Origin of the sequence: Brevundimonas sp. AJA228-03 (assembly GCF_017795885.1) — a bacterium.
Classification (GTDB): Bacteria; Pseudomonadota; Alphaproteobacteria; order Caulobacterales; family Caulobacteraceae; genus Brevundimonas.
Genome location: NZ_CP059297.1, coordinates 1,245,001 through 1,302,203, shown reverse-complemented (window position 1 = coordinate 1,302,203; position 57,203 = coordinate 1,245,001). Strand labels below are relative to the sequence as shown.

Annotated in this window: 50 protein-coding genes, 1 tRNA gene and 2 rRNA genes (1 of these 53 running past the window's edge); 28 read left to right on the top strand and 25 right to left on the bottom strand. The window is 67.0% G+C overall.

The window, feature by feature from the left end; translation table 11 throughout:
* Positions 1 to 26 precede the first annotated feature (26 nt).
* Positions 27 to 488: a DUF4112 domain-containing protein gene (locus HZ989_RS06385; protein ID WP_209322776.1), complete on the bottom strand. Its 462-nt coding sequence runs from the start codon at positions 486 to 488 to the stop codon at positions 27 to 29.
* Positions 489 to 572: 84 nt separating this feature from the next.
* Here HZ989_RS06385 and HZ989_RS06380 point away from each other — a divergent pair, with 84 nt between their 5' ends.
* Positions 573 to 1,532, top strand: coding sequence for an endonuclease/exonuclease/phosphatase family protein (locus HZ989_RS06380; RefSeq protein ID WP_209322775.1), 960 nt, complete (start codon positions 573 to 575; stop codon positions 1,530 to 1,532).
* Here HZ989_RS06380 and HZ989_RS06375 read toward each other — a convergent pair.
* The 6 genes from HZ989_RS06375 to HZ989_RS06350 form a co-directional block, all read right to left on the bottom strand.
* Entirely contained in the window at positions 1,501 to 2,706 is a 1,206-nt protein-coding gene (locus HZ989_RS06375; RefSeq protein WP_245162481.1) for a CCA tRNA nucleotidyltransferase, read from the bottom strand. The genes HZ989_RS06380 and HZ989_RS06375 overlap by 32 nt on opposite strands.
* Entirely contained in the window at positions 2,703 to 3,368 is a 666-nt protein-coding gene (locus HZ989_RS06370) for a CoA pyrophosphatase (RefSeq protein ID WP_209322774.1), read from the bottom strand. The genes HZ989_RS06375 and HZ989_RS06370 overlap by 4 nt, the downstream gene beginning before the upstream one ends.
* Complete coding sequence (locus tag HZ989_RS06365; RefSeq protein WP_209322773.1) at positions 3,365 to 3,928, bottom strand: DUF1285 domain-containing protein; 564 nt, start codon at positions 3,926 to 3,928, stop codon at positions 3,365 to 3,367. Before HZ989_RS06365 ends, HZ989_RS06370 begins: the two co-directional genes overlap by 4 nt.
* A gap of 39 nt (positions 3,929 to 3,967) precedes the next feature.
* Positions 3,968 to 4,459, bottom strand: coding sequence for a GNAT family N-acetyltransferase (locus HZ989_RS06360; RefSeq protein WP_209322772.1), 492 nt, complete (start codon positions 4,457 to 4,459; stop codon positions 3,968 to 3,970).
* Between the two features lie 62 nt (positions 4,460 to 4,521).
* The gene (locus HZ989_RS06355) at positions 4,522 to 5,298 is read right to left on the bottom strand and encodes an enoyl-CoA hydratase (protein ID WP_209322771.1); all 777 of its coding nucleotides are present in this window, start codon (positions 5,296 to 5,298) and stop codon (positions 4,522 to 4,524) included.
* Complete coding sequence (locus HZ989_RS06350) at positions 5,295 to 6,389, bottom strand: MBL fold metallo-hydrolase (RefSeq protein ID WP_245162480.1); 1,095 nt, start codon at positions 6,387 to 6,389, stop codon at positions 5,295 to 5,297. The genes HZ989_RS06355 and HZ989_RS06350 overlap by 4 nt, the downstream gene beginning before the upstream one ends.
* Positions 6,390 to 6,549: 160 nt before the next feature.
* Between HZ989_RS06350 and HZ989_RS06345 the strand changes: the two genes are divergently transcribed.
* The 5 genes from HZ989_RS06345 to HZ989_RS06325 all read left to right on the top strand — a co-directional run bounded on the left by HZ989_RS06345 (position 6,550) and on the right by HZ989_RS06325 (position 12,568).
* Positions 6,550 to 7,527, top strand: coding sequence for a hypothetical protein (locus HZ989_RS06345; protein ID WP_209322770.1), 978 nt, complete (start codon positions 6,550 to 6,552; stop codon positions 7,525 to 7,527).
* Positions 7,528 to 7,583: 56 nt separating this feature from the next.
* Positions 7,584 to 8,378, top strand: a complete 795-nt coding sequence (gene xth, locus HZ989_RS06340; protein ID WP_209322769.1) for an exodeoxyribonuclease III — start codon at positions 7,584 to 7,586, stop codon at positions 8,376 to 8,378.
* A 15-nt stretch (positions 8,379 to 8,393) separates the two neighbouring features.
* Entirely contained in the window at positions 8,394 to 8,906 is a 513-nt protein-coding gene (locus HZ989_RS06335; RefSeq protein ID WP_209322768.1) for a hypothetical protein, read from the top strand.
* Positions 8,907 to 8,983: 77 nt separating this feature from the next.
* Positions 8,984 to 9,892 carry a cobalamin biosynthesis protein CbiG gene (locus HZ989_RS06330; protein ID WP_209322767.1) on the top strand — a complete coding sequence of 303 codons (909 nt, stop codon included), beginning with the start codon at positions 8,984 to 8,986 and terminating at the stop codon, positions 9,890 to 9,892.
* 297 nt (positions 9,893 to 10,189) lie between these two features.
* Positions 10,190 to 12,568: a CehA/McbA family metallohydrolase gene (locus HZ989_RS06325; protein ID WP_209322766.1), complete on the top strand. Its 2,379-nt coding sequence runs from the start codon at positions 10,190 to 10,192 to the stop codon at positions 12,566 to 12,568.
* A gap of 152 nt (positions 12,569 to 12,720) precedes the next feature.
* Here the strand turns inward: HZ989_RS06325 and recN are convergent, their stop codons facing one another.
* Together recN and HZ989_RS06315 are read right to left on the bottom strand one after the other, a co-directional pair.
* Positions 12,721 to 14,421 carry a DNA repair protein RecN gene (recN, locus tag HZ989_RS06320; RefSeq protein ID WP_209322765.1) on the bottom strand — a complete coding sequence of 567 codons (1,701 nt, stop codon included), beginning with the start codon at positions 14,419 to 14,421 and terminating at the stop codon, positions 12,721 to 12,723.
* Between the two features lie 55 nt (positions 14,422 to 14,476).
* A complete protein-coding gene (locus HZ989_RS06315) occupies positions 14,477 to 15,349 on the bottom strand; it encodes an outer membrane protein assembly factor BamD (protein ID WP_209322764.1) in 873 nt (290 codons plus the stop codon).
* Positions 15,350 to 15,537: 188 nt separating this feature from the next.
* On the opposite strand from HZ989_RS06315, the gene HZ989_RS06310 reads away from it, so the two are divergent.
* The 12 genes from HZ989_RS06310 (at position 15,538) to HZ989_RS06255 (ending at position 29,533) form a co-directional block, all read left to right on the top strand.
* Entirely contained in the window at positions 15,538 to 16,470 is a 933-nt protein-coding gene (locus HZ989_RS06310) for a ribose-phosphate pyrophosphokinase (RefSeq protein WP_209322763.1), read from the top strand.
* A 70-nt stretch (positions 16,471 to 16,540) separates the two neighbouring features.
* Complete coding sequence (locus HZ989_RS06305) at positions 16,541 to 17,785, top strand: hypothetical protein (RefSeq protein WP_209322762.1); 1,245 nt, start codon at positions 16,541 to 16,543, stop codon at positions 17,783 to 17,785.
* A gap of 101 nt (positions 17,786 to 17,886) precedes the next feature.
* On the top strand, positions 17,887 to 18,966 hold the full coding sequence (locus HZ989_RS06300) for a hypothetical protein (RefSeq protein WP_209322761.1): 1,080 nt from the start codon (positions 17,887 to 17,889) through the stop codon (positions 18,964 to 18,966).
* 177 nt (positions 18,967 to 19,143) lie between these two features.
* Positions 19,144 to 19,812: a 50S ribosomal protein L25/general stress protein Ctc gene (locus HZ989_RS06295; RefSeq protein WP_209322760.1), complete on the top strand. Its 669-nt coding sequence runs from the start codon at positions 19,144 to 19,146 to the stop codon at positions 19,810 to 19,812.
* Positions 19,813 to 19,884: 72 nt separating this feature from the next.
* Positions 19,885 to 20,499 carry an aminoacyl-tRNA hydrolase gene (gene pth, locus HZ989_RS06290; protein ID WP_209322759.1) on the top strand — a complete coding sequence of 205 codons (615 nt, stop codon included), beginning with the start codon at positions 19,885 to 19,887 and terminating at the stop codon, positions 20,497 to 20,499.
* A complete protein-coding gene (locus tag HZ989_RS06285; RefSeq protein WP_209322758.1) occupies positions 20,496 to 20,978 on the top strand; it encodes a DUF2946 family protein in 483 nt (160 codons plus the stop codon). The genes pth and HZ989_RS06285 overlap by 4 nt, the downstream gene beginning before the upstream one ends.
* Before the next feature lie 73 nt (positions 20,979 to 21,051).
* On the top strand, positions 21,052 to 23,115 hold the full coding sequence (locus tag HZ989_RS06280; RefSeq protein ID WP_209322757.1) for a TonB-dependent receptor: 2,064 nt from the start codon (positions 21,052 to 21,054) through the stop codon (positions 23,113 to 23,115).
* On the top strand, positions 23,115 to 24,473 hold the full coding sequence (locus HZ989_RS06275; RefSeq protein WP_209322756.1) for a PepSY domain-containing protein: 1,359 nt from the start codon (positions 23,115 to 23,117) through the stop codon (positions 24,471 to 24,473). Before HZ989_RS06280 ends, HZ989_RS06275 begins: the two co-directional genes overlap by 1 nt.
* Before the next feature lie 20 nt (positions 24,474 to 24,493).
* On the top strand, positions 24,494 to 24,940 hold the full coding sequence (locus HZ989_RS06270; protein WP_245162479.1) for a copper chaperone PCu(A)C: 447 nt from the start codon (positions 24,494 to 24,496) through the stop codon (positions 24,938 to 24,940).
* 84 nt (positions 24,941 to 25,024) lie between these two features.
* Positions 25,025 to 26,125, top strand: a complete 1,101-nt coding sequence (gene ychF, locus HZ989_RS06265) for a redox-regulated ATPase YchF (protein WP_209322754.1) — start codon at positions 25,025 to 25,027, stop codon at positions 26,123 to 26,125.
* 176 nt (positions 26,126 to 26,301) lie between these two features.
* Positions 26,302 to 27,972 (top strand): DUF1800 family protein, encoded by a 1,671-nt coding sequence (locus tag HZ989_RS06260; RefSeq protein ID WP_209322753.1) that lies wholly within the window; start codon positions 26,302 to 26,304, stop codon positions 27,970 to 27,972.
* A 10-nt stretch (positions 27,973 to 27,982) separates the two neighbouring features.
* Positions 27,983 to 29,533: a DUF1501 domain-containing protein gene (locus HZ989_RS06255; RefSeq protein WP_209322752.1), complete on the top strand. Its 1,551-nt coding sequence runs from the start codon at positions 27,983 to 27,985 to the stop codon at positions 29,531 to 29,533.
* A gap of 198 nt (positions 29,534 to 29,731) precedes the next feature.
* Here the strand turns inward: HZ989_RS06255 and HZ989_RS06250 are convergent, their stop codons facing one another.
* Both HZ989_RS06250 and HZ989_RS06245 read right to left on the bottom strand, forming a co-directional pair.
* Positions 29,732 to 31,318: a M28 family peptidase gene (locus HZ989_RS06250; RefSeq protein WP_209322751.1), complete on the bottom strand. Its 1,587-nt coding sequence runs from the start codon at positions 31,316 to 31,318 to the stop codon at positions 29,732 to 29,734.
* An 83-nt stretch (positions 31,319 to 31,401) separates the two neighbouring features.
* Positions 31,402 to 33,045 (bottom strand): M28 family metallopeptidase, encoded by a 1,644-nt coding sequence (locus HZ989_RS06245; protein ID WP_209322750.1) that lies wholly within the window; start codon positions 33,043 to 33,045, stop codon positions 31,402 to 31,404.
* 238 nt (positions 33,046 to 33,283) lie between these two features.
* Here HZ989_RS06245 and HZ989_RS06240 point away from each other — a divergent pair, with 238 nt between their 5' ends.
* Positions 33,284 to 34,237, top strand: coding sequence for an IS481 family transposase (locus HZ989_RS06240; RefSeq protein ID WP_209322749.1), 954 nt, complete (start codon positions 33,284 to 33,286; stop codon positions 34,235 to 34,237).
* Here the strand turns inward: HZ989_RS06240 and HZ989_RS06235 are convergent.
* From HZ989_RS06235 to petA, 3 genes are read right to left on the bottom strand one after another with little or no spacing between them, the layout of a single operon-like run.
* Positions 34,234 to 35,094, bottom strand: coding sequence for a cytochrome c1 (locus tag HZ989_RS06235; RefSeq protein ID WP_209322748.1), 861 nt, complete (start codon positions 35,092 to 35,094; stop codon positions 34,234 to 34,236). The genes HZ989_RS06240 and HZ989_RS06235 overlap by 4 nt on opposite strands.
* Before the next feature lie 5 nt (positions 35,095 to 35,099).
* A complete protein-coding gene (locus tag HZ989_RS06230) occupies positions 35,100 to 36,428 on the bottom strand; it encodes a cytochrome b N-terminal domain-containing protein (RefSeq protein ID WP_209322747.1) in 1,329 nt (442 codons plus the stop codon).
* Between the two features lie 11 nt (positions 36,429 to 36,439).
* Complete coding sequence (petA, locus tag HZ989_RS06225; RefSeq protein ID WP_209322746.1) at positions 36,440 to 36,997, bottom strand: ubiquinol-cytochrome c reductase iron-sulfur subunit; 558 nt, start codon at positions 36,995 to 36,997, stop codon at positions 36,440 to 36,442.
* Positions 36,998 to 37,193: 196 nt separating this feature from the next.
* Between petA and HZ989_RS06220 the strand changes: the two genes are divergently transcribed.
* The 3 genes from HZ989_RS06220 (at position 37,194) to HZ989_RS06210 (ending at position 40,481) form a co-directional block, all read left to right on the top strand.
* On the top strand, positions 37,194 to 37,637 hold the full coding sequence (locus HZ989_RS06220) for a tRNA (cytidine(34)-2'-O)-methyltransferase (RefSeq protein WP_209322745.1): 444 nt from the start codon (positions 37,194 to 37,196) through the stop codon (positions 37,635 to 37,637).
* A 351-nt stretch (positions 37,638 to 37,988) separates the two neighbouring features.
* Positions 37,989 to 39,122 carry an FIST signal transduction protein gene (locus HZ989_RS06215; RefSeq protein WP_209322744.1) on the top strand — a complete coding sequence of 378 codons (1,134 nt, stop codon included), beginning with the start codon at positions 37,989 to 37,991 and terminating at the stop codon, positions 39,120 to 39,122.
* Between the two features lie 75 nt (positions 39,123 to 39,197).
* A complete protein-coding gene (locus tag HZ989_RS06210; RefSeq protein WP_209322743.1) occupies positions 39,198 to 40,481 on the top strand; it encodes an ATP-binding protein in 1,284 nt (427 codons plus the stop codon).
* 15 nt (positions 40,482 to 40,496) lie between these two features.
* On the opposite strand, the gene HZ989_RS06205 is transcribed toward HZ989_RS06210, so the two are convergent.
* Positions 40,497 to 40,973, bottom strand: a complete 477-nt coding sequence (locus tag HZ989_RS06205) for a TspO/MBR family protein (protein ID WP_209322742.1) — start codon at positions 40,971 to 40,973, stop codon at positions 40,497 to 40,499.
* Between the two features lie 246 nt (positions 40,974 to 41,219).
* On the opposite strand from HZ989_RS06205, the gene HZ989_RS06200 reads away from it, so the two are divergent.
* Complete coding sequence (locus tag HZ989_RS06200; protein WP_209322741.1) at positions 41,220 to 42,173, top strand: DUF808 domain-containing protein; 954 nt, start codon at positions 41,220 to 41,222, stop codon at positions 42,171 to 42,173.
* Positions 42,174 to 42,229: 56 nt separating this feature from the next.
* A complete protein-coding gene (hemF, locus tag HZ989_RS06195) occupies positions 42,230 to 43,102 on the top strand; it encodes an oxygen-dependent coproporphyrinogen oxidase (protein WP_371812998.1) in 873 nt (290 codons plus the stop codon).
* Here the strand turns inward: hemF and HZ989_RS06190 are convergent.
* The gene (locus HZ989_RS06190) at positions 43,068 to 45,605 is read right to left on the bottom strand and encodes an ATP-binding protein (protein WP_209322739.1); all 2,538 of its coding nucleotides are present in this window, start codon (positions 45,603 to 45,605) and stop codon (positions 43,068 to 43,070) included. The two genes, hemF and HZ989_RS06190, sit on opposite strands and share 35 nt — an antisense overlap.
* A gap of 79 nt (positions 45,606 to 45,684) precedes the next feature.
* On the bottom strand, positions 45,685 to 46,413 hold the full coding sequence (locus HZ989_RS06185; RefSeq protein ID WP_209322738.1) for a type 1 glutamine amidotransferase: 729 nt from the start codon (positions 46,411 to 46,413) through the stop codon (positions 45,685 to 45,687).
* A 60-nt stretch (positions 46,414 to 46,473) separates the two neighbouring features.
* Between HZ989_RS06185 and HZ989_RS06180 the strand changes: the two genes are divergently transcribed.
* Complete coding sequence (locus HZ989_RS06180) at positions 46,474 to 46,800, top strand: antibiotic biosynthesis monooxygenase (RefSeq protein ID WP_209322737.1); 327 nt, start codon at positions 46,474 to 46,476, stop codon at positions 46,798 to 46,800.
* Between the two features lie 142 nt (positions 46,801 to 46,942).
* Here the strand turns inward: HZ989_RS06180 and rlmJ are convergent, their stop codons facing one another.
* From rlmJ to HZ989_RS06155, 5 genes are all read right to left on the bottom strand, one after another.
* Positions 46,943 to 47,761 carry a 23S rRNA (adenine(2030)-N(6))-methyltransferase RlmJ gene (gene rlmJ / locus HZ989_RS06175; protein ID WP_209322736.1) on the bottom strand — a complete coding sequence of 273 codons (819 nt, stop codon included), beginning with the start codon at positions 47,759 to 47,761 and terminating at the stop codon, positions 46,943 to 46,945.
* 127 nt (positions 47,762 to 47,888) lie between these two features.
* A complete protein-coding gene (locus tag HZ989_RS06170) occupies positions 47,889 to 48,335 on the bottom strand; it encodes an opioid growth factor receptor-related protein (RefSeq protein WP_209322735.1) in 447 nt (148 codons plus the stop codon).
* A gap of 15 nt (positions 48,336 to 48,350) precedes the next feature.
* Positions 48,351 to 49,391, bottom strand: coding sequence for an L-threonine 3-dehydrogenase (gene tdh / locus HZ989_RS06165; protein WP_371812997.1), 1,041 nt, complete (start codon positions 49,389 to 49,391; stop codon positions 48,351 to 48,353).
* 8 nt (positions 49,392 to 49,399) lie between these two features.
* Positions 49,400 to 50,596 (bottom strand): glycine C-acetyltransferase, encoded by a 1,197-nt coding sequence (locus tag HZ989_RS06160; RefSeq protein ID WP_209322733.1) that lies wholly within the window; start codon positions 50,594 to 50,596, stop codon positions 49,400 to 49,402.
* A 39-nt stretch (positions 50,597 to 50,635) separates the two neighbouring features.
* Entirely contained in the window at positions 50,636 to 51,553 is a 918-nt protein-coding gene (locus HZ989_RS06155) for a DUF4232 domain-containing protein (protein WP_209322732.1), read from the bottom strand.
* 124 nt (positions 51,554 to 51,677) lie between these two features.
* Between HZ989_RS06155 and acs the strand changes: the two genes are divergently transcribed.
* From acs to HZ989_RS06140, 3 genes are all read left to right on the top strand, one after another.
* The gene (acs, locus tag HZ989_RS06150; RefSeq protein ID WP_209322731.1) at positions 51,678 to 53,615 is read left to right on the top strand and encodes an acetate--CoA ligase; all 1,938 of its coding nucleotides are present in this window, start codon (positions 51,678 to 51,680) and stop codon (positions 53,613 to 53,615) included.
* 111 nt (positions 53,616 to 53,726) lie between these two features.
* The gene (locus tag HZ989_RS06145) at positions 53,727 to 54,239 is read left to right on the top strand and encodes a hypothetical protein (protein WP_209322730.1); all 513 of its coding nucleotides are present in this window, start codon (positions 53,727 to 53,729) and stop codon (positions 54,237 to 54,239) included.
* Between the two features lie 424 nt (positions 54,240 to 54,663).
* Positions 54,664 to 55,020, top strand: a complete 357-nt coding sequence (locus tag HZ989_RS06140; RefSeq protein WP_209322729.1) for a hypothetical protein — start codon at positions 54,664 to 54,666, stop codon at positions 55,018 to 55,020.
* A 288-nt stretch (positions 55,021 to 55,308) separates the two neighbouring features.
* Here HZ989_RS06140 and HZ989_RS06135 read toward each other — a convergent pair.
* The 3 genes from HZ989_RS06135 to HZ989_RS06125 form a co-directional block, all read right to left on the bottom strand.
* Positions 55,309 to 55,385: transfer RNA gene (locus HZ989_RS06135), tRNA-Met, on the bottom strand.
* A gap of 58 nt (positions 55,386 to 55,443) precedes the next feature.
* Positions 55,444 to 55,558 (bottom strand): 5S ribosomal RNA (gene rrf / locus HZ989_RS06130).
* A 73-nt stretch (positions 55,559 to 55,631) separates the two neighbouring features.
* Positions 55,632 to 57,203 (bottom strand): 23S ribosomal RNA (locus HZ989_RS06125) (it continues 1,211 nt past the right edge of the window).

Genomic DNA, 57,203 nt, shown 5'->3' with positions numbered 1-57,203 from the left:
CCGGGGCGTCAAGCGCGGCGTCCCGCCTAATCATGCAGATAGACAATTCGCCGCTTCTTCGGATCGGCTCGCATCGTCGCGACATGGCGGTCGTGTTCACCCGACGCCCTGGCCTCGCGCTCATTCGCCTCGACCCAGTGGGTGGTCTCGATATCCTTCTGCAGCGCCCTGGCCGCCAGCAGGTGTGCCGGAAACAGCGTATCCACGACCGCGCCCGCGAACGGCACCACCGCCGTCGCGGTGTCGCTGAGCAGATAGGCCGCCATCCGGGCCATGGTCGCGGCCGATGCGCGGGCACGTACGGCCTGGATCATCAGCCAGCCGCCTGCCCCGACGGTATAGGCGTCCCCCACGAAAGGAACCCAGGTCAGAAGGCCGTCCATCCCGATGCCGAAGGGACCGAGGCCGACGACACGGTCGGACAGCTTCTTGACGCCCTCGACATTGGACCAGATCTTCTCGATATCCCCGACCGACCGTTTCGCCATTCCGCCCTCCCGAAGCGAGTGGTCAACGCAGAACAACGACCCGCGTTCACCCCGGAACGCAAGTGTCTTCGCAAAAGGCCGCCCGTGGCACGCGTCCGACTGATCCTGACTGGTGCCTTGCTGCTTCTGCTGGGGCCGCCGCTGACCATCGGCCTGGCCGCCCTGAGCGGTATCGGCCATCGGTGGGTCGACATTCTGGCCCAGTTCGTCGGCCCGGCGATCTTCGCCGCTGCGCTGGTCGCCCTCGTCAGCCTGGCCCTGAGGCTGCGCGTGGCGCTGGGCGCAGCCATGGCGACGGTCCTGATCCTGCTGATCGCCGGCTGGCCCCAGTGGTTTCCGCCGACCGGCGAAGCCCGGGCCGGCGCGCCCGTCGTCTCGCTCTATTCCGCCAATGTCTGGGTCGAGAACCAGGACGTCGCGGCCGTCGCCCGATCGGTTCAGGCGGCGGACGCCGACATCGTCGTGTTGGTGGAGGTCGGCGAGCCCCTCGTCGCGGGTCTCGACCGCATCATCGGCGCCTATCCACACAGGGTCATCGGCAGGGCCAACGCGGGCCGAAGGGGCCCGTCGCGCTATGTCTTCGCCTCGCGCTTCCCGATCCGACCGGTGGACACCTTCGCCGAGCAACTGGATGCCGCAGGTGTTGTGGCCCAAACCCCGCTGGGGCCGATCACCGTGGTGGGCGTCCACCTGACCCGCCCGTGGCCCTACCAATTCCAGTGGGGCCAGATCATCCAGGCGCAAGGCCTCTCGAAGTGGCGGGCCGCCTTTCCCGGCCCGATGATCGTGGCGGGGGATTTCAACAGCGTCTCCAGCGCGCGCATCGGCCGCCAGATCCAGGCCGAAACCGATTTGATCCCCGCCCCCGGCTGGCCCGGGACCTGGCACAGCGCCCTGCCCGCGGCCGCCACCCTGACCATCGACCAGGTCTATCGCTCGCCTGACCTCGCCCTGCTCGACCGCCGCCTGGGTCGCCGGAACGGATCGGATCACCGGGCCGTGGTCATCCGCTTCACCCGCGCCGTGCCGCCACCAGCCGGCTGAGCCGTTCGGCGTGACCGGTCGCGGGGAAATCCGCCGCCACCCATTCGTCCTCGAAGGCCTTCAGGATCAGGCCCGTATCCGGCCCCGGCTCGACGCCGAGCCTGGCCAGGTCGCGCCCGCCAACGGGCATCCGGGGTACAGGCCAGTCGGCGACGATGGCCAGAGCGGATCGATCCCCCAGCCCGGCCGCCTCGGCCAGCCCGCGCATCAGCCGGTCAAGCACGGCCTGACGTCCCAGCCGATAGGTGAGGCCACGCAAGGTCGCGTGTGGTGTCGCCGGGTCGAGGGGCCCCCGGGCGGCATCGCCCAGCCGCCCCTCCGCCGCGCGAGGAAGCCGCAAGGCCTGCGCGGCAGCCACCGCCACGGGCGGCTCGTCCGGCAGCAGGGTCGACAGGCGCAGAACGGGATCGTCGCTGAGATCGACCATGGCCTCGAACGCGGAAGACGACGCCACGGCCGGAACCAGCCGCTGCAGCACGCCGGCGCTCCGCATCGCCAAAACGGCCGGCCTCGGATCGGGCGCGGCCAGGAGCTTGAGCAGTTCCTTCGACACCCGCTCGGCCGACAGGCGTGTCAGCCCCTCCGCATGGGCGGCGCAGGCGGCCAGTCCATGCGAGTCCGCCTCGGCCCGGCCGTACCAGGCGTAGAAGCGAAAGAAGCGCAGGATGCGCAGATAGTCTTCCTCGATCCGCCGGGCTGGATCGCCGACGAACACGACCCGCCCCGCCAGGGCATCCGCGACCCCCTGCCCGCTCGGATCGAAGATCGTGCCACTGCGATCAGCATAGAGGGCGTTCAGCCGGAAATCCCGACGCGCCGCATCCTCGGCCCAGTCGTCGGTGAAGGCGACCACCGCCCGTCGCCCGTCCGTCTCCACGTCGCGGCGCAGGGTCGTGATCTCATAGGGTCGACGCTCCGACACCGCCGTCACCGTGCCGTGCGCCAGCCCCGTCGGCACGACCTTCAGCCCGGCCGCCTGGAGCGCCGCCATCGCGTCCCCGGGCTTCAGCCGCGTGGCGATGTCGATGTCGTCGACCGGCCGCCCGACCAGAGCATTGCGGATACAGCCGCCCACGAAGCGCGCGCAGTCCGGCCCACCCGCGGCCTCCAGCGCATCCATGACGGCCATGGTGGCGGACGACGTCAGCCAGTCCTGTCCTTCCAGCCGGGTCACGCCGCGTCCTCGGCCACGGCATCCGCCACGTCGTCTTCATCGCCATACAGGCGCGCGCGCAGACCCCGGATGATCCCGGCCGTCGCCCCCCAGATATAGCGATCCTGCCAGGTCATGGCCCAGAACCAGCGGCGCACCCCGTCCGTCGCCTCCAGATGGTCGCGGCTGTGATTGGCCGGGTCCATCAGGAAGTCCCACGGCGTCCGGAAGATCTCGGCCACCTCGTCGGGCGAGGCCGTCAGCGCGGGCTCGGACTCGATCCAGCCGACGACGGGCGTCACCAGATAGCCGGTCCCCGTCTCATAGGGGTCCGACAGACCCAGAACCTGGACCAGCCCGGGGTCCAGATCGACCTCCTCGCGCGCCTCGCGCAGTGCGGCTTCGACCGCCGTCTCACCCGTGTCCAGCCGACCGCCGGGAAAGGCGATCTGCCCCGTGTGCCGCGCCAGGCTGTCTGCGCGTCGCGTCAGCAGCACCGATGCGCCGTCGCGCGTCGCCAGAACGGGAATCAGTACCGCCGCCGGCTTCAGCGGTCCTTCCACCCAGCGCGACGCGCCAGGGTTCAGGTCGAAGTCCGACCGGGCGGGACGCGCATCAGCCCGCCACCTGTCCGGCGATGACAGGCCGTCGGTCAGCCGCGTTTTCAGGGACGTCAGGCTCATGTCACGCCCGCGCCCGGCGGCCCCAGGGCGAACCATGCCCCGCCGGACGCCACCATCCACTGCCCGTCGCGCACCTCGGCCAGCGCCACAAGATCATAGAAGACCGTCCGCGCGATCCGGGCCTCCAGCCCGCGCCGCACGTGCAGACGTGGCGAAGGCTCGCCGGTCACTGGGTCCGTCTCGACCGCGATCGCATGCTCCGGCCCGGCCCGCACGACGTCTCCGACGTCGGTGGTGAACACCAGATCGTCCCCCTCGCGCTCCATCGTCACGGCCCGGAACGGCAGGTCCTCCACCGTGATCTTCAGCTTCTCGCCCGGCGTGACCAGGTGATAGCCGTCCGGATCCAGTCTCAGGATGGTCGAGAACAGGCGCACCAGCTCGGCCCGCCCGATCGGCGAGCCCTCGTGCATCCAGGTTCCGTCCGCGCGGATGACGATGTCGATGTCGCCGCAATGGTCCGGATGCCACAGATGAACCGGCGGCAGGCCGCGGCCGGGGGCCTGTTTCGCCGCCCGGGTCAGGCCCGCCAGACCTGTCGCTGTCTCCGATCCGCTCATGGGAAAGACTTAGGCCGCGTCGCCGTCCGGCGAAAGGCGTCAGGCCGGGAGGGCGAGACCGTGCGGCGCGGACGCGTTGATGTTCAACCACAGCACCCGCTTCGGATCGACGGGCCCGGACAGTTTCACCTCCGCCGCGACCTCGAACCCGAAACGCGCGAAATAGGACATGTCGCCGACCAGCAGCACGCCGGCGAAGCCCAGGCTCTGCGCCTGACCCAGACAGGCCCCGACCAGATCGGCACCCAGACCCCGGTCCCGCGCCCCGGCCGCCACCGCGATGGGCCCGAGGAAGACCGCGTCCATGCCGCCAACCGTGATCGCCCACAGCCGCACGGACCCGACCAGCCGTCCGTCCTCACGCGCGACGTAGCCGGCCGCCAGCCTGGCCCTCTCACGAATGCGCTCCGCCGTCTTGGCGAAACGGCCCGGCCCGAAGGCGTCCAGCACAAGACGATCGACCTCACCGGCGTCGGCGGGGCTTTCCGGAACGATCCGGAGCACGGGAACGGTGGCGAGGGACGCGGACATGGCGCGGGCACCTAGGCCCTATGGCCCGACGGTTCAACCTTGGACCCGTGACGGGACGCCGTTCAGCCGACCTTCGAAAAGTCCGGCGCGCGCTTCTGGCTGAAGGCCATGAAGGCCTCCATGGCCTCGGGGCTGGACATCTGGGAGCCGAAAGCCTCGCCTTCGCGCAGCATCAGCGACCAGAGCGCTCCGGCGTCCCGCATCAGCTGCTTGGTCTTGCGGATCGAGTTCGGAGCCCGGGTGGCCAGCTTCGCCGCGAGGCCGGCTGCGACCGCATCTACCTCGGCGGCGGGCACCGCGCGGCTGGCGATGCCCCAGGCCAGGGCCGTGCGTCCATCGATCGGCTCACCCAGGGCGAACATCTCGAACGCCCGCTGATGGCCGATGACCATGGGCAACAGCAGCGACGACGCGGCTTCCGGGGCCAGGGCCAGGTTGATGAAGGGCACCGACAGCAAGGCATCCTCGGCCACCACCACCATGTCGCAATGCAGCAGCAGAGTCAGGCCGATCCCCACGGCCCGGCCCCGCACGGCCGCCACCGCCGGCTTGTCCAGCTCGGCCAGGGCCTTGAGGAAATGGAACACGGGCGCATCGACCACCTGACCGCCGCCGGACGAACCGATGGCGATGAAGTCGGCGATGTCGTTACCCGCCGAGAAACTTTCGCCCTCGGCCCGGAACAGCAGGACACGGACCGCATCGTCGCTGCGCGCCCGCTGCGTCGCCTCGGCCAGGGCGGCATACATCGCCTGGGTGATGGCGTTCTTCTTTTCCGGCCGGTTCAGGGTGACGGTCAGGGTGCCGTCGGCAAACGTGGTCTGGATCAGGTCGCTCATTGTTCAGGCTCCGTTTCGAGAGTGGTCCACCAGTCGACGCCATCCGCATCGCGCTCGCGCCGGGCCTTGCCCTGCGCTTCCAGGTGATTCAGATGCGCGATCGCCTCGCCGGTCGCCATGCCCAGCAGGCCGTCGCCGACCGGGCGCGCGAACAGGGATGGGAAGACGTCGATGACCCGGCTCGGCGTCCGCAGCGTCCGCGCCAGCCGCTTCAGCGAGACGGCATGGCCCCGCTTCAGCGCCTCGATCCTCGAAAGGACGCCGCTGAAGGGTTCGCCGTGGCCCGGCAGCACGAGCGTCTCCGCCAGCAGCAGGTCGCCCAGCCGGTCCAGCGAGCGCAACCAGTCGGCCAGCGGATCGGCCATCGGCTCCGTCGGCCAGACCGAGATGTTGGAAGAAATGCGCGGCAGGATCTGGTCGCCCGCGATGAACACCCCGTCCGACCTGCGCCAGAGGCAGACGTGCTCGGGGCTGTGGCCGTTGCCGACGACAATCGACCAGTCCTGCCCGCCGATCGACAGGGTGTCGCCGGCGCTCAACCGCCGATAGGCCGCAGGCACGGGCGCGACTCCCCTGGAGAACATGCCGTAGGTCTGCCGATACCGCTCCAGCCGTTCCTCGGCCCAACCCGCCGCGCGAAAGAACCGCACGCCGTCCTCGGGTGCCGGACCCGTGTCGGAGGCCAGCATCCGGCCGGTGACGTATTCCAGCTGCGACATCAGCAAGGGTGCTTCGAACCGGTCGCACAGCCAGCCCGCCAGGCCGATATGATCCGGGTGCATATGGGTACAGACGACGCGCGTGACCGGCCGGCCGCCCAGCGGACCCGCCAGAGCCGTCTCCCACGCCTCGACGCTGTCCGGCGTCTGCAGTCCGGTATCGACGATCACCCAGCCGTCGCCATCCTCGATCGCATAGACATTGATGTGATTCAGCGCCATCGGCAGCGGCAGGCGCATCCACAGGACGCCCGGTGCGGCCTGGACAGCCTCGCCGGGCCTTGGCGGATCGCCCAGCGGATAGGTGAGGCCACGCAGACCGGTCGCGCCGGTTTCGGTCTCGCCTTCGCTCGTGATGACGCCGTCGGCCAAGTCCGTCTCCAATCGCAACGCGCCCATCATTGCCAGAGCCGCCCGTATTCGTCCAGCACGCCGCCGGTTCGCCGCATCGTGGCCGCAACTCGGTCTTGACCTTGTCCCGGTGCCCCGCCAAGGCTCTGCTCACAGGGAAATGCGGTCCAGGAGCCAGTTCGTGTTCAAATCCTCCATCCTCGCGGCGCTCGGCGCGGCGGTCATGCTCACCGGGCTCACGCCCATGACGGCCAGCGCACAGGCGACGGGGAGCAACATCCCCGGCGCCGCCACCGGCGCGCAATCGCAATCTCCCGTAGACGGCTCGGCCATCGAAGCAACCGAGCAGAACGCCCGGCAGCGGCGCGAAGCCCGCAACCGCGCCAATCCGCCGCCCCCCACGGCGGCCGAAAACCTGGCCGCGGCCCAGGCCCTGGCCACAGCGACCAGCACGCCATGTCAGGTGACGTCGGCCGAGCTTCGGGGCGTGACCCCCGCCCAGGAAAAGCTCTATGAGGCCGTCTGCGCCACCGGTCCGGGCTTCATCTTCGTCTCGTCCACGCCGCCGGTCGCGGCCGACTGCGTCCTTCTGGCCGGTCAGGCCGAGATCGAACGCGCCCGCGACCCCGCCGCCGATGTCGGGACCCAGTGCGCCAACCCGGTGAACCTGGACGTCCTGCGTGTCGTCAGCGCCTACGCCGCCGAGGCGGGCGTGGCCTGCACGCCGGATCAGGGCAGCTCGATCGGCCGCTCGGGCGCCGGCAATCTGATCTATGAAGTCGGCTGCAACGGCGCCGACGGTTACTGGCTGGAACGGACGCCCACGGGCTGGAAGAAGACGGAATGCCTTGAGATCGTGGGTCAGAACGGCCGCTGCCGTTTCTCGACCACTGCCGAACAGGTTGCCACGCTGAAGGGTCGCTTCGTCGGCGACGCCGATGCTGCGGCCTGCGACCCGACAGAAGCCCGCTACATGGGGGCCAATGCCAACGGCAGCTTCTACGAAGCCAAATGCGCCGACGGCAAGGGCATCATCGTGCGCTTCGACAACGCCTATGCGGTGCAGCAGGTCTATCCCTGCGAGACCGCCCAGCGCATCGGCGGCGGCTGCAAGCTGACGATTGTTCCGGAAGCCGCGGCTCCGCCTGCCGCGCCATAATCGTTCGCCTCCCCGGGCGCTTGCCCGGGGAGGCGACCCTGCCTAGGCTCGCGGCGATGCGCATCGCCACCTGGAACGTGAACTCCGTCAACGCCCGCCTGCCGACCGTCCTGGAATGGCTGGAAGGGGCGATGCCCGACGTCGTCTGCTTCCAGGAGATCAAGACCGTCGACGACAAGTTCCCGCGCGAGGCCTTCGAGAGCCTCGGCTACAATGTCGAGGTTCACGGCCAGAAGTCCTACAACGGCGTGGCCCTGCTCTCGAAACATCCGGTCTCGGACGTCCGGCGCGGCCTTCCCGGTTCGGATCTGCTGGAGGACGGCGTCGAGGACCAGGCCCGCTATATCGAGGCCCTGATCGAGGCCCCCCGCCCGGTCCGGGTCGGCGGCCTGTATCTGCCCAACGGCAATCCGGTCGGCACCGGGAAGTTCGACTACAAGCTGCGCTGGATGGCCCGTCTGAACGCCCATGCGCGCGATCTGCTGAGCCAGGAAGAGGCCTTCACCCTATGCGGCGACTACAACGTCATCCCCACGCCCGATGACGCGAAGAACCCCGCCGCCTGGACGACCGACGCCCTGTTCCAGCCCGAGAGCCGCGCCGCCTTCCGCGCGCTGAAGGGCCTGGGTCTTTACGAGGCCGGGGCGCTCGGCCGGCAGCCGCCCGGCAGCTGGACCTTCTGGGACTATCAGGCCGGGGCCTGGCAGCGCGATCATGGCATCCGCATCGACTTCCACCTGCTGTCGCCCCAGGCCGCCGACCGGTTCGTCGGCGTCGAGACACACCGCGACGCCCGCGACATGGACAAGCCGTCCGACCACGTCCCGGTCGTCATCGAACTGGCCGACTGATGGGCGAGGCCCGGAATGGCTGAGGCCCTGCGCGTCATCCTGCTGATCGCGCTCGCGGCCGCCGCCCTGACCACGGCCGCCCTGACGCTGAACTGGTGGATGGAACCCGAGCGCCGCCTGCGTCGCGCCATGCTGAAATCCCTGGGGACCCTGCCCGAGGTCGAGGCGATTTCCGCGAGCGAAGGCCGTGGCGCCGGCCTGGATTTCGACGGCGGACAGGTCGCGGTCCTGTGGGATCGCGGCGCCCACGGCCTGGTCTATGCCTTCGACGAGGTGGAGGGCGGCGAGCTGATCGTCGACGGCCATGTCGTCGCCCGCGTCCGGCGCGGCGAGGCGCGAAAGACCCTGGACGTCATGGCCCCCGATGCCGAACTGGTCACGCTTCGCCTGCTGTTCGCCGACGCCCGCTATCCGGAGTTCGAGCTGGCCCTGTGGAACGCCATGTCGCCCGGCCATACCGGATCCCCGCCCGAGGCCATGCGCCTGGGGCGCCGCTGGCTGTCGCATCTGGACGCGATGCTGAAGTAGGCCTTCGGGGTTCCCCCTGGCGAGGGGAAGGACTAAACCCCGCCATCCTGTTTCGTGTATTTCCCGAGGAGCCCGCCGTGGCCCGCCTGTTCGACGCCTATGTCATCGCCGACTGGACCGCTGCCGAGGGCAAGAAGCTGGGCGAGAACTCGGTCTGGATCGGCGTGGCCAAGCGCGACGTGCGCTTCCGCCTCTATACCGAGACCCACAATGTCGCGACCCGGGCCGAGGGGGAGGCGATGATCCGCTCGATCCTGGCCGACCACGCCCGGCGTGGCGACCGTGTCCTGCTGGGCTTCGACTTCTCGTTCGGATACCCGGCCGGGACCGCCGCGCGCCTGGGGCTGAAGGACACGCCCGCATGGTCCGCCCTGTGGAAGTTCGTGGCCTCCAACATCATCGACAAGGCCGACAACACCAACAACCGCTACCAGATCGCGGCCAAGATGAACCGGCTGATGACGGACGCGGCCTGGCCCTTCTGGGGCGCGCCGGCCAAACAGGCCCAGCGCTGGCTGACTACGACCAAGCCCCCCGCCGGCTCCGGCGCGGACATCCCCGAGTACCGGGCCACCGAACTGGCCATCAAGGGTGGCAAGCTGCAGCCGAAGTCGAACTGGCAGATGCACGGGGCGGGCGCCGTCGGCGGCCAGACCCTGGTCGGCATCCCCATGGTTCGGCGCCTGCTGGAGAGCCTCGGGGCCTCCGCCGCCGTCTGGCCCTTCGGCACCGGCTGGCGCGCGCTGGAGACGGCCGACCTCGAACCGCTGTCGGTGCTCGTCGCCGAGGTCTGGCCCTCGATGTGGCCCACCACCGTCGCTGCCGGAGAGTTCAAGGATCAGGCCCAGGTCCGAACGACGGCCGAGGCCCTGGCCTTGCTGGACGAGCGCGGCGACCTGTCCATGGCCTTCGGCCCGAAGAAGGGCACCGACGAGGCCCTGGTGGCCCGGGTCCAGGACGAGGAAGGCTGGATTCTGGGGGTGTGAGGCCGGTCTTGATCTCCCGCCCGTGGGCGGTCTCGGAAGCGGACGCTTCGGGAGTCCGTCATGGGTGGTGAGCGGACACCGAGCGATGCCGCTGAAATCGGCTTTGCATGGTCCGGGTGAATCTGGGACTGTTCGTCGCCGAGCAGCCAATGTCGGTTCGCCGCTGTCACATCAATGCCGTCGTGGTCGTGATGCGGATTCGACTCGGGTGAGTCAGGGGGCAAGTCGTCAATGAGCCATCGAATGACCGGACATACTACCCGCCGACCAATCACATTCGCAGTGGGCGCATGGGCTTTGGCCGCGTTGCTCGCTCAGCCGGCTACGGCTGAGTGGACGAATCGTTACCCGAAGATCGCTGGCGTCTCGCACCATGTCTATCTGGAAGGCTTCAATTTGCCGACCTTCGCCAACTCCCCGACCGATCCGGCACCCTCCCCGGACGGGAGACGGGTGGCCTTCGCTGCGCGAGGCTGGCTTTGGGTCATGGACATCGAATCGCGTGAGGCGCGAAGGCTGACGCATGGCAGCTCAGTCGACTCGCGGCCCACTTGGTCGCCCGATGGCAATAGCATCGCGTTCGTCCGCGACACCAGCCGTGATACGGCCATCTGGATCGTCGATGTCGCCAGCCGTCGCGAACGACTTCTGGTTGACACCCCTACGATAGAACTCGACCCCGTCTTTTCCGAGGGGGGTGAGAGCGTCTACTACAGCTCCGCCGAGGCCGGTGATCTCGACCTCTGGGAGGTAGAGGTTGCTTCGGGCGCGAAGACCCGGTTGACCACCGCCAGGGGCCAGGAGCTGAACCCCCAACCGATCGTAGGCGGTCTCGTCTATGTGGCCAAGGTGTCGGGCGCGTCCGATACTATCGCTACTCTCTCATTTGCCGATGGCAGCATTACGACGCTGCGCAGAGAGGGACTGTCGCCACAGCTCCGTCTATCCGCCAGCCCCGACGGGGGCAGCTTTGCGCTGACACCACTCCACGGCGACCGCACGCAGCTTCTCATCTCGGGTATCGGCGGGGGGGAAACGCTTCGCGTCGCGGAAGATGCAACCTATCCCCTCACGCCTGCATGGGCGCGAGACGGAAGCCTCTGGTACGTGGAGCCCGATCGTAGCGAACGCTTCGCCTTGTTCCGGGTCGCGAGCACCGGCGGATTGGCTCAGGACTTGACGCCACTTTCCTGGGATATGGGAGAGGCGACGGCGCGCGTCACGATCCGGACCCGGCGCGATGGTTCACCCCTGCCTGCACGTCTCGTGGTCGTAGACGGTGCAGGACATCCGTCAGTGCCGGATACAGGGATCAGTTACTTCGACGGACAGCATGGGAAAATCTTCTTTCACTCGCCGGGCACCGTCACAGTCGAACTGCCCGCCGGCGAAGTCATGATCAATGCCAGCCATGGCTTTGACCGTGCTGTGACCGCCACGCGACGGGTCCGCGCCGGAGAGACGGCGATAATCGATCTGGACCTGCCCGCGCCGGAGTTTGATCTGGCCGCTCGTGGCTGGGTTGGTGGCGACCTGCACAGCCACCTCAACTACGGCGGCCCATTTCAGCTCGAACCGGAGGATATGATTACGCCGTTGCGTGCTGAGGCTATCGATGTGTCGACCCCGCAGCTCGCGAACCTTCAGACCAGTCTGATGGACGCACGCTACTGGGGCTGGCAGCGGACAGAGCCGCCCCTCATCCGGTTCAGTCAGGAGGTCCGCTCTCATTTCCTCGGCCATGTCGGCGTCATCGGTGCCGATGCACTCCATACGCCGTGGTTTTTCGGCCCGGGATACCCGGCGTACGATCGGCTCGATATCAGCAACGCCTCACCTTTGCGGTTTGCCCGAGAGCAGGGTGGGCTCAACATCTACGTACACCCTGTGGCTGTCTCCGATCCGTTCCCAACGGCAGGCGAGCCAAGGGGCATCCCGCTTGAGCTTGTCCCGGACGCACTCGCCGGCGACGTCGATGCGATCGAGCTCGCCTGTCTCTGGAGCGACGAACTCGGCACGGCTGAGCTCTGGTACCGGTTGCTCAACCTGGGCCTGCCAATCATGCCGTCAGGTGGCAGCGACACGATGCACAATTTCCACCGGACAATGGCTGTCGGCGCAACACGGGTGTACGCAAAACCGGCGGGTCCGGGCGGGATTGCCAGCTTCCTCGACGCGGTTCGCGAGGGCCGGAGCTTCGTCACCAACGGGCCGATGATCGACTTCACCGTGGAGGGCGTAGGACCCGGTGGCACGGTTCAGGGGGGAACCCGCCTCGCGTTCGCGATCGATGCGTCATCTTCTGCGCCGGTCGAGCAGATCGAGGTTCTGGTCAATGGCAGGGTCGTCTGGAGCGGCGGTCGACTTGAGGGTAGTCGCCGGTTCACGGGTACTGTCGACGTACCCGCCGGCGGATGGATTGCGGCGCGGGCCCGAGGGGGTGAATCCGTGTGGCCGCTCCAGGACAGTTACATGTTCGCGCATACGGCCCCTGTCTGGCTGGGCGAGCGAGGAAGCAGCGACCCTGACGCTGCTCGCAGTGCGGCGGGTGATCTGCTGCGCTGGATGGACGTAGCCGAGGCTCGACTGGCGACAGGTTACGAGGGGGCCGCGGTACCGCAATTGCGTGCCCGCTTTGCTGAGGGCCGGGCAAGGCTGACGGAGTTGGCGCGGTAGAGGGTGTCTGAGCTGCACCCGGTTTCGTGGACACCGAGTTTGAGTGTTTTTGGCTCTGATCGGTCTGAAAAGCGGACGTTCCTGACCGCCGCTTTGGGTCGAGAGCGGTCGTTAACCCAGAGCCGCAAAACCGACGTTCGCGGCCCGCTGTTTCAGCCGATCAAAGCCCGCGCCGCTGCCCGCGCCTCTTCTGTAATCACGGCCCCGGCCAGCATCCGGGCGATCTCCTCGCGCCGCGCATCGTCGTTCAGCGCGTCCACCGTCGTCGTGGTCGCGCCGTTCGCATCGGCCTTGCGCACCTTCCAGTGGGCATGGCCCCGGGCCGCGACCTGGGGGCTGTGGGTGACGACCAGGACCTGGGCCCCGGTCGACAGGCGTTTCAGACGCTGACCCACGGCCTCGGCCACAGCCCCGCCGACGCCCTGATCGACCTCGTCGAAGATCATCACCGGCTGGCGCTGGTCCTCGCGCCCCGCCAGAGCGGCCTTCATGGCCAGGGCGAAGCGCGCCAGCTCCCCGCCCGAGGCGATGGCGTCCAGCGGGCCGAACGGGGTTCCGGCATTGGTCGCGATCTCGAACCGCGCCGTCTCCACGCCCAGAGGACCGCGCCGCCCCTCGGCCACAGGCTCCAGCGCCACCCGGAACCGCGCGCGGTCCAGCTTCAGCGGGCCCAGTTCCTCCATCACCGCCCTGGCCAGACGGTCGGCGGCGGCCTCGCGGCCCGAACTCAAAAGCGACGCGGCCACATCGTAATGCTCGCGGGCCACCGCCGCCTCGCGCGCCGCGGCGGTCATCGCCTCGGCCCCATCCCCGATCAGGCGCAGCTGCTCGCGCAGCGAAATGCGCAGGGCCGGCAGGGCGTGGACGGTGGTGTTCAGCTTTCTGGCCGCCGCCCGCAGGGCGAACAGCCGCTCCTCGGCCTTGTCCAGACGGCCCGGCTCAAAGTCGAAGGCATGGGCGGCGGCGTCGACCTCGGCGATGGCTTCTGCCGCCTCGACCATGGTCCGGTCGATGGCCTCGGCGGCACGGGTCAGGCGAACCAGCACGGGATGATCGGCCTCGACCCCGGCCTGGGTCGCGCGCTGGCGGGCATGTTCGACGGCCCGCAGAGCGGCCGACAGCTTCTGGCTGAGCTTGTCACCACCGAGGTTGGTCCGGGCGTCGGCCAGATCGGCCACGGCCTTTTCTGCCGCGCCCAGCACCGCCCGCTCGCCCGCCAGTTCGGTCTCCTCGTCCGCGCGCGGGTCGAGGTCGTCGAGGTCGGCGAGGTTCAGGGTGATCTCTTCGGCCCGCGCGGCTGCGTCGGCCGCGGCGGCCCGCAGTCCCTCCAGCCGGGCCTCCGCCGCCTTCAGACGATCGGACGCCGCCGCGACGCCCGACAGCTGCGGGGCCAGGCCACCGTAGGCATCGAGCAGGCCGCGATGGGTCTTCCAGTCCAGCAGACCGACGGTTTCGTGCTGGCCATGCACCTCCACCAGCCGCGCGCCGATCTCGCGCAGGGCGGCGACGCCGGCCGGCTGGTCGTTGATATAGGCCCGGCTGCGCCCGTCAGCGGACAGGACCCGGCGCAGGATCAGCTCCTCGCCCGGCGTCACATCGAACCCCTTGTCCTGGATCAGGGCGATCAGGTCGGCATCGTTCGGCGCGGTGAAGATGGCGGTGGCCACGGCCTGTTTCGCGCCGGCCCGCACCAGCCCCGCCTCCCCTCGCCCGCCGAGCGCCAGGCCCAGGGCGTCGAGGATGATCGACTTGCCCGCGCCCGTCTCGCCGGTCAGCACGGTCAGTCCGCCCTCGACCTCCAGATCGAGGACGTCGACCAGCACGACGTCGCGGATCGACAGGCGGCTCAGCATGGGGCGAAACGATTCGGCATCGCGGACAGTCTAGCCCAGAACAGGAGGCGAACGGTCAGCCCGGAATAATCCGCTGCAACCAGCTCTCGCGCGGCGCCGTCGGGGCCGTGCCCGGCTGCTCGCCCTGTTCGGTCAGAAGGGCGTAGGCCTCGGAATACCAGGGGCTGCCGGGATAGTTGAAGCCGAGCACCGAGCCGTTGCGCTCCGCCTCGTCCTTCAGGCCCAGGCTCAGATAGACCTCGACGAGCCGGTACAGCGCCTCGGGCGTGTGCGAGGTGCGCTGATAGGCTTCGTTGTCGATGACCGCCTTGTAGCGACCGATCGCGGCCAGTGGCTGGTTGGCGCGCTGGTAGTAGCGGCCGATCGACATCTCCTTGCCGGCCAGCTGGTCATTGACCATGTCGATCTTGACCGTGGCGTCCGTGGCATAGGACGAACCGGGATAGCGGCGCGCGACGTCCCTCAGACCCTCCAGCGCCTGCCGGGCCTGATCCTGGTCGCGGCCCACATCGACGATCTGCTCGAAATGGCAGGTGGCGCGCATATAGAAGGCATAGGCGGCCGAGGGGCTGCCCGGGAACAAGGCGATAAACCGGTCCGCGGCCGCGATCGATTCCTCGTAGTTGCCGTTCTGGTAGTGGGCATAGACCTGCATCAGGATCGCCCGGCGCGACCATTCAGAATACGGATGCTGGCGCTCGACTTCCTGGAAATAATCGACCGCGTCCGACCAGCGGCTGGACTGAAGGCGCTGGTAGCCGGTGTTGTAGAGCAGCTCGACCGGCCGCTCCTCATAGGCCAGGCGCGGCCGATTGGCACCGCCGTTACATGAGGCAAGGGTCAGGGTGACGGCTGCGGCCATCAGGATCAGGCCGCCGCGTCGCAGGGCGGACGAAGACCGGGAGAAAGTCGGCAAGACAAACCTCATCACACGCCACCCGAACGACCGATCTGGTCAGCCGGAATCCAAGACCGAGTTCCCTATCACCCCCCGGCGCGGCACGCCATCATCCCGGGGACACGATGACCGCTTGCTACGGCCCGGTGCGCTGCTAAAGAGCGCGCGAGACGGAACGCGCTTCATTGGCGGTCCGATGACGGCGAAAGGATGACCGGATGAAGCTGCTCGCTGGCAACTCGAACCGGACCCTGTCCCAGGCCATCGCCGATCACCTCGACATGCCCCTGACCAAGGCCCAGGTGAAGCGGTTCGCCGACAACGAGGTCTTCGCCGTCATCGAGGAAAACGTGCGCGGCGAGGATGTCTTCGTAATCCAGTCGACCTCCTATCCGGCCAATGACAACCTGATGGAGCTGCTGATCTGCATCGACGCCCTGGTCCGGGCCTCGGCGCGACGGATCACGGCGGTCATGCCCTATTTCGGCTATGCGCGTCAGGACCGGAAGACGGGTGGCCGCACGCCGATCTCGGCCAAGCTGGTCGCCAATATGATCACGCGCGCCGGGGCCGATCGCGTCCTGACCATGGACCTGCACGCCGGCCAGATTCAGGGCTTCTTCGACATTCCGACCGACAATCTGGTGGCGACCCCGGTCCTCGCCCAGGACGTCAAGGATCACTACCAGCGGGGCAATCTGATGATCGTCTCGCCCGACGTCGGCGGCGTGGTGCGCGCCCGGTCGCTGGCCGAACGTCTCAATGTCGACCTCGCCATCGTCGACAAGCGTCGCCCCCGTGCGGGCGAGAGCGAGGTCATGAACATCATCGGCGACGTTGCGGGGCGCGAATGCATCCTGTTCGACGACATCGTCGATTCGGGCGGCACCCTCGTGAACGCCGCCAAGGCGCTGATGGAGGCCGGCGCGACCTCCGTCTCGGCCTACATCAGCCACGGCGTCCTGTCCGGCCCGGCCGTCCAGCGCGTGACCGACGGTCCGCTGAAGGAACTGGTCATCACCGATTCGATCGAACAGCCTTTCGAGGTGACCAGCTGCGCCAAGATCCGTACCGTTCCGGTTGCGCCCCTGATCGGCGAGGCCATCCGTCGGATTGCCAACGAGGAATCGGTATCGAAACTGTTCGACTGAGGCGACCCTGCCTCAATACTGCCGGGAGCCTGCTGTTGGAATCCGGCGGGGGAAGCTGCGGAGGATCATCATGACACTGTTTTCGAGCCGCAGGGCATCGGCCCTGGCGGCGCTGCTGATCGCCGCGACCCTGTCGTCCTGCGCATCGAACAAGGCCGCCGAGGAAGCCGAGGCACAGCGGATCGCAGCCGAGCTCGCGGCCGCCGCCGCCCTGGCCGCCCGGCCCAAACCCATCGCGCTGAACGACAGCGTGATCCAGTCCGCCGCCATCTATCTGGGTTTCACCCGCGACATGGCGACCCTGCGCGGCGGCTTTGAGAGCCCCGAGGCCATTCTGGCCGCCATGCAGCGCGGTGCCGCCTATCAGCCGGATCAGATCTCGCGCGGCCTGGTGGCCTACGCCTCCATCCTGGCGCTGCAGTCACCCGAGTTCGTCACCGGGGTGCGCCGGCACGGCATGGATCGCGAGACCCGCAATCAGACGGTCGCCCGGATCGTGGCCGATCCCACCTATGCCTCGACCCTGGCCGGAGCCGATTCCGCCGCAGGGTTGATCATGGGGGTCCTCGACGCCGATATCGCCGCGCTGCGGTTCGCCGCCGACTCCATCGAAAACGATGCCTATGCCATCCAGGCCGATGGCCGCGCGTCGTGGGCCCGCCGGCCCGTGCCGGATCGCGACGCGCGCATTCAGGGCGTCAAGGACCTGTCGGCCCTCCGCATGGTGGCCAATGCCGAGGATGCGGCCCGGCTTTCGGCTGCGGCCTATTCCGGCTCCGGTCTCGGGGTCTCGACCGCGCGCCTGCGCCAGCCGCCCTATCCCCCTGCGGTCTCCAGCGCCCTGGCCCTCGCGGCCCTCGCGGTCCTGGATGGTGCCGGCGAAAACGCGGTCTCCAATACCGACGCCCTGCAGTACGACCTGGGCAGCCAGGACTGTCTTGCCAGTTCCAAGCTGAACCTGTTCCAGTGCCTCGCGGCGTCGCGGCCGAGCTACGAGGTGGAATTCTGCCTGGGTCGGCACATCGTCCGCGACCTGGCCACCTGTGCGAGCGGCGCCAGCCAGCCCGCCGCACGGATCACCGTGGACGCGCCCGTCCAGACCCGGGTGGAGTCACGCACGCCGGTCATCCGCGCCGAACCGCTGCAGCCATCGACCGCCCCGGGGTCTTCGGCCATACCGGAAACGCCCGCGACCGTGACGCCCGTCACCACGGTCACACCGGCTGCCCCGTCGATCACGCCGAACCCCGCGCTCGCCCCGGGCGCGAGCCAGACCCAGCGTTTGAACGCCGCGCCCCCGGCACCGAACCGGTGAACTCGCCCTGCGGGATTAACGATCGGAAAACCCTCTGCAACGCGATATAGAACGCTCGGCGTCGGCAGTGCGCCTCAGTATCCGTATCCGGGGGATTATCCATGCGTCTGGTTCTTTCACGTCGCACCCTGGCGATCGTGGTGGCCGCCGCCACGGCCGTCCTGGGGGCCTGCAGCACACCGGCGCCCGAACCCGTCGCCGTCGTCGTGGAAGCGCCTCCCCCGCCCCCTCCGGTGACCCTGAACGAGGGTGTGGCCCAGGCCGCCTCCATCTATGTGGCCTTCATCCGCGACGTCGGCACGATCCAGGCCGGCTTCCCTGATGCCGAGTCGATCCAGAATGCGATGCACAAGGGCGCGGCCTACGACCCCGCCGCCCTGTCGCGGGGCATGATCGCCTATGGCTCGATCCTGGCGCTGCAGTCGCCCGAGTTCGTCGCCGGCGTTCGCACCTATGCCGTCGATCCCGCGATCCGCGCCGACGTCGTCGCCAACATTATTCGCGATCCGGCCTATGCCGCCGGCCTGCCGGGCGCCGATGTCGCCGCCGGCCTGATCATCGCCACCCTGGGACAGGACATCGCCGCCCTGACCACCATCGCGGACGCGATTGAGGGCGATGCCTATACCATCCAGGAGCGCAACGATCCCCGCCGCCGCTGGGCCGTCGTGCCGATTTCCGACCGCGCCGTCCGGCTGGAAACCGCCAAGACCATCTCGGCGGGCCAGATGCTGCCCTCGGCCGAGGACTCCGCGCGCCTGTTCGCTGCCGCCAACAGCGGTTCTGGCCTGAACCTGGCACCCGCCACCCATGCCCCGCCCTATACCCCTGCGGTCGTGCACGCCCTCGCCATCGCCGCCCTTGCCGCCCTCGGGGCCGCCGGCGACGAGGCGCGCGCCAATACCGAAGCCCTGTCGATCGAGACCAACGCCCAGTTCTGCCTCGATATGTCCAAGCTGAACCTGTTCCAGTGCCTCGCCGCCTCGCGTCCCAGCTATGAGGATATGTTCTGCGTCGGGCGCCACATCGTGCGCGACCTGGCAACCTGTACCACCCAGGCGACGGTTCCGGTCGTGACGGCCGCCCCGGACACGGCGACGGCGTCTGTCACGCCGGTGGGAGGCTTCGCCCAGGAAGCCACCACCGCCTCCATCGTCGCCACGCAACCCGCAGGAAGGTGAGCCCGCCAGCGCTCGCGAGGCGGTCGCTCGCTGTATGGGCGCGTTTCGTCTCGCGGACGCAGTTGCGCATACCGGCGCTTGCGTGTAATGACCCGCGCTCTTGAATTCGAGGGTCCATGACCCCGCCGCGCGGGCCGCAATGTCGGCGCAGGCGTTTTTGTTGTTGAGGCGAGCCAGATGGCCGAGATCATTCTGAACGTGGACGTCCGCGAGAACACCGGCACCGGCGGCGCGCGCGCGGCCCGTCGCTCGGGCGCGGTTCCGGGCATCCTGTACGGCGGCGGCAAGGCTCCCGTCGCCATCTCGGTCAACGAGAAGGACTTCCGCAAGAACCTGTACACCGGCAAGCTGCTGGGCCACCTCGTCACGCTGAAATACGGCGACGAGAGCCAGCCGGTCATCGCCAAGGACGTGCAGTTCGACCCCGTGTCGGACCGTCCCCTGCATTTCGACCTGATGCGCGTCGACGAGAACCAGACCATCAAGATCGAAGTGCCGATCCACTTCATCAACGAAGACCAGTGCAAGGCCTTCCGTCAGGGCGGCACGCTCGAAATCGTCCGTCACTCGGTCGAGATCCTGGTCCCGGCCAACCACATCCCCGAAGACCTGGTCGTCGACCTGGCTGGCCACAAGCTGGGCGACACCCTGCGCTGGTCGGACGTCAAGGTGCCTTCTGATGTGAAGTCCACCATCACCGACCGCGACTTCGTGATCGGTGCCATCAAGGTCTCGTCGGCCGCCGTCGCTGCCGCCGACCAGATCGAGGACGAGACCGCCGAAGCCGCCGCCACCGAACAGGGCGACGAAAACGCCGCTGCCGAAGGCGAGAAGACCGAAGACTGATCCGACGGATCATCTCATGATCGCGGCCCCATTCGGTGACGGACGGGGCCGTTTTCGTATCAGGACAGCGCCATGCTCATCATCGCCGGCCTCGGCAATCCGGGTCCCAGATACCAGAACAACCGCCACAACATCGGCTTCATGGCCGCAGACGAGATCGCACGCCGGTGGCGGTTCGGGCCCGAGCGCGCCAAGTTCCAGTCGGTCATCCGCGAGGGCGAGGTCGAGGGCACCCGGGTGCTGCTGATGAAGCCCCAGACCTTCATGAACAACTCGGGCAATGCCGTCGGAGAGGCCGCCCGCTTCTACAAGATCGCGCCTGCGGACGTGATCGTCTTCCACGACGAGATCGACCTGGCCCCCGGCCGGTTCCGCATGAAGAAGGGCGGCGGCGCGGCGGGCCAGAACGGTGTTCGCAGCCTGATCTCCCAACTGGGTCCCGACTTCCGCCGCGCGCGCATGGGCGTCGGCCACCCGGGCGAGCCGTCGATGGTCATGCCCCACGTCCTGGGGGACTTCCACAAGGCCGAGCAGCCGTGGCTGGAGGCCCTGCTGAACGCCTGCGCCGACGCCCTGCCCTTCGCCGTGGCCGGCGATGACGAACGCTATCAGGGCGAGGTCCTGCGCCTGGCCCCCGCCCCCAAGTTCAGCCCCCGCCAGGCCGCCCAGGCGGCGAAGGGCGAATGATCCGTCTCCTCCCCATGCGCAAGCGCGTATGGGGAGGAGACCCGGACGCGCTTCCTTTCCGGCCCGCCATCCGCTATCGCCCCGTCGTGACCCGTCCACAGGCCGAATCCTGGTCGATCGCCCGCTCGCTGGCCTTCCTGGCCGCGACGTTCGCCATCGTGTTCGGAAGCCTGCTGCCCTTTGCGGCCTATGCGGCCTCGACGCCGGGCCATCCGATGGTCATCTGCTCCACCGAGGGCCCCCAGACCATCTCGATCGGCGTGGACGGCCAGCAGGCGCCGAGCAAGGGCATGGCGGGCGTCAAATGCTCGGCCTGCGTCATGGCGGTCGTCGCCGACCTGCCGACACCCCCGGCGCTCCAGTCGGTCCGCGCCGCCACCTCCTATCCGGCGTCGCGCTTCGTCGCGCCCGGCCAGGCCGTACCGCCCCCGGCGCGTGCTCCGCCCCGGCCCCCGTCGACCGCCCCACCCCAGGCCTGAACGCACGCTCCCAGACCCGCCCGCCGCCACGCGCGCGCGGGCGCACCCTTGCGTCTTTCAGGACATCCTTCACATGCGCCTTCTCATTTCGGCGGCTCCGGCCGCTCTGCTGTGCGTCCTCGCCAGCCCCGCCTTCTCCCAGACCGCCCCGACCGGCCCCGCCATCGACCTGGGCGAGGTCATCGTCACCGGTGCCCGCAATCCCGAAGATCCCCCCGTGGTGGCTGAAGCCCGCCGCCGCCTGTCGCGCACGCCCGGTGCCGTCGCCGTCGTCTCGGCCGAAAACCTGGAGAGCCGCTACGCCCCCAATCTCGCCGATGTCCTGCGCGATGTACCCGGCGTCTATGCCCAGAAGAAATGGGGCGGCGATGTCCGCCTCTCGATCCGCGGCTCGGGCATCGGCAACGCCAACCACCTGCGCGGTGTCTTCGTGTCCCAGGACGGCATCCCGTTCAACGAGGCCGACGGCTTCGGCGACGTGCAGATGGTCGATCCCCTGCTGGCCCGCTTCACCGAAGTCTATAAAGGCGGCAACGCCCTGCGCTTCGGCGGCTCCCTGCTGGGCGGGGCGGTCAATCTGGTTACGCCGAACGGCCGTACCTCGGGCGAGACCGCCAGCGTCCGCGCCGACCTCGGCTCCTGGCGCACCGGCCGACTGCATGCCGAGGTCGGCGGCGTCCGTGGCGACTGGGACGCCTTCATCGGCGTCACCGGCGCGGTCGCCGAGGGCTGGCGCCAGCAGTCGGACGGCCAGCAGCAGTACATCACCGCCAATATCGGCCGCAGCTTCGGCGAGGACCGCGAGGCCCGGCTGATCATCCAGGGGGCCTATATCCATCAGGAGATTCCGGGGGCCCTGACCCTGGCCCAGGCCCTGAACACCCCGGTCATGCCCGCCGCTGCCAATGTCGCCAATGCCTATCAGCGCGACTACGCCTCGGTCCGCACCACCCTGTCGACCCGCTGGCGGCTGTCGCCCGACCTGCTGTTCGAAGGTGCCGTCTATGGCACCTGGAAGGACCTGCATCATCCGATCTTCCAGGTCATCGACCAGCAGAGCCGCAACTACGGTGCCTTTGGCCGACTGGACTGGGAGGGCCGGCTGTTCGGGCTGCGCGCCGATGCCTTCGGTGGGGCCTGGTACCGGGTCGGCGATCTGGATGCCCAGCAGTTCGTCAATATGCGGGGCTCCAGCGGGAACCGTACCGCCAAGGCGCGCCAGAATGCAAAGGCGCTCGACGTCTTCGCCGAGGGTCGTCTGTTCGTCACCGACCAGGTCGCGATCGTCGCCGGCGGTACCTGGGGCCGGGCCGAGCGAGACTATCAGAGCTTCGCTCTGCCGGGCGTCTCCTCCACCTTCAACCTGACCACCGGCAAGGACTACGAGTGGTTCGCGCCCCGCCTCGGCCTGCTCTGGGAGGGCGAATCCGGCGCACAGGCCTATGCCAACGTCACCCGTTCGATCGAGCCGCCCAACTTCGGCTCCCTGACACCCACCATCGGCGGCTTCGCCAGCATCAAGGCCCAGGAAGCCTGGACCTGGGAAGCGGGCGTGCGCGGGCGTACCGCACGGCTCTCATGGGACGTCGCGGTCTACCGCGCCGAATTGGACAACGAACTGCTGAACTTCGTCGTCAACCCGGCCCTCGGCATCCCTGCCGCGACCTTCAATGCGGGTCCGACCGTCCACCGGGGAATCGAGGCCGGTCTCGACTGGCGCTTTGCGACCGGCTGGCGTCTGCGCCAGACGTACACCTGGTCCGACTTCTTCTTCGAGGACGACAAGGCCTATGGTGACAACGATCTGCCGCTGGTCCCGCCGCACCTCTATCGGGCCGAGCTGCGCTACGATCACCCCGCCGGCTGGTTCGTCGCGCCGTCGGTGGAGACGACCCCGTCCGACACCTGGGTCGACTACAAGAACACGCTGAAAGCTCCCGGCTATACCGTCGTCAACCTGGGCCTCGGCTGGACGTTGGAAAGCGGCACGAACCTCTTCGTCGATGCCAGGAACCTGTTCGACGAACACTATGTCTCGAACTTCAGCGCTGTGACCGATGCGCGAGTCGCCTCCACCGCCGTCTTCTGGCCGGGCGAGGGCACCTCGGTCTTCATGGGCGTCAGGATGTCTTACTGATGCCGGCGAACGCACAGACCGGGGCGGCTTCGGCCGCTCCCGGCCTCCTGTCGGAGGCCTATCGCACCGTCTGGCGCTGGCATTTCTATGCCGGCCTGCTGGTCCTGCCCTTCCTGATGCTGCTGGCCCTGACCGGCGGTCTCTACCTGTTCAAGGGCGAGATCGACGGCCTGGCCTATCGGGGTCTGTCGCAGGTCGAGGCCCGGACCCAGACCGCGTCCCCCGACCGCTGGGTCGCGGCGGCCGAAGCCGGGACCGGGGGCAGGGTCGCCAATGTCCTGGTCCCCGCCCGCCCGGACCAGGCCGCCCGCCTGACCGTCAACCTTCCGGACGGCGGAAAGCGCACCGCCTTCGTCGATCCGCACGACGCCCGTCTGATCGGCACCACGCCGTTCGGGGGCGTCATGGAGACGGTCAAGCGGCTGCACAGCCTGATCCTGCTGGGCAAATGGGCCAATGCGATCATTGAGATCGTCGCCGGCTGGGCCATCATCCTTGTCGCCACGGGGATCTTCATGTGGTGGCCGCGCAGGCGCGGCGTCGGCGTCACGACGATCAAGGCGACGGACGTAACGCGCCGCCCCTTCTGGCGCGACCTTCACGCCGTGACCGGTCTCTATGCCGGGGCCATTATCGTCTTCCTGGCGGCGACGGGGATGCCCTGGTCGGCCGTCTGGGGCGATCAGGTCATGGGCTATGCGAAGGACCACGGCCTCGGCCGCCCCAAACCCCCGGCCGCCTCGCCTGCCTTTGCCCACGCCGAACACGGGGACGCCCCCGTCGGTGTCGGCTGGACGATGGAGGGGATGGTGATGCCGACGCCCGACGCCACCGGCACCGCCCGCCTGTCGACGGTCCTCGCCACGGCCGATGCGCAGGGCCTCGCACGGCCCTATACGGTGTCGATCCCAACCGATCCCGCCATGGCCTATACGGCCGCGCGCGTCGTCCAGCGGGTCGAGGACAACCGCATCCTCTATATCGACGCCACCACCGGCGCGGTCCGTGCAGACGTCCGCTACGACCAGTTCGGCATCGGGGCGAAAGCCTATGAATGGGGCATCGGTGTCCATCAGGGGACCCAGTACGGCTGGGTGAATCGTTACCTGATGCTGGCGGGCTGTATCGCCATCTGGATCCTGGGCATCAGCGCCCTGGTCATGTGGTGGAAGCGGCGGCCGAAGAGGTGCCTCGGCGCCCCCGTCGCCCCGCCCGGACCGCGCGCCAAGGTCGCGGTACTGGCTATCGTCCTGCCGCTGGCAATCCTGTATCCCCTGACGGGTCTCAGCCTGATCGTGGCCGTCGGACTGGACCGGATCGTCTCGATGCTGAGCCGCACCCCGCCGCAAGCTGTATGACCCTCGAACTGGAACGTCCCATGACCCGCCTGCTCCTGTCCGCCTGCCTGCTGACGCTCGCCGCCTGTGGCGAGGCCGCGGTGCCGACCGGTCCCGCCACCGTTGCCGTGGCCGACGCCCTGTGCCGACCGACGCCGAACGGTCGGGACATCACCGGCTGCTATCTGACCCTGACCGCCAGCCAGGCCGACCGGCTGGTCTCGGTCGGCTCGCCGGTCGCCGGCCTGGCCCAGATTCACGAGATGAGCACCGAGAATGGAATGATGAAGATGGGCGAACTCAAGGACGGTCTGGTCCTGCCGCCCGGTGAAGCCGTCTCGCTGGCACCGGGCGGAAACCACATCATGCTGATGCAGCTGAAACAGCCGTTGGCGACGGGCGACCAGGTCCCCCTCACCCTGACCTTCGAGCACGCCCGGCCCGTCGACATCCGCGCCACCGTCGGCCAGCCGCCGGCCGCCTCCTGATCAACGGGCGAGCCTGACAAACGGTCGCGAACCGTCTAAAGGCTCGCCCTCACCCGGCCCCCTCTGGCCCGCCTCAGGAATACCATGGCTCTGAAAGTCGCGATCGTCGGCCTGCCCAACGTCGGCAAGTCCACCCTGTTCAACGCCCTGACCAAGACGGCGGCGGCACAGGCGGCCAACTATCCGTTCTGCACCATCGAGCCGAATACCGGCGACGTCGCCGTGCCCGAGCCGCGCCTGAACGTCCTGGCCGGGATCGCCGGTTCGAAGGAGATCATCCCCTCGCGCATCACCTTCGTCGACATCGCGGGCCTGGTGCGCGGCGCGTCCAAGGGCGAGGGCCTGGGCAATCAGTTCCTGGCCAACATCCGCGACTGCGACGCCATCGCCTTCGTCTCCCGCTGCTTCATCGACGACGACATCACCCATGTCGAAAACCGCATCGACCCGATCAGCGACCTCGAGATCATCGAGACTGAATTGATGCTGGCCGATCTGGAAAGCCTGGAACGCCGCCGCGTCCAGATGGAAAAGCGCGCCAAGGGCGGGGACAAGGAAAGCCAGCAGAGCCTGAAGCTGGTCGATCTGGCCCTGGCGAAGCTGCATGCCGGCAAGCCCGCTCGCACCGCCCTGCCCGACGTGTCCAAAGAGGACCGCAAGGCCTGGGACATGCTGCAACTACTGACCTCCCTGCCCGCCCTCTATGTCTCCAATGTCGACGAAGGATCGGCCGACAGGGGCAACGAACTGTCCGACCGCGTCGCCAGACGCGCCGCCGAGGACAACGCCAGGTCGGTCGTGATCTCGGCCAGGATCGATTCCGAACTGGCCGTGCTGGACCCGGAAGAACAGGCCGAGTTCCTGGAAAGCCTGGGCCTGGCCGAACCCGGCCTGAACCGCCTGATCCGCGAGGCCTACAGCCTGCTGGGCCTGCAGTCCTACTTCACCGTCGGACCCAAGGAAGCCCGCGCCTGGACCATCCACGTCGGCGACACCGCGCCCCAGGCCGCCGGGGTCATCCACTCCGATTTCGAGAAGGGCTTCATCCGCGCCGAGACCATCGCCTATGACGACTACGTCGCCCTTCGCGGCGAGGCGAAGGCCCGTGAAGCCGGCAAGCTGCGCGCCGAGGGCAAGGCCTATATCGTCAAGGACGGCGACGTGATGAACTTCCTGTTCAACTAGGGCCTGATTCACGGCATCGGTGGAGGTGAACGGGAGAAGTCTTCACGGAATCGCTTCACAGTTACCCCCTCACAAGTCTAGCATCGCTGCAACCATCAGCGTTGGTCGGGGGGACAGACGTGCAGGGACAAGGCATAGTCGCTCAGCTCAAGGCAGTCGCCCTGCCTGTCGCCCTTATGATCGGCCTCGCCTCGTGCGGCGGAGGCGGCGGCTCAAGCAATGGGGGCGGGAACAACCCGTCTCCGACACCGACACCGGCCGTCAGTGACGCCGGCGCGGCGAAGCTACTGACCCAGGCGACCTTTGGCCCCACCGACGCTGAAATCGACTCGGTCAAGGCGCTGGGTTACGCCGACTGGATCAACGGCCAGCTCGGACTGCAGTCTTCGTCGCACCTCACCTATGCGGACAACAGGCTGGCCCAGCTGCGGCTCACCAACCCGACAGCGACGCTGGGGGCCAATAATTTCTACGAAAGCTTCTGGCTCTATTCCGCCACCGGCCAGGCCCAGCTGCGCGAGCGGGTCAAGTTCGCCCTGTCGGAGATGTTCGTCATTTCCCTGCTGGACGCGAATATCGATATTCGCGGCGCGGCCTCCTACTACGACATGCTGGGCAACAACGCCTTCGGCAACTATCGCACCCTGCTGGAGCAGGTCTCCCTGCATCCGATGATGGGGATCTATCTGACCCATCTGGCGAACCAGAAGGAGGACGCCGCCACCGGTCGCACCCCGGACGAGAACTACGCTCGCGAAGTGATGCAGCTCATGTCGATCGGTGTTCAGGAGTTGAACATGGACGGCACTGTGCGCCGCGATGGTGCCGGACAACCCATCCCGACCTATACGCCCGCCGACATTTCCAACCTGGCGCGGGTCTTCACAGGTTTCAGCTGGTATGCGGCGACGCCAACGAACCAGACCTTCTTCGGTGCCGGAAGGACCAACGACTCCTACGTCCGGTCGATGATCCTCTATCCGCAGTACCACTCGACCTCGGCCAAGACCTTCCTGGGGGTGACCATCCCGGCCGGATCGACCGATGGTGTGGCAGAGCTGAAGATCGCGCTCGACACCATCTTCAACAACGTCAACGTCCCGCCCTTCATCTGCAAACAGCTGATCCAGCGACTGGTGACATCAAACCCCTCGCCCGCCTCCGTCAGCCGCTGCTCGGCTGTCTTCGTCAACAATGGCTCGGGAGTCCGCGGCGATCTGGCGGCGGTAATCCGCACGATCCTCCTGGATGCCGAGGCGCGCGACCTCAACACAGGCTCCAGTGCAACGTTCGGCAAGATCCGTGAGCCGGTCATTCGCATGACCAACTGGATGCGCGCCTTCGGGGCGACCTCGGTCAGCGGCAACTATCTGCTGAACTCTACCAGCGCCAATACCTCGCTGGGCCAGTCGGCACTGGCCTCGCCCTCGGTGTTCAACTTCTTCCGCCCCGGCTATGTCCCGCCCAACACCCGGCTCGGAGCCCAGAGTTTGCTGGCGCCGGAGTTCCAGATCGTCGACGAGGTCACCGTCGCCGGCTATGCCAACACCATGCAGACAGCCATCGGGACCGGCATCGGGACCGGCAGCGACGTCCGCTCGGCCTATACGCGGGAAGTCGCGATCGCCTCGGATGCCAATGCCCTGGCCGATCGGATGAACCGGATGCTGCTCTTTGGTCAGATGTCGTCGACCCTGCGCGCGCGCATCGTCGAGAGTGTCAACTCGGTTGCCATCCCCGCGGCGACCGGCACAAACCAGTCGGCCATCGATACGGCCCTGCTGAACCGATCGAAGCTCGCCGTCTATATGACGATGGTTTCACCCGAATATCTGGTCCAGCGGTGAGGACGGGACGATGACCCACGGAAAATACAGCCGCCGTCAGCTGCTCCACATCGGCGGGGGCCTGTCGATGCTGGGGGCCGCCGCCCCCTTCGCGGCCCAGCTCGCCGCCGCCGGTGCTGCCGTCAGCCAGAGCGCGCCGGACTACAAGGCCCTGGTCTGCGTCTTCCTGTTCGGCGGCAACGACAGCCATAACATGGTGCTGGCGACCGACAATGACAGTTGGGGTCGCTATTTCGCCGCGCGCAATACCGGCAACGACCCCATCGCCCTGATGCCCGTCGGCACACCGCCGACGCCGGTCGGGGCGACCAACTCGATCACCGGCCGGGTCTCCACGGCGGATTCGCCCGAGGCCTGGGGCGGCGTCCTCCCGATCGTGCCGCGAACCCTGAACCCCATCCCGGCAGGCACCAGCGCCTCGGTCCGGACGTTCGGCCTGCACCCCTTCATGGGTCCGGTGAAGGATCTGTTCGACGCGGGACGCCTCGCCGTGGTCGCCAATGTCGGGACCCTGATCCGCCCGATCACCAAGGCCCAGTACGAGGCCCGGACGGTCGCCTTCCCGGCCAACCTGTTCAGTCACAACGACCAGCAATCGACCTGGCAGGCGGGCCTGACCGAGGGGGCACGCACCGGCTGGGGTGGTCGTTTCGGCGATCTGCTGAACGGCATGAACGGGACGGGAGCCCTGTTCACGGCCGTCTCGACCGCCGGCAACGCGGTCTTTCTGTCCGGCCAGTCGGTGGTCCAGTACCAGATGAGCACGGGGGCGCAGCCCGCCGTGGTCATTAACGGCCAGTCCGGGGCCAACCTGTTCGGCTCGACCGTCGCGCCTGGCCGGGTCCGCGAATTGATCACGGACACCTCGTCGGCCAGCCTGTTCGCCGCCGACTATGCCACCACCACTGGACGCTCGATCGGCGCGGCGACGTCGCTGAACAGTGTCTTCGCATCGTCTGCCGTGACCAGCGTGCCGTCGGCACCCGTCTACCGCAACCCCATCACCGGCGCGACCGAGACCAACAACCTGGCGGTCCAGCTCCAGACCGTGGCCCGGATGATCGCTGCCGCTCCGACCCTGGGCGTCAAACGCCAGGTCTTCTTCGTCAGCCTGGGTGGCTGGGACACCCACGATTTCCAGAACACGACCCAGTCCAACAACCTGTCCAAGGTCGCGACCGCCCTGGCCTATTTCGACGGCGTCCTGGGCAACCTGGCCGGCGTCAACATGCGCAACGCGGTCACGACCTTCACCGCCTCGGATTTCTCGCGCACCTTCACCACCAACGGCGACGGCACCGACCATGCCTGGGGCGGGCACCATCTGGTGATGGGCGGCTCGGTCCGGGGCGGCGACATCTATGGCCAGTATCCAACCCTCGGTGTCGATCTCGGCACGTTCCGAAACCCCGACATGAGCCGATCCTACCTGGTCCCCACCACCTCGGTGGATCAATACGCCGCCACCATGGGCCGCTGGCTGGGGGTGTCGGAAAGCAATCTCGACACCATCTTCCCCAATCTGGGCAATATGGTCAGCCGGGGTCTGGGCTTTCTTTAGTGGCCCTGCGCGGCCCCCCGGTGCCGGCACGCCAGTTTGAAGCCTGACCCGGCCGACGAACGGCCGGGTGGGTGGCTGGGGCCAGGTTCTGCGCGTCGGGGACAGGGCTGATCGCAGGCGGACAGTCAGGCCAGCAACAGGCCGGAGACGCACAGCAAACGGATCATGTTCGCTGAACGCCTCCGCCGTGGAGAGGGTTCAGTCGCGGGCGGCGTCCGAGGCGCGACGGCGGGCCGCGAACTCGGCCGTCGGCTTCCACTGCGGCCAGGCTTCCGAATCCGCGATTCCGTGACCCAGTTCGTACAGCAGGTGCAGGTTCGCCTGGGCCGCCGTGAAGTCGTAGTCGGCGCGCCATTCGTCGTTCAGATTATGATAGTAGGCCGCCATCTGGGCCTGGTAGTAGGGCCGCCCGACGGCTTCGCCACCCTCGACGAAGTCGACACCGGTCCAGGGCATCAGCGCCGGCACGCCGCCCACGGCGAAGTTGAAGTGGTCTGAGCGGTAGTAGAACCCCTGCTCCGGCTCGCCGTCGCCGGTCAGGCTTCGTCCGTCCTCGGCCGCCAGCGTGGCCAGATCGTCCTCCAGCGTCGACTTGCCTGGCCCGAAGATGGCGATGGTCTTCGTCGCGGGTGTGAAGGGCAGCATGTCGATATTGATGTCCGCCGCCGTCTTCTCCAGCGGATAGACCGGGTGGGCCGCATACCATTGCGAACCCAGCAGACCCTGCTCCTCGGCCGTGACGTGCAGGAAGATGACCGTCCGTTCGGGCGGAGCGCCTTCCTTGAACGCGCGCGCCATCTCCATCACGCCCGAGGTGCCCGAGGCATTGTCCCAGGCTCCGTTGAAAACGTTGTCGCCCGTCGCGTCCGGCTCGGGTGCTGTCCCGACGTGGTCCCAGTGGGCCGAATAGACGACGTATTCGTCCGGCCGTGTCGTGCCCGTGATTCTCGCGATCAGATTGTGCGAGGGCACGACCTCGGTCGTCTCGGCGATGTCGACCGACAGCTTCAGGCCCGTCTCGTGCGCCCTGAACGCGCCACCGGCCCGGGCCATCGCCACCGCGTCGCTCATTTGACCACCCATGGCCGTCGCCATCTGGTCGGCGGTGGTCATGGGGATCGTGCCGCTGAACGACACGTCCCTTGCGTCGCCGATCGTCATGCGCGGCCGCATGTTCGGACGCATCGTGCCCTGTTCCTGCAGGGCGATGACCCCCACGGCCCCGCGCCTGAAGGCCTCCTCGCGCTTGTGCACCGGCGACCCGTAGAAGTTCGGATCGGCCCCGAACGCGGTGGGCTGGCCACCCAGGATGATGACCACCTTTCCCGTCAGGTCGATGTCGCCATAGTCGTCCCAGCCGCGCTCGGGCGCGACGATGCCGTATCCGGCAAAGACTATCGGCGCGTCGGTCACCGTGACCGTCCCGTCGCCGACCGCGGTCCGCAGGTTGATATCCGTTCCCGCGACCAGGGCATGGGTCGTGCCGTCAGGGCCGGTCCAGCTGGCGGTGGGTGCCCGCGAGGGCGTGAACCGCACCAGGGTCACATCCTGCAGCCACGAGCCGCCCGGCCCGCCCGGCTCCAGCCCCATGGCCTCGTACTGGCTCTGCAGATAGGCCAGCGTCAGCCGCTCGCCCTCGGTACCCGGGAAGCGTCCGGCGAAACTGTCGTCGGACAGAACCTTGATGTGGTCGCTCAGCCGCTCGGCCGAAAACTCCTGGGCGGTCGCAGCCCCCGCGCCCAGCAACGCCAGTGCGGCCACGCCGCCGATCAGTCCACGCAACATCCAGCTCATCTCCGATTTGAGATGCGCACCCTAGGGGCGGCGGCGGCCCCGCGCGCCTTACGGTTTTGTCATGAACCCTGGCGTTATTGCCGCTGATCCGCCGTTTGTGCCCGGACGGTCGCGAACTCCGAACCCGGCTTCCACTGCGGCCAGTCGCGGCCATCGACCAGCGAACGCCCCAGCGCCAGATAGACGTCCAGGTCCTGGATCTGACCGGCGTAATCCCAGTCGGGCGACCATTCGTCGTCGGCCTGGTGATAGCGGCTGGCGGTATAGTCGTCGCGCGCCGCCGTCCGCCTGGCGACCGGTTCGTCGATGAAGTCTCCGGCCGAGTCGGCATAGGCCATTGGCACGCCGCGCTTGGCCAGGGGGAAGTGGTCGGAGCGGAAATAGCTGCCCGAGGCCGGGTTCTCGTCCGGCTGGATCACGCGCCCTTGCGCCTCGACCAGCGGCAGCATCCGGTCGTCGAAGTCCGACTGGCCATAGCCGACGACGCCCATGGCGCTGACCCGGCCATAGACATTGGCCGAGTCCATGTTGATCCCGCCCACGGTCGTGGCCAACGGATAGATCGGATTGGCCGCATAGTATTCAGACCCCAGCAGACCACTCTCCTCGGCCGTGAAACTGATGAAGACCACCGACCGCTCCGGTGCCGGCCCGGCCCCATACACCCGCGCCAGTTCCAGCAGGCCCGCCGTGCCCGAGGCATTGTCCACCGCCCCGTTGAAGATGGCGTCTCCGTTGGCATCGGGCGTGCCGACGCCGATGTGGTCCCAGTGGGCGGTATAGAGGAAGGTCTCGTCCGGATGGGTCGTGCCCGGCAGGCGGGCGATCACATTGTGCGTCTCGATCCGGGTGGACGCCACGTCGAACATCACGTCCAGCGCCGCCCCGGTCAGGGTCACAGGCTGGAAGTCCCGGCGGCGCGCCGAGCGTTTCAGCGCCTCGAAATCCTGGCCCGCGTGCCGGAACAGCTCAACAGCCACGTCGCGCTGGATCCAGCTTTCCATTGGCACCCGCTCATCCGGATTGGCGCGCACGATGTCGAAATTCGCGCCAGACCAGCTATTGCGCACCGTCGTCCAGCCATAGGAGGCCGGATCGGTCTCGTGGACGATGATGATGCCAGCCGCGCCCTGACGCGCCGCCTCTTCGTACTTGTAGGTCCAGCGGCCGTAGTAGGTCATGGCCTTGCCGCCGAAGGTGTCCAGCGCCGGCTCCTCGAAGTCGGCGTCATTGACCAGAACGACCAGGACCTTGCCGCGCATGTCCTGGCCCTTGAAGTCGTCCCAGTCGCGCTCCGGCGCATGGATGCCATAGCCGACGAAGACCAGGGGCGCGTCCATCAGCCTGACGTGGTCCTCGCCGGGCCGTCGGCTCGAGATCACGATCTGCTCGCCCTGGGTCAGGGGCTGGGTCCAGTCGCCGACCCGAACCTGGGCCTGGATGTTCGAGGCCGTGAACCGGTTCAGCGCCACGGCCTGGGTCCAGCCGCCGTTGTCCCCGCCCGGCTGCAGTCCCGCCGCCGCATAGTGTTCGCTGAGGTAGGCGATGACCTTGGCCTCGGCCGGCGTCGCGATGCCGCGCCCGCCATAGTCGTCGGCGGACAGGACGCGGATGTGTTCGGACAGCCGCGCGGCCTCGAACGGCGAGGTCTGTGCCTGGGCCCCGACCGTCAGGGAAAACGCCGTCAACAGGACGGCGGCGGCGGAGAACAGACGCATGGAGAGACCCTTCGAAAGCGCGGAGCTGGCGAAGGGTAGGACGGGATTTGGGGCGTGTCGATCCGGCTTCCCCTCCCGGCGGACGAAGGAAAAGGAAAAGCCCGCCGGACGGATCCGGCGGGCCTTGTCTCTTCACGATCTAACGTGGCTCTAGTTGTGAGCTCTCAATAGGTTGTCCATCCGGTCCAGGCCGGGGAAGCTGGAGTTGCAGACTTCAGAGACTTCCTCGGAGGACCGAATGAACGTGCATGAGAATGCCCGGCTGACGGCGCATAGTCGAGCCGATCTGGTGCGGCGGGTGGTGGATCAGGGCCAGCCGCGCAAGGTCGTGGCGGCGGCCTTCGGCGTCGATCCCAAGACCGTCGGCAAGTGGGTAAACCGGTTCAGAACCGAGGGCACGGCGGGTCTGAGGATCGTTCGTCGCGTCCGCACCGGCTGCGGGCCCCGACCGACAGGGGTCCAGGAGCAGATTATCGCCCTGCGCCGGCAGCGCTTCACGGGCCAGCAGATCGCCCGCGACGCCAAGGTGTCGCCGGCCACGGTCAGCCGGATCCTGCGCCGCGTCCGCCTCAGCCGCATCCGCGACCTGGAACCGCCTGAGCCGGTTCGCCGCTACGAGCGCGACCTTCCCGGCGACATGATCCACATCGACATCAAGAAACTGGGCCGCTTCGACCAGCCCGGCCACCGCGTCACCGGCGATCGAACCAGACAGTCCAACGGGCGCGGCGTCGGCTGGGAGTTCGTCCACGTCTGCATCGACGACGCCTCACGCATCGCCTTCAGCCAGATACGGCCCGACGAGAAGGCCTCGAGCGCCGTCCCCTTCCTGAAGGCGGCTATCGAGTACTACGCCGGACTCGGCGTCACCGTGACCCGGGTCATGACCGACAACGGCTCATGCTACAAAGCCTTCGCCTTCCGCGACGCCTGCAAGGCGCTGGGCCTCAGGCACATCCGCACAAAACCCTACACGCCAAAGACCAACGGCAAGGCCGAGCGCTTCATCCAGACCGCCCTGCGCGAATGGGCTTACGCACAGAAATACCAGAGCTCGGATCGACGCGCCGCCGAGCTTCCGTTCTGGCTACACCGATACAACTGGCATCGACCACACGGCGGCATCAAACGACAAACACCCATCAGCAGACTCGCCCTCACTGGGGACAACCTGTTGAGGCTCCACATCTAGTGCGCCACGCCCTTCCAGATCTTGCGATAGCTGGCATAGGTCAGGCCGGCGAAGATGGCCAGGAAGGCCAGGACGCCCATGCCCGACTGTTTGCGTTCCGTCGCCTTGGGGTCCGAGGCCCAGGCGATATAGGCCGAGACGTCCTTGGCCATCTGGTCGACGGAACTGGCGGTGCCGTCGTCGAAGGTCACCTGGCCCTCCACCAGCGGGGGCGGCATGGCGATGAAGCCTCCGGGCGGCACATGCTCGTGATCGCCCGACCAGAAGGGCGTCATGTCCCCGGCCATATAGGGGTTGTAGTACTGGCCCGGATTGACCTTCAGCTCGGCCGACGGGGTTTCCACATAGCCGACGAGGATCGAATAGATATAGTCGGCACCGCCATCGCGGGCCTTGGCCATCACCGACAGGTCGGGCGGAACGGCCCCGCCGTTCGCCGCTGCCGCCGCCGTCCGGTTCGGAAACGGCGAGGGGAAGGCATCGGCGGCCATGCCATTGCGCATGATCGGATCACCCGTCTCGGTGTCGATGTCCGCGACCTGGACCTCTGCGGCCAGGGCCTTGACGAAGCGGTTCTCGGCCGGGCTGGCGGCCTCGGGGTCATAGAAGGGACCCCCGCGCTCACCCAGGGTCCTGAAATGCATCAGGTTCATCGAGTGACAGGCGGAACAGACCTCGCGGTAGACCTTGTAGCCACGCTGCAGCTGGGCCTGATCGAACGTACCCAGCGGGCCCTCGAAACTGAAACCGCCCGAGCGGGGCTCCAGCTTGCCTCCCTCGGCCAGGGCCGGACCGGCCGAAGCGAACAGAGCGGCCGAAGCTGCGGCCAGGACCAGTTTGCGAATAGAAATCGTCATCGCGATCAGCCCTTCTTTTCGGCTTGAGCAGGAACCGCGCCGCTCATCGCGTCCGGCCCGGAAAGGACCGGCTCGGAGATCGACGCCGGGATCTTCAGCGGTGTTTCCTTAAGCCCCACGAAGGGCAGGATCACGGCGAAGAAGGCAAAGTAGTAGAGGGTCGCCAGGCGCGTCAGCCACAGATAGCTGTTCAGCTGACCGTCCAGCAGGGTGAAGCTGGGCATCCCCGGGACCACCTGGGCGTCCGGCAGCTGGCCACCGCACCAGCCCAGAATCAGGCCGTTGGCCACGAAGATCAGGAAGAAGATCTTCATCGTCGGGCGATAGCGCATCGAGCGCACCTTTGACGTATCCAGCCAGGGCAGGACGAACAGGATGCCGATGGCCGCGAACATCGCCACCACGCCACCGAACTTGTCGGGAATGGCCCGCAGGATCGCGTAGAAGGGCAGCATATACCACTCGGGCACGATGTGGGCGGGCGTCTGCAGCGGGTTGGCCGGGATGTAGTTGTCGGCGTGACCCAGGGCGTTCGGCATGAAGAAGACGAACCAGGAGAACATCATCAGGAAGATTATCAGGGCAAAGCCGTCCTTGACCGTATAGTAAGGGTGGAACGGCACCGTATCCTTCTTCTCGCGCTCCCTGGGGATCAGGATCCCGACCGGGTTGTTCTGACCGGCGGTGTGCAGTGCCCACAGGTGCAGCACGACCACGCCGAAGATCACGAACGGCAGCAGATAGTGCAGCGAGAAGAAGCGGTTCAGCGTCGCATTGTCGATCGCCGGTCCGCCGCGCAGCCAGATCAGGACCGGCTCGCCGATCAGGGGAATGGCCCCGATCAGGTTGGTGATGACCTCGGCACCCCAGTAGGACATCTGGCCCCAGGGCAGGACGTAGCCCAGGAAGGCCGTGGCGATCATCAGGAAGAAGATGATGCAGCCCAGAATCCAGATCATCTCGCGCGGGGCCTTGTACGAGCCGTAGTAGAGCCCGCGCAGCATGTGGATATAGACCGCGACGAAGAACATCGACGCCCCGTTGGCGTGGACATAGCGGATCAGCCAGCCGCCATTGACGTCGCGCATGATGCGCTCGACCGAGGCGAAGGCCATGGCGGTATTGGGCTGATAGTGCATCGCCAGAAAGATGCCCGTGGCGATCTGGGTCACCAGGCAGATGCTCAGGATCGCCCCGAAGGTGTACCAGTAGTTCAGGTTCTTCGGCGTCGGCAGGGCCAGATAGTCAGCCCCGAACCGGACGATCGGCAGCCGTGTGTCCAGCCACTTCTCGATGCCCGTCTTGGGGACGTAGGTGGATTCGTGTCCGCTCATGATGCCTGCTCTCAGCCGATCTTGATGGTGGAGCCTGCGGTGAACGCATACTCCGGGACGACCAGGTTCTTGGGGGCCGGTCCCTTACGGATACGGCCCGACGCGTCGTAGTGCGAACCGTGGCACGGGCAGAACCAGCCGCCGTAGTCACCGGCTCCAAAGGTGGGAATGCAGCCCAGGTGGGTGCAGTTGCCCAGCACGACCAGCATCGGCTCGTGACCCGGCTTGGTGCGGTCCTGGTCAGACTGGGGGTCTTTCAGGCTGCTCATCGGGTCGGCTAGGACCTTCTGCAGTTCGGCGGCCGTACGGTTGCGGATGAACACCGGCTTGCCCTGCCAGGTGATGACGACCTGCATGCCCTCGGCGACCTTGGATGTGTCGAACTCGGTGGTCGACAGGGCCAGGGTGTCCGCGGCCGGGTTCATGGAGTTGATCAGCGGCCAGGCCACCATCACCCCTGCGCCCACGGCCGCGGCACCGGCGGCGATATGGATGAAGTCCCGGCGGGTGGCTTCACCCTCGGGCGCTCCACCTTCGGGATGCTCTGCGTTCACGACCGATTCGGCCACGGCTCACCTTCTGAAAAAGCCCGAACGCGGCCCGCCCAATGGCACCCGCGCGAGGAAGCGTTCCTATAGCGCACCGGACGAAACATGCCCCGGCCCGGCTTTGCGGCTCATCGCCGCAAGTTGCTGACGCCTAATGAGAAGCGGTCGCATACAGGGCCGCGACAAGGCCCGGCCTCACGCGTAGAAGGGCCATAGAATGCGTCTCGCCCTTTTTCAACCAGCCATCCCGCAGAACGTCGGGGCATGCATCCGACTGTCGGCCTGTTTCGGGGTCGAACTGCACATCGTCGAGCCTGCCGGCTTCCGTTTCGACGACCGCGCCATGAAGCGAGCGGCCCTGGATTACGGCCCGCTGGCGCACATGATCCGCCATGCCGACTGGGAAGCGTTCCAGTCCACCCGCGGTGCCGGTCGCCTGATTCTGTTCACCACGCGGGGCGCGACATCCCTGACCGGGTTCGCCTTCCAGCCCGACGACACCCTGCTGTTCGGATCCGAAACGTCCGGTGCGCCCGACTTCGTTCATGCCGCCGCCGACGCGCGCGTCTTCATCCCGATCCGGCCCGGAGCGCGGTCACTGAACCTGTCGGTCAGCGCCGGGATCGGACTGTTCGAAGGGTTGCGGCAGACCCTGTCCTGACCGCCCGGGTCTTCAAAAGCCGATCCATTCGCCGACAGGAAGCGCTGCAGCGGTCGATTCCGCTTCACGCGCAACGTCGATCCGTCGTCAAGGAACCGGTCGATCCCGAAACAGGGTTCAGTGCCCTTGATCCGAAATACATCGGTACGATCCGCAAGGCACCGGGAGCCACGGCCGCCAGATCCACCTGCCGGGTCAGTCCGCAAGGCGGTGCCTCGAGACAATCAACAATGCTGCGCTCGATCGGAGCAAGAGCATTCCACATTTCTCGAAATCACGCGAAGTCACGTAGTTTACAGTCCCTAAACCCCAATATGGCTAAGTTTGGAATCAGGCCGGGGGGAAGCTGTCGTGCAGACGAAGGTGTTCGCGTTCGAGGATCAAGACTGGAGGGTTGGCATTCCCGCCCTCGAAGACCTCGAGCCCCAGCTTGTTCTGGCCTTTCTGGGTGCCGCTCAGTCCCGGAATCCGGAACCCGTCGCGGCGCTGAGAAAGCGCTTTCCCGCCGCGCTCGTCGCCAGCTGTTCCACTGGCGGAGAAATCGCCGGCGTCGATGTGTTCGACGAGGCCCTGGTCGGTGCGGCGATACGGTTCGATGCCGCCCGCGTCCGCGCCCACATTGTCGATCTGGCCGCCGCAGGGGGTGATGCCGAGGCCGGGCGGGTCCTTGCCGACGCGCTTCTGGAGCCTGATCTCAAGGCGGTCCTGATTCTGGGCGATGGCACCAACCTGAATGGCACCGCGCTGATCGAGGGCCTTTCGACCCGGCTGCCAAAGGATATCGTGGTCACAGGGGGCCTCGCCGGCGACGGAGCCGACTTCGGCGAGACACGGGTGGGTCTTGATGGCGCACCGGAGCCGGGCAAGGTCGTCGGTATCGGCTTGTACGGCGACACGCTGCGGATCGGCTGGGGATCAACCGGCGGGTGGGAGTCCTTTGGCCCCCTGCGGCGGATCACGCGGTCGACCGCCAATGTGCTGTTCGAACTGGATGGCAAACCGGCCCTGGATCTCTATCGGGAGTATCTCGGCCCTCTGGCCGACGGCCTCCCCGGGACGGCCCTGCTGTTCCCCCTGACGATCCGGCCTGATGCGTCGTCCGAGAACGATGTGGTCCGCACGATCGTCGGCATAGACGAAGCCAGGAATGGACTGGTGTTTGCCGGCGACATTCCTGAAGGCTGGACCGCCCAGCTGATGCGGGGAACCCCCGACCAGCTGGCCGACGGGGCCGCGCGCGCCGCCGCCCAGGCCTGTGGCGACAGCCCCGATTCGGGGTTGGCGCTGGTGGTCAGCTGCATCGGCCGCAAACTGATGATGGGCCAGCGTGTCGCGGATGAAACGGAGGAGATGGCTCAGGTCCTGAACGCCATGCCGACGGTCGGCTTCTACAGCTATGGAGAGATTGCGCCTCACGGCGTCACCCAGGACCGTACGCTGCACAACCAGACCATGACCGTCACGGTCATCCGCGAGCGTGCCTGAATGACCCAGGCGTCCAGTCCTGGTCGGCACAGACTATTGGCGCGCCAACTGCGGCGGTGCACCGATAGCGAAGGCGTGCTCGATCTGGAGAAACTCCTGAATGCCATAGACGCGGCCTATGCCGAGCACGACGAGGCGAACGCCCTCAGCCACAGGGCGATGACCGTGGCCGCCCGCGAACTGGCCGAGACCAATGAAAGCCTGTCCCAGGCCAGGGTCGCAGCCGAGACCAGCCGGGCCAAGAGCCTTTTCCTGTCGAACATCAGCCATGAGATCCGCACCCCGCTGAATGCCGTTGTCGGCATGGTGGATGCCATGGCGCGCGATGATGCTTCAGCCCTGAACGCCGAGAACCTCGACGTCATCCACAAGGCGAGCCGACACCTCGTGGCCATTATCGATGACATCTTCGATATCGCCTCGGCGGACGTCGGCGAACTGCAGTTGAACCTGGCGCCCGTGGACATAGGCTCGGCCGTAAGGCGAGCCGTGGGCAAACACGCTGACAGCTGCCGCGACAAGGGCCTTGAGTTCATCGTGGACATCGACCCCGCCCTTGATGGCGAATGGCTGGCAGATGCCAACCACCTGGGCCGGGCGCTCTCGATCCTGACGAACAATGCCGTCAAGTTCACCGAGACCGGTCAGGTCCGGATCGACGCGCATTGTACGGATGGCCGCATCTCATTCTCGGTGACGGACACGGGACCGGGCATGTCGCAGGAACGCCTGTCCGACATCTTCGGGATCTTCACCCAGATCGATGCATCGGCGAGCCGGCGCGAGGGTGGCCTCGGCATTGGCCTCGCCATCGCCAGGAAACGCGTCGAGGCGATGGGTGGAGACCTTCAGGTCACAAGCGAACCTGGTCGAGGATCGCAGTTCAGCTTCTGCCTGTCCCTCGCTCGACCCCCGGCGGCAACCGGCTCGTCGACACCCGGGATCACCGCTGACCATCCCCTGCGAATTCTGGCTGCGGAGGACAATCCGGCCAACCGGATGGTGCTCAAGGCGTTGCTGAATACGTTCGTCGGTGAGATCCAGATGGCGACCAACGGGGCCGAAGCGGTCCAGATGTGGGCGCGTGGAGGGTTCGATATGGTCCTGATGGATATCCAGATGCCCACGATGAACGGGATAGAGGCCACCGACGAGATTCGCCGGCGCGAGCAGATAGCGAACCTGCGCCCCGTGCCGATCATCGCCGTCACGGCCAATGTCATGGACGACCAGCTGGCCAGGTACACGGCAGCCGGGATGAATGGATGGGTCGCCAAGCCCATCGAGCTGGATGCGCTGCTTTCGGCGATTTCCAGTGCAACCCGGCCGCACCTCGACATCGCGGCCGTGGCCGCCTGACCGCACCGCACCCGGTCAAAGCCCGGCTCTCGGGTTCAGCTGGAGCATCCGCAGGTTCAGGATCGAGGCGATAGTCACCCAGGTCAAATAGGGGATCAGCAGCAGCGCCGCCAAGGGCCTCAATCCCCAGAATACGGCGATGATCGCTACCAGCGACAGCCACAGCAGGGCTACATCGACCAGCGCCAGATCCATCCGCCTCTGCCCGAAGAACAGGAACGACCAGCCGGCGTTCAGTGCGAGCGATCCGGTATACAGCCCGAACGCCAGGGGCGAGCTGGTCCCGACCGTCTCCCACACCAGCCAGCCGGCCCAGGCGTTGATGGCGAACAGCAGGCTCCACACGATCGGGAACGCCAGGTTCGGCGGTGTCCAGGACGGCTTGTTGAGCCCGGCATACCAGGCTCCCGGCTTGAACAGGCTGCCGCTCGTCGCGGCCGCGAAGTTCAGGCCGACGAAGACGGCCATGGCGATCCAGGCGGGGTAATCCATGACGGGTGCATAACGCAAAGCGCCCCGCTTGGCTCATCCGATCTGTGTGTCAGACCAGCGACTTGATGACCAGCGCCAGCGCAACGACGGTTCCCGGCCCCACAGGCCAGAGCAGACAGCGGAAGTTGTGGGCCAGCCCGCCTGTGGGCCCATAACGTCGTGAACGCGGCCCCGCGCGCGCCTTGGCGCGCGCAGCCCGATCATGCCACGGTGGATCTCCTCTCCTCTTCCTTGCGTTGTGTCTTCATGCCCTCCGGACTTGCCGCCCTGCTGGACGACGTCGCCGGCATCGCCAGACTGGCCGCGGCCTCGATCGATGACGTCGGCGCAGCCGCGGGCAAGGCGGGCGCCAAGGCCGCTGGCGTCGTCGTGGACGATACAGCCGTCACCCCGCGTTACGTGACCGGCCTGTCCCCCGCGCGCGAACTGCCGATCATCTGGAAGATCGCCCTGGGCTCGATCCGCAACAAGCTGCTGATCCTGCTGCCCGCCGCCCTCATCCTCAGCGCCTTCCTGCCCTGGGCCATCACGCCCCTGCTGATGTGCGGCGGGGCCTATCTGTGCTTCGAGGGGGCCGAAAAGCTGATGGAGGCCTTCGGCGGCGGCCATCCCGAGACCGCCGAGGACTTCGTCGACGACCCCGCCGCGCTGGAGGCTGCCAAGGTGTCGGGCGCGATCCGTACCGACCTGATCCTGTCGGCCGAGATCATGGCCATCGCGCTCGCCGACGTGGCCGACAGCCCCATCCTGACCCAGGGCATCGTCCTGGCCCTGGTCGGTCTGGGCATCACGGCGGGGGTCTATGGCGTCGTCGGCCTGATCGTGAAGATGGACGACATCGGCCTGCACCTGGCCCGGGGCCCGTCGGCCGGCCTGCGCGGGCTCGGGCGCGGCCTGGTCAAGGGCATGCCCGTGGTCATGGACTTCATCTCGACCGTGGGCACCGCCGCCATGCTGTGGGTCGGGGGCGGCATCCTGGTGCACGGCGCGCACGAACTCGGCTTCGCCTGGCCGGACGAGACGATCCACCAGGCCTCGGTCGCGGCAGCCTCGACCCTCGCCCTCGCGGGTCCCGTCGTGTCGTGGCTGGTGACCGCCATAGGCTCGGCCATCGTGGGCGTCGCCATCGGTGCCATCCTGGCCGTCGTCGTGCATCAGGTCGGCAAGCTGCGCCACAAGCCCGCCGGGGCGGCGCATTGATCGGGTGACGAACGCTGCGAACCGTGGTTGAAATCCGCACCATGAGCCAAGCCCCCCTGCCCGACGCCGACCCGCTGGATCTGAAGAAGACCGAAACCCGCGCCTGGTTCGAGGAACTGCGCAACCGCATCCACGCCCGCTTCGAACAGCTGGAAGACGATGCCCCCGCCGACCTCTTCCCCGGCGAGCCCGCCCGATTCGTGCGCACACCCTGGACCCGGCATGAAGGCGGCGGCGGCGTCATGGGGATGATGCACGGCCGCCTGTTCGAGAAGGTCGGTGTTCACGTCTCGACCGTCCACGGCACCTTCCCGGCCGACTACGCGAAATCCGTGCCGGGTGCGGAGGAGGACCCGCGCTTCTACGCCACCGGCATCAGCCTGATCTGCCACCCGGTCAGCCCGAAGGTGCCGACCGTACACATGAACACCCGCTTCATCGCCACGACCAGAAGCTGGTTCGGCGGCGGGGCCGATCTGACGCCGGTGCTGGATGTCGAACGCACGCAGGAGGCTCCGGACACGGTCGCCTTCCACGCCGGCATGCGCAGCCCTTGCGACGCCCACGACCCGACCTGGTATGCGAAATACAAGCAGTGGTGCGACGAGTATTTCATGCTGCCGCACCGCAAGGAGATGCGCGGCATCGGCGGCATCTTCTACGACCACCACGACTCGGGCGATTATCACAAGGACTTCGCCTTCACCCGCGACGTCGGCATGGCCTTCATCGACACCTATGCCGCCATCGTCGAGCGGCGCATGGCCGAGGCCTGGACCGCTGACGACCGCGAGGAACAGCTGATCCGCCGCGGCCGCTATGTGGAGTTCAACCTGCTCTACGACCGCGGTACGACCTTTGGCCTGAAGACCGGCGGCAACGTCGAATCGATCCTCAGCTCGATGCCGCCCGTGGTGAAATGGCCGTAGGGCTGCAGGCGACCGCCCGTCGTCCCTCAGCAGCCAGGGCGTCCGTCATCGCGGCGAACAGACTCGTGAGGGTGATCGGCTTGGTCAGGTGACCGTCGGCCCCGGCCGCCAGGCTCTGGGCCACGTGCTCGGCCATGGCGTTGGCGGTCAGCATCACGATCGGCGTCGGCGCGCGCCCCGCCGTAGCCTCGAAGGCCCGGATCGCGGTCGTCGCGCTCAGCCCGTCCATCACCGGCATCTGCATGTCCATCAGGACGAGGTCGAATTCCTCGGTCATGAAGAGCTCCAGCGCCTGACGGCCGTTCTCCACGGTGGTGAGTTGCATCGCGGATGCGGCCAGCATGATCTCGACCACCTTGCGGTTCGCCGGATGGTCGTCGGCCAGCAGGACACGCAGCGGCAGGCCCGCGATGTCACCGGCGCCCCCGGCGCTCGCCACCACCGCGACCGGTGCCGCCGTCTCGGGCAGGTCGATCTCGAAGCGGAACACCGCGCCTTCACCCGCCACGCTGTCGCAATCCAGTTCGCCGCCCATCAGCTCGACCAGGGCGGTGGAGATGGCCAGACCCAGGCCCGTGCCGCCGAATCGCCGCGTGATCGAGCCGTCCGCCTGCTGGAAGCGCTGGAAGATGCGCGCCTTCTGCTCGGCGTCGAATCCAATGCCCGTGTCGTGGACCGCGAAACCGATGCGACCGGCAGCGGCGACCTTCACCGACAGCGTAACTGTGCCGGCTTCCGTGAACTTCAGGGCGTTGGACACCAGGTTGGTCAACACCTGGCGTAGCCGCACGGCGTCACCCTTGACCCACTTCGGGGCCGTAGGGTCCATATCGAACACCAGGGCCACGCCCTTGTCCTCGGCCTTGGCCCGCCACATCAGGGCGATATCGTTGACCGTATGCTTCAGGTCGAACACGGTCGGCTCCAGCGTCACCCGACCGGCCTCGATCTTGGCGCTGTCCAGGATGTCGCTCAGCAGCCGCTCCAGCGTCGATCCGGACGAGCGGATCAAATCGACCATCTGATGCGCATTGCTGTCCAGGTCCCGCCGCGACAGCGCATCCGCCATCGACACCACCCCGTTCAGCGGGGTGCGGATCTCGTGGCTCATATTGGCCAGAAACTCGGACTTGGCGCGATTGGCCGCTTCGGCCCGTTCCTGCGCGGCCTTCAGGCGACGGCCCTGCAGCAGTTGCCAGAACAGGCCCGCGATGAAGACGGCCAGCAGGATCACACCGATCGCCATCACCATCCATTGCAGACGGGTCTTGGCCCGGGCCATGTCCAGCTGGTCACGTCGCTCCGCCAACTGCTGCTGCATATCGCCGGTAACCTGGTGCACGCCGGCCGCAAAGGCGCGCGCGGTCGCCACGGCCTTGTCGGCTTCATAAGCCTGCAAGAGGCGATAGGCCTCGGCCGACCGACCCTGCGCCTGGAGGATTTCAGCCTCGACCTCCCGAACCTGGGAACTTCCGCCGGCCTGATCCTCCAGAGCAAGCAGGGTTGCCAGATCTCGTCGCGCGCCGGCGATGTCGCCGAGCCGCGCCCGGGCCATGGCCCGCGACGGCAGGACATCCAGCGCCAGAAAGCTCGCCTCGCCGAGGGTCTCGCCATAGGCGGACAGGCACGACAGGACCCCGGCCGAATTCTGGCTGGCATCGGCCACCAGGGCACACAGGGCGGCGTCGTACATGACCAGGGTGTCAAGGTCGGAGCGCACCGCGACGGCATGATGGGCCGCCGCGAACAGCCGGGCATGTGCCAGGTCACCCATCCGCAGCGCCATCTTGGTGAGGTTGTACAGGCTGTCGAAATCCGGTCGCGGATAGGCCGGATTGGAATAGTCGATCTCGAACTTGCGGAAGGCATCGGTCGCGCCCTGGACATCGTCGATGTCCTTCAGCGCCATGCCGACGACCTCCCAGATGCCGGCCAGCGCCGTGGCGGCATAGGGGTCGCCTTCGGGGATCTCCGCCTGGGCTTGGGCCAGAAGCTGCAGACCCTCACCGATCTGGCCCTGACGCACCAGGCTCAGCGCGGTCAGGCGCGCGCCGTGCGCGCGAACGAACCAGTCCCGGCCGCTGCGGGCGTACTCCGCCATCTGGGAGCTCACGCCGATCTCCCCCTGATCGTAGCGGTTGGTCAGGGCATTCAGCGCCGCGATGTCCATGTAGCGGGCATCGTTCTGATCGGCGGCCGCCTTGGCCAGGCGATCGTTCCAGGCCTTGGCCCGCTCGAACTCGCCCTGGTTCAGGACGGTCCAGGTGACGTGATAGAGCCGGTTCAGACCCTCGCGATCACCCCGCATGGCGGCGCTTTGCCCAAAGGCCTCAAGCGCGGTGAAACTGGTCGCGGATGCCCGCTGTTCCACGAAGCGGGCAAGGCTCTCGGCCTCCTCGCTCTGCGGCGCGATGGCCTCCGGGGCCTCGGCGCGGGCCGCGAGCCCGACGGTCCCTGCGAACGCCAGAGCCAGGACCGCCAGCAAGATGCGGTATGAAAGCATGCGATCCCCAATCCCGAGGATGGCATATGAACCCAGAGAGATTGAGTAACCGTTGCTGCACGACAGAACGCACGCGGTCTCAGATACCACTGCCCTGATCTTCGACGGGCGGCGGTGTCAGCAAAAGGAACGCCCTTATCCATGCCGTAAGCACCGCGCGGTCGTTCGCCCGCGCCAGGCTGGCCACCGCCTCATCCGCCAGGATCTCCGGAATCCGCGTCCCACGCCGGCTTTCGATCAGGGCGGCGGCATATTCCGGCTGGAATTCCGGATGACACTGGAACGACATGGCGTCATCCCAGGCCAGACCGGCATAGGGGGTGAAGTCGCTGGCCGCGATCACCCGCGCGTCTGTCGGTGCGGCGATCACCTGATCCTGATGCGACACCGGAATGGCGATCGAGGCCGCGCGGGGGAACATCCACGGCTCCTGCGCCACCACCTCATAGCGGTGAAGGCCAATGCCCCAGCCCTTGTCCGACTTGTCGACCTGCCCGCCAAAGGCCTGCGCCATCGCCTGATGGCCAAAACAGATCCCGACCAGACGGGTCCGCCCCCGCGCGGCCCTCAGCCAGTCCAGCAGGGGCGATATCCAGGGCAGGTCGTCATAGACACCGGCGGCCGAGCCCGTCACGATCGCGCCCTGGAATGCCTCGGGATCGGCCGGCAGCCGACCGGCCTGGACGTCGAACCGCACCGTCGCCACCCCCTCGCCCAGCAGGGCCCGGAAACGCGCCGGATAGTCGTCGAAAGCGTCGATCAGGGCCTCGGGCGGCCTGCCGGTTTCCAGGATGGCAATGGGCTTCATGGCGTTATAGGGACCCGAAGTCCGATGGCGGGACAAGTCCATTCGCGCTAGGTCAGCGGTATGACCGATGCTGCCCCGACGAGTGACTCCGATGCTGTCCCGGTGGTGCTGATCAATGTCTTCAAGGTCCAGCCGGACCGCCAGGACGATCTGCTGGACCTGCTGGCCGAAATGACCCGCGCCCAGGTCGGCCTGCCGGGCTTCGTCTCCGCCACCCTGCACCGCGGCCTGAACGGAAAGACCGTGGCCAACCACGCCGTCTGGCGCTCAGCCGCCGACTGGAAGGCCATGACCCGCAACCCCGCTGTCGTCGCGGCCATGAGCCCCATCATGGCCATCGCCACGTTCGAACCCCACCTCTATGAGGCGGGCGAGGTCATCAAATAGGCCTGCGTCCGAATCTGGCGTAGCCGCGTGATAGCCATGACGCGCAATGGTCTTTGAAAATATGGAATCATCGACCCCCTGGCCCGAAAGGTCGGACGGGTCGGACGGGTCGGACGGGTCGGACGGTGTTTTCGAGTTCGGCTCAGGCCCGCCAGACCGCCGCCTTCGCGCTGGTCTCGCCCAGGCTCGCCGCGACCCAGCTACAGATCTCGGAGGCAGCGGCCTCGGCCCACTCCGGCGGACGGACGACAACCATGGCGCAGCCGTTCATCTTCATCGGATTGGTCAGCGGCCTCAGCCGGGCCTCGGCCACAAGGGTCGGGGCCCCGCTCACCGAGGCCAGCCGACGCAGGAAGCCATCGAAGGTCTCCATATCCTTCAGCGGCGTCCAGATCGCCACGATCGCTTCCGGATCTGCCCTGATGATGACCCCGGCGGTCTCGGCCGCGCGGAGATAATCGTCGGGCCGCTCGAAGGGCGGGTCGATCAGGACCAGCGGTGCCCGCGTCTGGCTCGCCTCGACCCGGACCCGCTCATAGCCATCCCCGATTTCGCCCCGCGCCCGGGCGAATCCGGACAGGCTCTCGCGCAGCAGGCCAGCGACCTCTTCGCGGAGCTCGAAACCGACATAGGCGTCGTCGATCCGCAGGGCCCGCGCGATCAGCACAGGCGACCCTGGATAGAACCGCACCCCGCCTCCGGGGTTCAGCGCCGCCACCTCCCGCGCCAGCGCCTCGATCAGGGGCGGCCGGTCCGCCGCCGCCATCAGCCGCTCGACACCCGCCTCCGCCTCGCGCGACCGGGTCGCATCGCCCGTCAGGTCATAGAGCCCCGCCCCTGCATGGGTATCCAGCGCGACCACTGGCCCGACCTTCTGCCGCTCCCGCAACAGCCACAGCACCAGGGCGTGCTTGACCAGGTCGGCGAAATTCCCGGCGTGAAAGCTGTGACGATAGTTCATGGCCCTGCGTCGACCTGCACACCGTCCGGGTCAAGAGCGGTGTGGATCACAGGGTCAGCGTCAGGGACTTCCGCACCCGGGCCGGTACCAGGGGGTTCGAGGCCGCCCTGATAGCGGCGCTGAAGGCCTAGCTGTCGATCCAGTAGCGCCGGCTGCCCGGACTGACCGGCCGCCCGGCCTCATCATCCCGTCTCAGGATGATCCGGCGAAAATCATCGGCCTCGTCCGGCCCGCGCAGCAGCCGGAGTGACTTGATGATCCGCGTGATCCGAAGATGGTTATGATCGTGCGCCACCAGCCAATGGTCTTGGCGCTCGTAGAAGTGCGCCATCCGGTCCGTCGCCGCGGCCAGGGCGATCTGGGCCAGGCCCGAGGCATGGATCGCCTCCACATCCCCGGCCGACACCACAGGCGCGTTCCGGTTTGCACCGGAGGGGGCATCCAGCGGGAACAGCCACTGGATGAAGTCGTGGATGTGCTCGATGTCAGAATCGCTCATCGCCACGACCTCGAACACAGTCCGACCGGCACCGTCGGTTCCCGCCCCTTTCAGGAAATCGACGATAGCGCTCATTCAGCCCCCAGCCAGTCAGGCTGCCTTGTCCCAGTCAAGAATGACCTTGCCCGACAGACCCGACTTCATGGCGTCGAATCCCTCGCGGTAACGGTCGTAAGCCAGACGGTGAGTGATCAGAGGCTCAAGGTCCAGCCCTGCCTTCAATAGACCCAGCATCTTGCGCCAGGTCGTGAACATCTCGCGCCCGTAGACGCCCTTGATGGTCAGGGCCTTCAGGATGATCGCGCCCCAGTCCGTTTCCATCGGTCTGGACGGAATGCCCAGCAGCGCCATGCCGCCACCCATGATCAGGGTGTCGACACACTGCCTGAAGGCGATGGGCGATCCCGACATCTCCAGCGCCACGTCGAAGCCGACCTTCAGGCCCAGCTCCTTCATCACGTCGTGCAGATCCTCTTTCGTCGTGTTCACGGTCCGCACGCCCGGAGCGACCTTCTTGGCCAGCTCCAGCCGGAAGTCGTTGATGTCCGTCAACACGACCGTCCGCGCCCCGGCATGTCGCGCGACCGCCGCCGCCATCATGCCGATGGGACCTGCGCCGGTGACCAGCACGTCCTCGCCCAGCAGATCGAACTGCTGCGCCGTGTGCACCGCATTGCCGAACGGATCGAGCATCGCAGCGACCTCATACGACACATCGTCCGGCAGCTCGATCACGTTGAACGCCGGTGCCACGACAAACTCGGCAAAGGCGCCCTGACGGTTCACACCGATGCCGCGCGTATGCGGATCCAGATGGAAATGTCCGGCGCGGGCCGCCTCGGAGTTCAGGTCGATGACGTGCCCTTCGGCCGAGACCCGCTGGCCGATCTTCAGCGGGCGCTGGACGTCCGAGCCGATGGCGACGATCTCGCCACTGAACTCGTGGCCCGTGATCATCGGCGTCGGCACATTCTTCTGGGACCACTCGTCCCAGTTCCAGATGTGGATGTCCGTGCCGCAGACCGCCGTGCGGTGGACGCGGATCAGCACGTCTTCGGGCCCGGCGACCGGGATGGGCGCATCGATCAGTTCGAGGCCGATACCGGGCTGGGTCTTGGCCAGAGCCTTCATGGTGGTGGTCATACGATAACTCCCAGTTCCCGACCGGCCATGGTGAAGGCCGCGACCGCCTGATCAATGTGGTCGAAGGTGTGCGCCGCCGACATCTGGGTCCGGATGCGCGCTGCGCCGCGCGGGACCACCGGGAAGCTGAACCCGATGACATAGACGCCCAGCTCCAGCATCCGCGCCGCCATCGTCTGGGCCAGCTTCGCATCGCCCAGCATGACGGGCACGATGGGGTGCTGACCGGGCAGCAGGTCGAAGCCCGCCTCGGTCATTGCACCACGGAAGCGGGCGGCATTGGCGGTAAGCCGTGCCCGCAGCGCGTCGCCCTCCGATCCCTGCGCGATGCGGATCGCCTCCAGAGAGGCGCCGCAGACTCCGGGGGCCAGGGCATTGGAAAACAGATAGGGCCGTGCCCGCTGCTTCAGCAACTGCACAACCTCCGACGTCGCACAGATGAAGCCGCCCATGGCCCCGCCAAGCGCCTTGCCAAAGGTGCCGGTGACGAAGTCGACCTTCACCCCGTGGTGGGCATAGGAGCCGCGTCCCTGCGGACCCAGAAAACCCGTGGCGTGGCAGTCGTCGACCATGATCAGCGCGCCATACTGACCCGCCAGCACGCGAATCTCGTCCAGCCTGGCGATATAGCCGTCCATCGAGAACGCCCCGTCGGTAGCGATCACGATATCTCGCGCGCCATCCGCCCGGGCCTGCTTCAGCTGGGTTTCCAGATCGGCCATGTCAGAGTTGGCGAAGCGGTAGCGCTTCGCCTTGCACAGGCGCACCCCGTCGATGATCGAGGCGTGGTTCAGGCTGTCGGAGACGATGGCATCCTCGGCTTCGAACAGGGGCTCGAACAGCCCGCCGTTGGCGTCGAAGGCGGCGGCGAAAAGGATCGAATCCTCGAAGCCGAGATAGTCGGCGATCGCCCGTTCCAGGTCCTTGTGGATGTCCAGCGTGCCACAGATGAACCGGACAGAAGCCGTCCCCGCGCCCCGCTTTTCCGTCGCCGCATTGGCCGCCGCAACCACCCGGTCGTCGCCGCCCAGACCCAGGTAGTTGTTGGCGCAGAAGTTCAGCACCTGGCGTCCGCCGACCTCGATCACGGGCCCCTGACGGGACTGGATCACCCGCTCGGGCTTGGTGAGCCCCTGGGCGTCGATGTCGGAAAGCGCGGCCGCGATGCGGTTGTGGAAACGGGCGATCTGCATCGGCGCGTCATACCCCCTCCCCCGGATGGGGGAAAGCCGTCAGGTCGTCGCCGAGGCCGGGATCGGTGCCGGCGCATCCGCCGGATCGGCCGAGGCACGATAGGGATTGACCCGTATCCTCGCGCCACAGGGCTGGAACGCCATGGCCAGCGTCAGCGGCGTCGGACTGCCCGGGACGCGCACGGCGATCCGGGCGACCGAAGGACACACGGTCTGGCCCGCGCCCTCGTCGGGCACCACCGACCAGGCGACATCGAAATAGGCCCGGCCGTTCGTCGGGATTGTCACAGGCGTCGCGGTGTTCGGGTTCTGATCGATCCGCAACGTCGTGATCGGGCGACCCTGCGCCTCCAAAAGGCTCAGTGCCGGATAGCCGGCCAACCCGCAGGCCGCGGGGCCGGTGTTCAGCACGCTGATGATCCCGACGCGATTGCCGGCACCGGCGTCGCCACCCGCAGCGCCGAGGCGCAGGTTCGCGGCCTGACAGGGCGTCGCTGCTGGCATGACTCCGCCCGGGGCAGGAAGCGACGGCTGCGAGGGTCCCGGGACCGGCAGCGCAGGGTTGGCCGATGGACGGCTGCATCGCTCCAGCACGGCCACACCGACGTCTTCGTTCAGACCCAGGCGGCTCAGCGTCGCGCTTTCCTGACCGTCGCGGGTGGCGATCCACCACTCGAGGCCCGACCCGGCATAGCGCGCACCGCTTCCGGCCGGCACCAGCCGCAGGGGATAGAGTTGACCCCTGTAGGTCAGTTGCGCCGTCGCCGTGTCGGGATATTGCAGACTGACCGTCTGGCCGCTCTCGCAGGCATAGCCGATGGCCGGGGTCGTGGGCCCTGCTGGCGTCGGCGCGCCGGTCACGGGGGTCGCGGGCTCCGTCGGCTCCGCGGGCCTGTCGCAGGCCGAAAGCGCCAGCGCGCCGACCAGACCGAAGGCGACGAGACGTTGAGCAGACATGGCGATCCCCGGTGATGGTCGAAGGTTAACGTGGCTGGCTGACAAAAGCTCCACCGTTGTGGATGCCGCAAGATGACTTGTTCGCTTACCTCGCCAGCCGCTAGGCTGGTGCCAGGAGCCCCCCATGACCGACCGCGACCTGTATCCCGTTTCCACCGACTGGGCCGGGCGTGCACACATGGACGCCGCCGCCTATGAGGTCGCCCGGATCGCCGCCCGCGAAACGCCGGACGTCTTCTGGGCCGAGCAGGCGAAGCGACTGGACTGGATGACCCCGCCCACGGTCGTCAAGGACGTCTCCTTCAACAAGGACGACTTCCGCATTCGCTGGTTCGCCGACGGCGTGCTGAATGTCTGTTTCAACTGCGTCGATCGGCACCTGCCCGAGCGGGCAGACCAGACCGCCATCATCTGGGAGGGTGACGACCCCGCCCGATCCGGCCGCCTGACCTATGCCGAGCTGCACCGCGAGGTGTGCCGCATGGCCAATGTGCTGAAGGATCTGGGGGTCCAGAAAGGCGATCGCGTCACCATCTATCTGCCCATGATCCCGGCGGCCGCCGTCGCCATGCTGGCCTGTGCCCGCATCGGGGCGATCCATTCGGTCGTGTTCGGGGGCTTCTCCCCCGACGGCATCGCCGGGCGGATCGAGGATTGCGGATCGAGGTTCGTCATCACCGCGGACGAAGGCCTGCGCGCCGGCAAGCGGGTCCCGTTGAAGGCCAATGTCGATGCGGCGCTGGAAAAGGTCCCGGGCGTGGAGACCGTCCTGGTCGTCAGCCATACCAACGCCGATGTACCGATGACGCCCGGCCGCGACGTCCGCTACGGCGAGGCCAGTCAGGGCGTTTCCGATGCCTGTCCGTGCGAGCCGATGAACGCCGAGGACCCGCTGTTCATCCTCTACACCTCGGGCTCGACCGGAAAACCCAAGGGCGTCCTGCACACCACCGGCGGATACCTGTTCTGGGTCAGCTATACCCACGAACTGGTCTTCGACTATCGGCCCGGCGAGGTCTTCTGGTGCACCGCCGACGTCGGTTGGGTCACGGGGCACTCCTATGTCGTCTACGGGGCCCTGGCCAATGCAGCGACGACCCTGATGTTCGAGGGGGTGCCCAACTATCCCGACAACCGCCGCTTCTGGCAGGTCGTGGACAAGCATCAGGTCGAGATCTTCTACACCGCGCCCACGGCGCTGCGGGCCCTGATGCGCGACGGTGACGCGCCGGTGAAATCGTCCAGCCGCAAGTCGCTGCGCCTGCTCGGCACGGTCGGCGAGCCGATCAACCCGGAGGCCTGGCGCTGGTATCACGAGGTGGTCGGCGAGGGCCGACTGCCGATCATCGACACCTGGTGGCAGACCGAGACGGGCGGGGCCCTGATCGCCCCCCTGCCCGGTGCCACGGACCTGAAACCCGGCTCGGCGACGAAGCCATTGCCCGGCGTGGAGCTGGAGCTGGTCGATGCCGAAGGTGGCGTGCTGGAAGGCGCCGCGTCCGGCAACCTGTGCATCACCGACAGCTGGCCCGGACAGATGCGCACCGTCTGGGGCGATCACCAGCGGTTCTTCGACACCTATTTCTCGACCTATCCCGGCAAGTATTTCACCGGCGACGGCTGTCGCCGGGACGAGGACGGCTACTACTGGATCACCGGCCGCGTCGACGACGTCATCAACGTCTCGGGTCACCGGATGGGGACGGCAGAGGTCGAGAGCGCCCTGGTCCTGCACGACGACGTGGCCGAGGCGGCGGTCGTTGGTTTTCCCCACGACATCAAGGGCCAGGGCATCTACGCCTATGTCACCCTGAACGCCGGGGTCGAGCCGCATGATGATCTGAAGAAGACCCTGGTCGCCCATGTCAGGAAAGAGATCGGCCCCATCGCTGCGCCCGACGCCATCCAGTGGGCCCCCGGCCTGCCCAAGACCCGATCGGGCAAGATCATGCGGCGCATCCTGCGCAAGATCGCCGAGAACGACCTGACCGCGCTCGGGGATACCTCGACCCTCGCCGATCCGTCGGTCGTGGACGATCTGGTGAAAAACCGGACGGGCTGACCCGTTGGAATTTTCGCGACGGGGCTGGAACGTCCGGGCGGCGTCGTGCTTGCTAGGAGAGGTGCAGAAGAGACGGATCGGTCCCGACACGGGACAGGTGGAGACGAGGACGTGGCCATGTTCGAATTCGGCAGGGACATCCGGAAGCTGTTCGGCGAGGCGCGCGACAGCGACGAGCTCGGTTGGCTGGAGCTGATCGGCGTCGATCTACTCTCCATCGAGGCGCGCGCCCTGACCACCGACGGCGGCCGTGTATCCTGCCGTCACCCGGCCCGGACCTGGCTGCGCGCCTCGATCCTGTGGCGCGAGCATGCCCGACGGACCGGGCTTCGCGACAGCATCAACAAGGCGGTCGTCACCGCTGATGACAGTTTCAAGGCCACGACCAACGAGGACGAGCAGGCCCGCGCCGGGCTGTCGCGGGCCATGGCCCTGCTGACCTCGTTCGATCTGTTCGGCGACCGCGACGCCCTGGACGAGGCGGCGAGCTCGGCGCGCGAGACCGCGCCGAGGCGGCTGGCCACACTGGCCTTCAGCGCCGGCGTCCATGCCCGCATCCGAGCCCGTCAGGCGCGGCTCCGGCGACTTCAGCGCCGCCGACCGGCTGGGCGCGGCGGCCCCTGATGGACGCGGCGCTTCATGCCATGGCCAGCACAGCGTTCGACTTCGAAGCCAGACGATCTGCGCCTCGCCAACGCCGCCCTGCGCGCTGGAAGGCGGCATCCGTCCAGCGCACGAATCGCGCTGCCTGCACGGATCGACGCGGGACGTTCGACCTGAAGAAACCACCAGGCGGAGGCGTCCTCGCTTTGATACGTTGGCTGAAACGGGCGTGCCCCGGCGCTGTGCGATCGCCAAACTGTCGGCGCATCGCGACTATAACCGACGACTGCCGGAGCGATCGAGCGCGGGCTTTGCACGATATCATTCGAGGCCGCCGCCGACCGGTTCACCCGACCCTCGCCCGATGGACTGGGTCTGCCGCTCCAGGTCGCGCGCGCCGTCGGTCCACCACCGCCGATCAGGCCCTGATGCGAGGCCGAAAACCTTGACCAATGCCGGCCAAGGTACCATCCTGGGCGGTCTGGCCCTGGACCTGCTGATCGCGCGCGAGATCGAGCGGGCGCTGGACGGGGGCGACCTCATGTCCCTGACCCGGATCGAGACCCGCGTGCGTCGTCGCCTGGCCGAGCGCGTCGGCCCGCCGTCCGCCGTCGAATGGGCGATCGACCAGATCGGCATGGCCCGTGTGATGATCGCGCGCAGCCAGTTGATGGGCACCGAGCCCGACCAAGCGGCCTTCATCCTGTCCGAGGCCGCCGAGGCCGCCCACGATCACGGTGTTCCGGTTCTGGCGGATCGGGCGAAGGGCCTGATGCGGGGCCTGGGCGTTCGGGCCCAATAGACGCTGCGTTGCGCCAGGGTCGGCGCGCCGACCGCTACCGGAATAGCAGCACCCCCGGTCGACTCCCATCACAACCCGGACGCAACCACGCAGCCCGCGGACGCTCGTCTCGATCGCGGGAGCACAGGGGCAGATTGCGAGAGTCAGGAGTGGCCGGTGGATGCCGGGCGCTGCCGGGTCATGCGCCTGCCACGCTGACCCGGAGGAGGATCTGTCAGCGGCTGTCGCCCGCGCGGCACGCCTGGCAAAAAGCCCCTGGTCCGGAGACCTGTTTGGACTTTGAGATCTTGGGTGCGGGAGCAGGATTTGAACCTGCGACCTTCAGGTTATGAGCCTGACGAGCTACCGGGCTGCTCCATCCCGCGGCAAGAGCGGCGTTGTAAAGGAAGATGTTCGAAGAGCTTTGGCTCGATATCGCGGCTGGGCCGGCGGCGACCTACTCTCCCGCGCCTTGAGACGAAGTACCATTGGCTCTGGAGGGCTTAACGACCGAGTTCGGAATGGGATCGGGTGGGGAACCTCCGACATAACCACCAGGTCAACCAAGCGGATATCAGAATGTGCGAGAAGACATTGTCGTATTCGAAAAATCGAATGAGTTTTGCTGAGAAACGATCAAGCCGATCGGATTATTAGTACCAGTAAGCTTCACGCGTCGCCGCGCTTCCACACCTGGCCTATCAACGTGGTAGTCTTCCACGATCCTCAGCGAAGCCTTGTTTTGAGGTTAGTTTCCCGCTTAGATGCTTTCAGCGGTTATCTATTCCATACTTAGCTACCCTGCTGCACAGCTGGCGCCATGACAGGTCCACCAGAGGTATGTCCATCCCGGTCCTCTCGTACTAGGGACAGATCCTCTCAAGCTTCGAACACCCACGGCAGATAGGGACCAAACTGTCTCACGACGTTCTGAACCCAGCTCACGTACCACTTTAATCGGCGAACAGCCGAACCCTTGGGACCTGCTCCAGCCCCAGGATGTGATGAGCCGACATCGAGGTGCCAAACTTTGCCGTCGATATGGACTCTTGGGCAAAATCAGCCTGTTATCCCCAGAGTACCTTTTATCCGTTGAGCGATGGCCCTTCCACGCGGGACCACCGGATCACTATGGCCGACTTTCGTCTCTGCTCGACTTGTCAGTCTCGCAGTCAGGCGGGCTTATGCCATTGCACTCGACGACCGATTTCCGACCGGTCTGAGCCCACCATCGCGCGCCTCCGTTACACTTTAGGAGGCGACCGCCCCAGTCAAACTACCCACCACGCCATGTCCCGGGACCGGATAACGGCCCTCGGTTAGACGTCAACGACAGTAAGGGTGGTATTTCAAGGATGGCTCCACCAGAGCTGGCGCCCCGGCTTCATAGCCTCCCACCTATCCTACACATACGGTCGCTAACGCCAAGGCGAAGCTATAGTAAAGGTTCATAGGGTCTTTCCGTCTGACCGCGGGAACCCCGCATCTTCACGGGGAATTCAATTTCACTGAGCCTGTGCTGGAGACAGTGGGGAAGTCGTTACGCCATTCGTGCAGGTCGGAACTTACCCGACAAGGAATTTCGCTACCTTAGGACCGTTATAGTTACGGCCGCCGTTTACCTGGGCTTCAGTTCGTCGCTTTCACAACTCCCTTTAACCTTCAGGCACCGGGCAGGCGTCAGACCCTATACGTCGCATTGCTGCTTCGCAGAGCCCTGTGTTTTTGCTAAACAGTCGCTACCCCCTGGATTGTGCCACTCTCATCTGGTTGCCCAAAAGAGAGTCACGCTTATTCCGAAGTTACGCGTGCAATTTGCCGAGTTCCTTCAGCACAGTTCTCTCAAGCGCCTTGGTATGCTCTACCTGACCACCTGTGTCGGTTTCGGGTACGGTCTCTGCTAGAGTTATTTCCAGGGACAGCTTCCCTGCCAGGACAATCCAATAAGCCCTGACAAGTTGCGCCATCCGTCACTTCTAGCTGGTGCAGGAATATTTACCTGCTTCCCATCGACTACGCTTTTCAGCCTCGCCTTAGGGGCCGACTAACCCTGCGCAGATTAGCTTTACGCAGGAACCCTTGGTCTTTCGGCGGGAGTGTCTCTCACACTCCTTATCGTTACTCATGTCAGCATTCTCACTTCCGATACCTCCAGCCAGGCTCACGCCTGACCTTCACCGGCTTACGGAACGCTCCGCTACCGC

Bases quoted from the DNA above. Each gene is read 5' to 3' on its own strand.
- HZ989_RS06385 (WP_209322776.1), bottom strand. From the start codon at position 488: ATGGCGAAACGGTCGGTCGGGGATATCGAGAAGATCTGGTCCAATGTC.
- HZ989_RS06370 (WP_209322774.1), bottom strand. From the start codon at position 3,368: ATGAGCCTGACGTCCCTGAAAACGCGGCTGACCGACGGCCTGTCATCG.
- HZ989_RS06365 (WP_209322773.1), bottom strand. From the start codon at position 3,928: ATGAGCGGATCGGAGACAGCGACAGGTCTGGCGGGCCTGACCCGGGCG.
- HZ989_RS06360 (WP_209322772.1), bottom strand. From the start codon at position 4,459: ATGTCCGCGTCCCTCGCCACCGTTCCCGTGCTCCGGATCGTTCCGGAA.
- HZ989_RS06355 (WP_209322771.1), bottom strand. From the start codon at position 5,298: ATGAGCGACCTGATCCAGACCACGTTTGCCGACGGCACCCTGACCGTC.
- xth (WP_209322769.1), top strand. From the start codon at position 7,584: ATGCGCATCGCCACCTGGAACGTGAACTCCGTCAACGCCCGCCTGCCG.
- HZ989_RS06335 (WP_209322768.1), top strand. From the start codon at position 8,394: ATGGCTGAGGCCCTGCGCGTCATCCTGCTGATCGCGCTCGCGGCCGCC.
- recN (WP_209322765.1), bottom strand. From the start codon at position 14,421: ATGCTGAGCCGCCTGTCGATCCGCGACGTCGTGCTGGTCGACGTCCTC.
- HZ989_RS06315 (WP_209322764.1), bottom strand. From the start codon at position 15,349: ATGAGGTTTGTCTTGCCGACTTTCTCCCGGTCTTCGTCCGCCCTGCGA.
- HZ989_RS06310 (WP_209322763.1), top strand. From the start codon at position 15,538: ATGAAGCTGCTCGCTGGCAACTCGAACCGGACCCTGTCCCAGGCCATC.
- HZ989_RS06305 (WP_209322762.1), top strand. From the start codon at position 16,541: ATGACACTGTTTTCGAGCCGCAGGGCATCGGCCCTGGCGGCGCTGCTG.
- HZ989_RS06300 (WP_209322761.1), top strand. From the start codon at position 17,887: ATGCGTCTGGTTCTTTCACGTCGCACCCTGGCGATCGTGGTGGCCGCC.
- HZ989_RS06295 (WP_209322760.1), top strand. From the start codon at position 19,144: ATGGCCGAGATCATTCTGAACGTGGACGTCCGCGAGAACACCGGCACC.
- pth (WP_209322759.1), top strand. From the start codon at position 19,885: ATGCTCATCATCGCCGGCCTCGGCAATCCGGGTCCCAGATACCAGAAC.
- HZ989_RS06285 (WP_209322758.1), top strand. From the start codon at position 20,496: ATGATCCGTCTCCTCCCCATGCGCAAGCGCGTATGGGGAGGAGACCCG.
- HZ989_RS06280 (WP_209322757.1), top strand. From the start codon at position 21,052: ATGCGCCTTCTCATTTCGGCGGCTCCGGCCGCTCTGCTGTGCGTCCTC.
- HZ989_RS06275 (WP_209322756.1), top strand. From the start codon at position 23,115: ATGCCGGCGAACGCACAGACCGGGGCGGCTTCGGCCGCTCCCGGCCTC.
- HZ989_RS06270 (WP_245162479.1), top strand. From the start codon at position 24,494: ATGACCCGCCTGCTCCTGTCCGCCTGCCTGCTGACGCTCGCCGCCTGT.
- ychF (WP_209322754.1), top strand. From the start codon at position 25,025: ATGGCTCTGAAAGTCGCGATCGTCGGCCTGCCCAACGTCGGCAAGTCC.
- HZ989_RS06260 (WP_209322753.1), top strand. From the start codon at position 26,302: ATGATCGGCCTCGCCTCGTGCGGCGGAGGCGGCGGCTCAAGCAATGGG.
- HZ989_RS06255 (WP_209322752.1), top strand. From the start codon at position 27,983: ATGACCCACGGAAAATACAGCCGCCGTCAGCTGCTCCACATCGGCGGG.
- HZ989_RS06250 (WP_209322751.1), bottom strand. From the start codon at position 31,318: ATGTTGCGTGGACTGATCGGCGGCGTGGCCGCACTGGCGTTGCTGGGC.
- HZ989_RS06245 (WP_209322750.1), bottom strand. From the start codon at position 33,045: ATGCGTCTGTTCTCCGCCGCCGCCGTCCTGTTGACGGCGTTTTCCCTG.
- HZ989_RS06240 (WP_209322749.1), top strand. From the start codon at position 33,284: ATGAACGTGCATGAGAATGCCCGGCTGACGGCGCATAGTCGAGCCGAT.
- HZ989_RS06235 (WP_209322748.1), bottom strand. From the start codon at position 35,094: ATGACGATTTCTATTCGCAAACTGGTCCTGGCCGCAGCTTCGGCCGCT.
- HZ989_RS06230 (WP_209322747.1), bottom strand. From the start codon at position 36,428: ATGAGCGGACACGAATCCACCTACGTCCCCAAGACGGGCATCGAGAAG.
- HZ989_RS06220 (WP_209322745.1), top strand. From the start codon at position 37,194: ATGCGTCTCGCCCTTTTTCAACCAGCCATCCCGCAGAACGTCGGGGCA.
- HZ989_RS06205 (WP_209322742.1), bottom strand. From the start codon at position 40,973: ATGGATTACCCCGCCTGGATCGCCATGGCCGTCTTCGTCGGCCTGAAC.
- HZ989_RS06200 (WP_209322741.1), top strand. From the start codon at position 41,220: ATGCCCTCCGGACTTGCCGCCCTGCTGGACGACGTCGCCGGCATCGCC.
- HZ989_RS06190 (WP_209322739.1), bottom strand. From the start codon at position 45,605: ATGCTTTCATACCGCATCTTGCTGGCGGTCCTGGCTCTGGCGTTCGCA.
- HZ989_RS06185 (WP_209322738.1), bottom strand. From the start codon at position 46,413: ATGAAGCCCATTGCCATCCTGGAAACCGGCAGGCCGCCCGAGGCCCTG.
- HZ989_RS06180 (WP_209322737.1), top strand. From the start codon at position 46,474: ATGACCGATGCTGCCCCGACGAGTGACTCCGATGCTGTCCCGGTGGTG.
- rlmJ (WP_209322736.1), bottom strand. From the start codon at position 47,761: ATGAACTATCGTCACAGCTTTCACGCCGGGAATTTCGCCGACCTGGTC.
- HZ989_RS06170 (WP_209322735.1), bottom strand. From the start codon at position 48,335: ATGAGCGCTATCGTCGATTTCCTGAAAGGGGCGGGAACCGACGGTGCC.
- tdh (WP_371812997.1), bottom strand. From the start codon at position 49,391: ATGAAGGCTCTGGCCAAGACCCAGCCCGGTATCGGCCTCGAACTGATC.
- HZ989_RS06160 (WP_209322733.1), bottom strand. From the start codon at position 50,596: ATGCAGATCGCCCGTTTCCACAACCGCATCGCGGCCGCGCTTTCCGAC.
- HZ989_RS06155 (WP_209322732.1), bottom strand. From the start codon at position 51,553: ATGTCTGCTCAACGTCTCGTCGCCTTCGGTCTGGTCGGCGCGCTGGCG.
- acs (WP_209322731.1), top strand. From the start codon at position 51,678: ATGACCGACCGCGACCTGTATCCCGTTTCCACCGACTGGGCCGGGCGT.